This is a genomic window from Actinophytocola xanthii, assembly GCF_001921205.1.
Taxonomy (GTDB): domain Bacteria; phylum Actinomycetota; class Actinomycetes; order Mycobacteriales; family Pseudonocardiaceae; genus Actinophytocola; species Actinophytocola xanthii.
Window position 1 is genome coordinate 55,641 of record NZ_MSIE01000002.1, and the last position, 57,046, is coordinate 112,686.

At 72.0% G+C, this 57,046-nt stretch carries 49 protein-coding genes and 2 pseudogenes (2 of these 51 only partly in view); 25 read left to right on the plus strand and 26 right to left on the minus strand.

Annotated features, from left to right (window positions below):
* The 4 genes from BU204_RS01925 to cutA form a co-directional block, all read left to right on the plus strand.
* Positions 1-4: the final stretch of a hypothetical protein gene (locus tag BU204_RS01925; protein ID WP_075123755.1), read on the plus strand. Its footprint begins 392 nt before the window's first position; the window shows 4 of its 396 coding nt (coding positions 393-396); its start codon lies beyond the left edge, outside the window; the stop codon is at positions 2-4.
* Between the two features lie 67 nt (positions 5-71).
* Positions 72-773, plus strand: a complete 702-nt coding sequence (locus BU204_RS01930; protein ID WP_075123920.1) for a TetR/AcrR family transcriptional regulator — start codon at positions 72-74, stop codon at positions 771-773.
* Between the two features lie 99 nt (positions 774-872).
* A complete protein-coding gene (locus tag BU204_RS01935; RefSeq protein ID WP_075123756.1) occupies positions 873-1,862 on the plus strand; it encodes an NAD(P)-dependent alcohol dehydrogenase in 990 nt (329 codons plus the stop codon).
* 33 nt (positions 1,863-1,895) lie between these two features.
* Positions 1,896-2,216 carry a divalent cation tolerance protein CutA gene (gene cutA / locus BU204_RS01940; protein WP_143229255.1) on the plus strand — a complete coding sequence of 107 codons (321 nt, stop codon included), beginning with the start codon at positions 1,896-1,898 and terminating at the stop codon, positions 2,214-2,216.
* Between the two features lie 15 nt (positions 2,217-2,231).
* On the opposite strand, the gene BU204_RS01945 is transcribed toward cutA, so the two are convergent.
* Together BU204_RS01945 and BU204_RS01950 are read right to left on the minus strand one after the other, a co-directional pair.
* A complete protein-coding gene (locus BU204_RS01945; protein ID WP_075123758.1) occupies positions 2,232-3,029 on the minus strand; it encodes an endonuclease/exonuclease/phosphatase family protein in 798 nt (265 codons plus the stop codon).
* A complete protein-coding gene (locus tag BU204_RS01950; RefSeq protein WP_075123759.1) occupies positions 3,026-3,934 on the minus strand; it encodes a LysR family transcriptional regulator in 909 nt (302 codons plus the stop codon). Before BU204_RS01950 ends, BU204_RS01945 begins: the two co-directional genes overlap by 4 nt.
* Before the next feature lie 69 nt (positions 3,935-4,003).
* Between BU204_RS01950 and BU204_RS01955 the strand changes: the two genes are divergently transcribed.
* Positions 4,004-4,516: a hypothetical protein gene (locus tag BU204_RS01955; protein WP_075123760.1), complete on the plus strand. Its 513-nt coding sequence runs from the start codon at positions 4,004-4,006 to the stop codon at positions 4,514-4,516.
* On the opposite strand, the gene BU204_RS01960 is transcribed toward BU204_RS01955, so the two are convergent.
* The 6 genes from BU204_RS01960 to BU204_RS01985 form a co-directional block, all read right to left on the minus strand.
* On the minus strand, positions 4,485-5,009 hold the full coding sequence (locus BU204_RS01960) for an RNA 2'-phosphotransferase (RefSeq protein ID WP_075123761.1): 525 nt from the start codon (positions 5,007-5,009) through the stop codon (positions 4,485-4,487). The genes BU204_RS01955 and BU204_RS01960 overlap by 32 nt on opposite strands.
* A 77-nt stretch (positions 5,010-5,086) precedes the next feature.
* Entirely contained in the window at positions 5,087-6,493 is a 1,407-nt protein-coding gene (locus BU204_RS01965; RefSeq protein WP_198942738.1) for a cellulose binding domain-containing protein, read from the minus strand.
* Positions 6,494-6,542: 49 nt separating this feature from the next.
* Positions 6,543-8,045 (minus strand): beta-N-acetylhexosaminidase, encoded by a 1,503-nt coding sequence (locus BU204_RS01970; protein ID WP_198942739.1) that lies wholly within the window; start codon positions 8,043-8,045, stop codon positions 6,543-6,545.
* Positions 8,046-8,060: 15 nt separating this feature from the next.
* Positions 8,061-8,882 (minus strand): carbohydrate ABC transporter permease, encoded by an 822-nt coding sequence (locus BU204_RS01975; protein ID WP_075123763.1) that lies wholly within the window; start codon positions 8,880-8,882, stop codon positions 8,061-8,063.
* Positions 8,879-9,841 (minus strand): carbohydrate ABC transporter permease, encoded by a 963-nt coding sequence (locus BU204_RS01980; protein WP_198942740.1) that lies wholly within the window; start codon positions 9,839-9,841, stop codon positions 8,879-8,881. Before BU204_RS01980 ends, BU204_RS01975 begins: the two co-directional genes overlap by 4 nt.
* A 6-nt stretch (positions 9,842-9,847) precedes the next feature.
* Positions 9,848-11,107 carry an extracellular solute-binding protein gene (locus BU204_RS01985; RefSeq protein ID WP_075123764.1) on the minus strand — a complete coding sequence of 420 codons (1,260 nt, stop codon included), beginning with the start codon at positions 11,105-11,107 and terminating at the stop codon, positions 9,848-9,850.
* Between the two features lie 181 nt (positions 11,108-11,288).
* On the opposite strand from BU204_RS01985, the gene BU204_RS01990 reads away from it, so the two are divergent.
* The 4 genes and pseudogenes from BU204_RS01990 to BU204_RS02005 all read left to right on the plus strand — a co-directional run bounded on the left by BU204_RS01990 (position 11,289) and on the right by BU204_RS02005 (position 15,148).
* The gene (locus tag BU204_RS01990) at positions 11,289-12,110 is read left to right on the plus strand and encodes a GntR family transcriptional regulator (RefSeq protein WP_075123765.1); all 822 of its coding nucleotides are present in this window, start codon (positions 11,289-11,291) and stop codon (positions 12,108-12,110) included.
* A gap of 67 nt (positions 12,111-12,177) precedes the next feature.
* Complete coding sequence (locus BU204_RS01995; RefSeq protein ID WP_075123766.1) at positions 12,178-13,431, plus strand: cytochrome P450; 1,254 nt, start codon at positions 12,178-12,180, stop codon at positions 13,429-13,431.
* A 33-nt stretch (positions 13,432-13,464) separates the two neighbouring features.
* Positions 13,465-14,568: pseudogene (locus tag BU204_RS02000) on the plus strand (aminotransferase class V-fold PLP-dependent enzyme); the annotation flags it as partial.
* 130 nt (positions 14,569-14,698) lie between these two features.
* Positions 14,699-15,148, plus strand: a complete 450-nt coding sequence (locus BU204_RS02005) for a hypothetical protein (RefSeq protein ID WP_075123768.1) — start codon at positions 14,699-14,701, stop codon at positions 15,146-15,148.
* 37 nt (positions 15,149-15,185) lie between these two features.
* On the opposite strand, the gene BU204_RS41820 is transcribed toward BU204_RS02005, so the two are convergent.
* Both BU204_RS41820 and BU204_RS02020 read right to left on the minus strand, forming a co-directional pair.
* Complete coding sequence (locus tag BU204_RS41820; RefSeq protein ID WP_083660926.1) at positions 15,186-17,120, minus strand: choice-of-anchor A family protein; 1,935 nt, start codon at positions 17,118-17,120, stop codon at positions 15,186-15,188.
* 47 nt (positions 17,121-17,167) lie between these two features.
* Positions 17,168-17,791, minus strand: a complete 624-nt coding sequence (locus BU204_RS02020) for a hypothetical protein (protein ID WP_075123769.1) — start codon at positions 17,789-17,791, stop codon at positions 17,168-17,170.
* 192 nt (positions 17,792-17,983) lie between these two features.
* Here BU204_RS02020 and BU204_RS02025 point away from each other — a divergent pair, with 192 nt between their 5' ends.
* Entirely contained in the window at positions 17,984-19,024 is a 1,041-nt protein-coding gene (locus tag BU204_RS02025; RefSeq protein WP_143229256.1) for a hypothetical protein, read from the plus strand.
* A 35-nt stretch (positions 19,025-19,059) separates the two neighbouring features.
* Positions 19,060-19,800, plus strand: a complete 741-nt coding sequence (locus BU204_RS38810) for a hypothetical protein (protein WP_143229257.1) — start codon at positions 19,060-19,062, stop codon at positions 19,798-19,800.
* Here BU204_RS38810 and BU204_RS39855 read toward each other — a convergent pair.
* The gene (locus BU204_RS39855; protein ID WP_075123771.1) at positions 19,691-21,646 is read right to left on the minus strand and encodes a hypothetical protein; all 1,956 of its coding nucleotides are present in this window, start codon (positions 21,644-21,646) and stop codon (positions 19,691-19,693) included. The genes BU204_RS38810 and BU204_RS39855 overlap by 110 nt on opposite strands.
* 99 nt (positions 21,647-21,745) lie before the next feature.
* On the opposite strand from BU204_RS39855, the gene BU204_RS02035 reads away from it, so the two are divergent.
* Positions 21,746-22,129 (plus strand): VOC family protein, encoded by a 384-nt coding sequence (locus BU204_RS02035; protein ID WP_158073383.1) that lies wholly within the window; start codon positions 21,746-21,748, stop codon positions 22,127-22,129.
* Between the two features lie 14 nt (positions 22,130-22,143).
* On the opposite strand, the gene menC is transcribed toward BU204_RS02035, so the two are convergent.
* The 9 genes and pseudogenes from menC to BU204_RS02080 all read right to left on the minus strand — a co-directional run bounded on the left by menC (position 22,144) and on the right by BU204_RS02080 (position 35,330).
* Positions 22,144-23,250, minus strand: coding sequence for an o-succinylbenzoate synthase (gene menC, locus BU204_RS02040; RefSeq protein ID WP_075123772.1), 1,107 nt, complete (start codon positions 23,248-23,250; stop codon positions 22,144-22,146).
* The gene (locus tag BU204_RS02045) at positions 23,247-24,137 is read right to left on the minus strand and encodes a GNAT family N-acetyltransferase (protein ID WP_143229277.1); all 891 of its coding nucleotides are present in this window, start codon (positions 24,135-24,137) and stop codon (positions 23,247-23,249) included. The genes menC and BU204_RS02045 overlap by 4 nt, the downstream gene beginning before the upstream one ends.
* Positions 24,138-24,160: 23 nt before the next feature.
* Positions 24,161-25,267 (minus strand): M20/M25/M40 family metallo-hydrolase, encoded by a 1,107-nt coding sequence (locus BU204_RS02050; RefSeq protein ID WP_198942747.1) that lies wholly within the window; start codon positions 25,265-25,267, stop codon positions 24,161-24,163.
* A gap of 17 nt (positions 25,268-25,284) precedes the next feature.
* Positions 25,285-28,593, minus strand: a complete 3,309-nt coding sequence (locus BU204_RS02055) for a serine hydrolase (RefSeq protein ID WP_075123774.1) — start codon at positions 28,591-28,593, stop codon at positions 25,285-25,287.
* Between the two features lie 14 nt (positions 28,594-28,607).
* Positions 28,608-29,291 (minus strand): annotated as a pseudogene (locus tag BU204_RS02060) (ABC transporter ATP-binding protein); the annotation flags it as partial.
* Positions 29,292-29,332: 41 nt separating this feature from the next.
* Positions 29,333-31,282 (minus strand): dipeptide/oligopeptide/nickel ABC transporter permease/ATP-binding protein, encoded by a 1,950-nt coding sequence (locus BU204_RS02065; RefSeq protein WP_075123775.1) that lies wholly within the window; start codon positions 31,280-31,282, stop codon positions 29,333-29,335.
* Between the two features lie 3 nt (positions 31,283-31,285).
* Positions 31,286-32,236: an ABC transporter permease gene (locus BU204_RS02070; protein ID WP_075123927.1), complete on the minus strand. Its 951-nt coding sequence runs from the start codon at positions 32,234-32,236 to the stop codon at positions 31,286-31,288.
* A gap of 66 nt (positions 32,237-32,302) precedes the next feature.
* Entirely contained in the window at positions 32,303-33,898 is a 1,596-nt protein-coding gene (locus BU204_RS02075) for an ABC transporter substrate-binding protein (RefSeq protein WP_075123776.1), read from the minus strand.
* A 43-nt stretch (positions 33,899-33,941) separates the two neighbouring features.
* Positions 33,942-35,330 carry a serine hydrolase domain-containing protein gene (locus tag BU204_RS02080; protein ID WP_075123777.1) on the minus strand — a complete coding sequence of 463 codons (1,389 nt, stop codon included), beginning with the start codon at positions 35,328-35,330 and terminating at the stop codon, positions 33,942-33,944.
* Positions 35,331-35,503: 173 nt separating this feature from the next.
* Between BU204_RS02080 and BU204_RS02085 the strand changes: the two genes are divergently transcribed.
* Positions 35,504-36,067 carry a Rho termination factor N-terminal domain-containing protein gene (locus BU204_RS02085; RefSeq protein ID WP_075123778.1) on the plus strand — a complete coding sequence of 188 codons (564 nt, stop codon included), beginning with the start codon at positions 35,504-35,506 and terminating at the stop codon, positions 36,065-36,067.
* A gap of 455 nt (positions 36,068-36,522) precedes the next feature.
* Here BU204_RS02085 and BU204_RS02095 read toward each other — a convergent pair whose 3' ends face one another.
* Positions 36,523-37,392 (minus strand): hypothetical protein, encoded by an 870-nt coding sequence (locus tag BU204_RS02095; RefSeq protein WP_075123779.1) that lies wholly within the window; start codon positions 37,390-37,392, stop codon positions 36,523-36,525.
* Positions 37,393-37,458: 66 nt separating this feature from the next.
* Complete coding sequence (locus tag BU204_RS02100) at positions 37,459-38,889, minus strand: helix-turn-helix domain-containing protein (protein WP_075123780.1); 1,431 nt, start codon at positions 38,887-38,889, stop codon at positions 37,459-37,461.
* A gap of 235 nt (positions 38,890-39,124) precedes the next feature.
* Between BU204_RS02100 and BU204_RS02105 the strand changes: the two genes are divergently transcribed.
* The 5 genes from BU204_RS02105 (at position 39,125) to BU204_RS02120 (ending at position 43,473) form a co-directional block, all read left to right on the plus strand.
* Entirely contained in the window at positions 39,125-40,150 is a 1,026-nt protein-coding gene (locus BU204_RS02105) for a DUF4331 family protein (protein ID WP_075123781.1), read from the plus strand.
* A gap of 87 nt (positions 40,151-40,237) precedes the next feature.
* Positions 40,238-40,366, plus strand: coding sequence for a hypothetical protein (locus BU204_RS41825; RefSeq protein ID WP_269844626.1), 129 nt, complete (start codon positions 40,238-40,240; stop codon positions 40,364-40,366).
* 391 nt (positions 40,367-40,757) lie between these two features.
* On the plus strand, positions 40,758-41,378 hold the full coding sequence (locus BU204_RS02110; RefSeq protein WP_075123782.1) for a DUF4360 domain-containing protein: 621 nt from the start codon (positions 40,758-40,760) through the stop codon (positions 41,376-41,378).
* Positions 41,379-41,493: 115 nt separating this feature from the next.
* The gene (locus tag BU204_RS02115) at positions 41,494-42,138 is read left to right on the plus strand and encodes a DUF4360 domain-containing protein (protein ID WP_083660928.1); all 645 of its coding nucleotides are present in this window, start codon (positions 41,494-41,496) and stop codon (positions 42,136-42,138) included.
* 105 nt (positions 42,139-42,243) lie between these two features.
* Entirely contained in the window at positions 42,244-43,473 is a 1,230-nt protein-coding gene (locus BU204_RS02120; RefSeq protein WP_075123783.1) for an MFS transporter, read from the plus strand.
* A 14-nt stretch (positions 43,474-43,487) separates the two neighbouring features.
* Here BU204_RS02120 and BU204_RS02125 read toward each other — a convergent pair whose 3' ends face one another.
* Entirely contained in the window at positions 43,488-44,429 is a 942-nt protein-coding gene (locus tag BU204_RS02125; protein ID WP_075123784.1) for a hypothetical protein, read from the minus strand.
* Between the two features lie 244 nt (positions 44,430-44,673).
* Here BU204_RS02125 and BU204_RS02130 point away from each other — a divergent pair, with 244 nt between their 5' ends.
* Entirely contained in the window at positions 44,674-47,682 is a 3,009-nt protein-coding gene (locus BU204_RS02130; protein ID WP_075123785.1) for a family 16 glycoside hydrolase, read from the plus strand.
* 223 nt (positions 47,683-47,905) lie between these two features.
* On the opposite strand, the gene BU204_RS02135 is transcribed toward BU204_RS02130, so the two are convergent.
* From BU204_RS02135 to BU204_RS02145, 3 genes are all read right to left on the minus strand, one after another.
* On the minus strand, positions 47,906-48,565 hold the full coding sequence (locus BU204_RS02135; RefSeq protein ID WP_075123786.1) for a lytic polysaccharide monooxygenase auxiliary activity family 9 protein: 660 nt from the start codon (positions 48,563-48,565) through the stop codon (positions 47,906-47,908).
* Between the two features lie 249 nt (positions 48,566-48,814).
* Positions 48,815-49,801: a trypsin-like serine peptidase gene (locus tag BU204_RS02140; protein WP_075123787.1), complete on the minus strand. Its 987-nt coding sequence runs from the start codon at positions 49,799-49,801 to the stop codon at positions 48,815-48,817.
* A 116-nt stretch (positions 49,802-49,917) separates the two neighbouring features.
* The gene (locus tag BU204_RS02145) at positions 49,918-51,372 is read right to left on the minus strand and encodes an AfsR/SARP family transcriptional regulator (RefSeq protein ID WP_075123788.1); all 1,455 of its coding nucleotides are present in this window, start codon (positions 51,370-51,372) and stop codon (positions 49,918-49,920) included.
* Positions 51,373-52,076: 704 nt separating this feature from the next.
* Here BU204_RS02145 and BU204_RS02150 point away from each other — a divergent pair.
* The 6 genes in view from BU204_RS02150 to BU204_RS02175 are tightly spaced (at most 38 nt apart) and all read left to right on the plus strand, a layout consistent with a single transcriptional unit that may run on beyond the window.
* On the plus strand, positions 52,077-53,435 hold the full coding sequence (locus BU204_RS02150; protein ID WP_143229258.1) for a class I adenylate-forming enzyme family protein: 1,359 nt from the start codon (positions 52,077-52,079) through the stop codon (positions 53,433-53,435).
* The gene (locus tag BU204_RS02155; RefSeq protein ID WP_075123789.1) at positions 53,432-53,707 is read left to right on the plus strand and encodes a phosphopantetheine-binding-protein; all 276 of its coding nucleotides are present in this window, start codon (positions 53,432-53,434) and stop codon (positions 53,705-53,707) included. Before BU204_RS02150 ends, BU204_RS02155 begins: the two co-directional genes overlap by 4 nt.
* A 38-nt stretch (positions 53,708-53,745) precedes the next feature.
* Positions 53,746-53,946: an acyl carrier protein gene (locus BU204_RS02160; RefSeq protein WP_075123930.1), complete on the plus strand. Its 201-nt coding sequence runs from the start codon at positions 53,746-53,748 to the stop codon at positions 53,944-53,946.
* Positions 53,943-55,034, plus strand: a complete 1,092-nt coding sequence (locus tag BU204_RS02165) for a beta-ketoacyl-[acyl-carrier-protein] synthase family protein (RefSeq protein WP_075123790.1) — start codon at positions 53,943-53,945, stop codon at positions 55,032-55,034. Before BU204_RS02160 ends, BU204_RS02165 begins: the two co-directional genes overlap by 4 nt.
* A complete protein-coding gene (locus BU204_RS02170) occupies positions 55,031-55,525 on the plus strand; it encodes a beta-ketoacyl-[acyl-carrier-protein] synthase family protein (protein ID WP_075123791.1) in 495 nt (164 codons plus the stop codon). The genes BU204_RS02165 and BU204_RS02170 overlap by 4 nt, the downstream gene beginning before the upstream one ends.
* A protein-coding gene (locus BU204_RS02175; RefSeq protein WP_075123792.1) for a class I adenylate-forming enzyme family protein crosses the window boundary here: on the plus strand, positions 55,522-57,046 show its 5' portion. The gene runs 83 nt beyond the window's last position; only the first 1,525 of its 1,608 coding nucleotides appear in the window; its start codon is at positions 55,522-55,524; the stop codon falls past the right edge of the window. Before BU204_RS02170 ends, BU204_RS02175 begins: the two co-directional genes overlap by 4 nt.

Sequence of the window (57,046 nt, forward strand, 5' to 3'; positions counted from 1 at the left end):
GTGAGGGCCGAGTGGCCGTGATCCTCCGGTCGTGACCTTACTCTGTAAGATCGCGGCGAAGGAGGGTGCTGGTGGGAGCCCGGAACAGGCCCAGCTCGGAGCCCCGCGTCCCGCTGAGCAGGGAACGCGTTCTGCGGGCGGCGGTCGCGATCGCCGACGAGGGCGGTGTCCGGGCGCTCACGATGCGCCGGCTCGCCGAGCAGGTTGGTGCCGAGGCGATGTCGCTCTACCACCACGTCGCCAACAAGGAAGACGTCCTGGACGGCACCGTCGACCTCCTGATCGGGGAGATCAACGAGGTCGTCGACCGGTTCGACCCGCCCGCCGAGCCCGCCGACTGGAAGAAGGCCGTACGCCGGCGCGTCCTGGCGGCACGCGAGATCCTCCTCCGCCACCGCTGGGCACCGGCCCTCTTCGAGACCCGCAGCGCGGTGAGCCCGCAGGTGCTGAGGTACCACGACGGCCTGATCGGGCTCATGCGCGCCGGCGGCTTCTCCCACGACCTGTGCCACCACGCGCTGCATGCGTTGGGCAGCCGGGCCCTCGGGTTCGCCCAGGAGCTGTTCGACCCGTCCGGCGCGGGCGGTGGGGAGGAGTCCGTGGCCGAACTCGAGGCGATGGCCGAGCGGTTCCCCCACCTCGTCGGCATGCTCGCCGAGGTCGCCCACGACGACCCGGACTCGACGCTGGGGTGGTGCGACGACCAGGCCGAGTTCGAGTTCGGCCTCGACATCATCCTCGACGGCCTCGACCGCCTCCGCGAGGCCGGCTGACTCCCACGCTCCCCGTCCTTGACGTTCTTACGCTGTAAGCCTACCTTACAACGTACGACTTACAACGTACGGCTGGCTCGCCAGCTGGGAGGACAAGTGATGAAGGCGTTCGTCCTACGTTCCTACGGCCCACCCGAGGCCCTCGAGCTCACCGATGTCGCCAGGCCGGTACCGGCCGCGGACGAGGTGCTCGTCCGCGTGCGGGCCACCTCGGTCCAGCCCTACGACTGGCACCACCTGCGCGGCGAGCCGTACGTGGCCCGGCTGATGCCGGGCACGCTGGGGCTGCGGACGTCGAAGATCAGCGTCCTGGGCGCCGACCTCGCGGGGGAGGTCGAGGCGGTCGGCGCGGCGGTGACCGACCTCCGCCCGGGGGACGAGGTGTTCGCGCTGGCCGGCCGGGGCGGTTTCGCCGAGTACGCCCGCGTCGGCCGCGACGTGCTGGCCCCGAAACCGCGGAGCCTCTCGTTCGAGCAGGCCGCGGCGGTGCCGCTGGCGGCGGTCACCGCGTTGCACGCCCTGCGCGACCAGGGGCACCTCGAGCCGGGACAGCGCGTCCTGGTCAACGGCGCCTCGGGTGGCGTCGGCACGTTCGCCGTGCAGCTCGCCAAGGCCTTCGGCGCGCACGTGACCGGGGTGTGCGGCACGCGGAACGTCGAGCTGGTCCGCTCGATCGGAGCGGACGAGGTGATCGACTACACCGCCCAGGACTTCACCCGCACCGGCGAGCGCTACGACCTGCTGCTGGACAACGCGGGCAGCCACTCGGTCAGGTCCTTGCGGCGGGCCATGACTCCGTCCGCCACCTGCGTCGTGGTCGGTGGGCCGGCCGGGCGGTGGCTGCAACCCGTCGGTCACGTCCTCGCCGCTGCCGCGGTGTCGCCGTTGCTGTCCCAGCGTGTGGTCGTGACACAGACGAGCGGCTACCTCCCCCGGGCACGGGATCTGCTGCTGACGCTCACCGAGCTGATCGAGGACGGCCGGCTCACCCCGGTCATCGACCGGACCTACCCCTTCGCCGACCTCCCCGCGGCGATGGCGTACCAGGAGGAAGGCCACGCCTCGGGGAAGGTCGTCGTCACGGTGTGATCGCGTCGCGAAGGAGGCGCGAGGCTCGCGGACGTGACTAGTATCACAGCCATGGACTACGTCGTCGTGACGTTCACCACCGACAGCAAACAGCTCGCCACCACCATGGCAGCTGAGGTGGCGAGCGAGGAGTGCACCTGCTGCACGCACATCGAGGGGCCGATCAGGCGCGTGCACCGCTGGCACGGCCGGCAGCACGCGAGCGAGCAGTGGCGGGTGGAGATCGAGGCCACCGCCGACGGCGCCGACGCCCTGGTCGACCACCTCACCAGCCATCACCAGGGCGAGGTGCACGACCTCCTGGTCAGCGACAACATCGGCCACCTCGCGGCCGGAGCCGCCGAGCCGCGCTGAGCGAGCGGCGGCGTGCTACTCCGGTAGCCGCACCCTCGGCGCCAGGTGGTCGGACAGGAAGCCGACCGACCCGGCCGGTTCGGTGAGGACCAGGTCGGCCGCCAGGACGGGTCGCCCGGACACCAGCAGGTAGTCGATGCGCTGCGCCGGTCGTCCGGGCGGCAGGTACTCGGCGCGGTAGGTCGGCCGACCGGCGTCCGCGAGCGGGTCGTGCCAGGCGCCGTGCTCGACAATCTCGGGGTAGAGCGGGCCGCTGCTGGCGATGTTGAAGTCGCCGCCGAGCACCGACAGCGGCATGGTGTGGGCGCCGGCGGCGCGCAGCGCGGTCTGGACGATGCGTACCTGTCGGCGGTGCAGGCCGTGGTGCCGGTTGGCCGCGGACCAGTCCCCGTCGCCGTTGGCGGTGAGCTGGGTGTTGCCGACCAGGAGGGTCCCGTCGACGGTCCGGACCGCGAGCACGCCCTGCAGCCGGCAGCGCAGCGCGGAGACCACGCGGAAGGGGAGGCCCCCGCCGTCGGGCCGCGCGCTCGTGAACGGCGTGTACGTCGGGGGGCACAGTGGACGCCGGGCGAGCACAGCCAGGCCGCCGGCGGGATGTCCGGCCAGGCCCGGGAGCCAGGCCGCATGGGGCAGCGACGGCAGCCGGGCGGCGATGAACCGGAGCAGCGGAGCCGTCCAGACCTCCTGGAGCAGCAGCACGTCCACGTCGAGCTCGGTGAGCCGCCGGCAGAACTCGGCTGCCCGCTCGCGTACCGGCGCACCGCGCGAGCGCAGGCCCACGTAGACGTTGAACGACACCACGTCCAGCGTCATCGCCGCTCCCCGCCGTCGGTGTCCAGGGACCGCTGGATCGCGGTGAGGATCGTGTCGATCCGGGGGTCGTCGGCCCGGTCGGGGAGGTGTACCGCGTAGTAGGGCGCGGACGGGAGCCCGGTGATCTCGCGGGCGACCAGGCCCGGGGTGGGCCGCACACAGCCGTTGACGACGGCGAGGCCGACGCCGAGCGAGACGAAGTGCAGGGTCAACGGCCAGCCTTCGGCCTCGATGGCGAGGACCCAGTCCACGTCGGCGTCGCGCAGCGCTCGTTCGACCGCGACGCGGTGTGGGCGGCTGGACGGTGGCAGGACCAGGGCGTGGCCGTCGAGGTCGGCCAGGGTGAGCCGGCGACGGGACGCCAGCGGGTGGTCGGCCGGCATGACCAGGGTCGCCGGGTAGCTCGCGAGCAGGGTGGTGTGCAGGTCGTCGGGCAGGGTCTCGAGCACTCCCACCCCGAGGTCGGCGCGGCCGGACCGCACGGCGCCCAGCATGCGCGCGCGGTCACAGTTGATGAGCTTGAGGGGTGGGCGCCGGTCGTCGTCGCGGCCGCGCAGGATGTCGCGGACGAGGTCGCCGAGCAGGTACAGGTAGGCGCCTTCGCCGGCGGCAAGCACGAGCGGGCGGGTCGGCGCGGTGCCGCGGACCTCCGCCAGGAACGTGGCGACGCGAACATCGAGCTCGCGGGCGAACCGGGCGACCACCTCGCCCTCGCGGGTGAGCGTGAGGACCCGTCCCTGCCGGCGGTAGAGCGGACGGCCGAGCGACTCGGCCAGCTTGTTGACCTTGACGTGCAGGGCCGGCTGGGAGATCCGGAGCTCCTCGGCGGAGCGGGTGAAGTTCAGGTGCTCGGCGAACACGGCGAACGAGGCCAGCGCGTCGGTGGACAGCCGAGCGAGATCCATAGCCACTGACTATAGCTAATCCCTCAGACAATAGTTCTGCTTTAGCCTCTGGCGCTCCACGCTGGAGGCATGAACACGCATGAACGACTCGGTGTCGACTTCGGCCGGGTCATCCAGGGCGCGGCTCTCCCGTCGGGTGAGGTCGACACCGTCTTCCTCCAGGGAGGGCTCGCCGAGGCCCTCGCCTCCCCACCGAGCGAGGGGGCACTCGAGGTGCTCGCCCGGATCGTCCCGCGCTTCGACGGCCGCGTCTGGGTGATCTCCAAATGCGGTGAGCGGGTGCAACAGCGCACGCTGGCCTGGCTCTCCCACCACGACTTCTACCGGCGAACCGGCGTGCCCGAGGGCAACGTCCGGTTCTGCCAGCGTCGGGCGGACAAGGCGAGGCACTGCGCCGAGCTCGGGATCACGCACATGATCGACGACCGGGTCGACGTGCACCGCGCGCTGCGCGGGCTGGTGGCGAACCTGTACCTGTTCGGCAGCCAGCCCGATCCGGCGCCCGACTGGGTCCGGCACACGCCGACATGGGCCGACGTGGAGGCGGCGATCAGCGCAGGAACTCCGGCGGCACTGCGCTGACCAGCCAGACCTGGTTGGCGCTGACCCGGAACGTGTGGCCCGCGGCCACCATCGCCGCCGCGTCGACGGTCAGCACGACGGGCCGGCCGCGGCGTGCACCGACCCGGCGAGCGGTGTGCTCGTCGGCGGACAGGTGCACGTCGTGGCGGTCCATGGGCCGGAGCCCGTCGCGCCTGATGTCGGCCAGGAACCGGTCGACGGTTCCGTGGAACAGCACGTCGGGCGGGGTGGTCACCGGCAGGTCGAGCTCGACGTCGACGGTGTGGCCCTGGTTCGCGCGAATCCGCCGCCGCTGCGCGTCGAAGGCGAACCGCTGCTTGTCGTTGGCCGCCACGACGTGGTCGAGGTCTGCTCGGGTGATCGGGAACTGGTGGCTGGCGCAGGCGGCGAGCAGTTCGTCGACGTCGACCCAGCCGGCCTCGTCCAGCGCGAGACCGAGCCGCTCCGGTCGGTGCCGCAGGTGCTTGGCCAGGTACTTCGACACCCGAACCATCCGCTGCTCGTCCACCTGGGCCAGTGTGCCAGCCGGACCGCGGGTCGGGGGCGGCGTACGCCGCCCCCGACCCGTCCTCAGCGCACGGTGTCGACGTGCTGGACGCCGGAGGTGCGGTAGCCGTTCACCCGGGAACTGACCTGACCGGGGCTCACGACCTCGTTCTCGGCGAAGTAGACCCAGTCGACCCGCTCCTGATAGGCGCGGTCGCCGGGCTGGCCGACCAGGCCGCCGGAGATGAACCAGAGGTTGAAGTTGATCGACATCGGGGTCTCCGGGTAGTACCGGTCACCGTGGTCGGCGAACAGCGTGCCGTCCACGTAGTAGCGCACCCGACCCGACGCCACCTGGATCACCAGGTCGTGCCAGCCGCTGAAGCTGGTGCGCTGCTCGGTATGCACGTTGTCGGCGACCCACGGCTCGTTCTGGTAGGTCTCCCACGTCGTCGCGTAGAGGATGTTCGACGGCTCGCCCCACCCGCCGTTGGGCAGGTACTCGAAGTCCAGCTCGCCGTAGTTCGGGTCCATCGGGGCGTCGAGCGGGGTGATCGTGAAGAACGTCTGCACCACGTGGTCGCCGTCGATCCCGCGCACCGGCGTGTCGGTGAAGAAGACCCGCGCGGCGTAGGTGCCTTCGAAGAACTTGCGCTGGTGGTACAGCTCGGTCTGCCGGGCGCTCGACCCGTTGTTCGACGACTCCAGCTGGAGCACCTGGCTCCCGCCGACGGACGGGAACGTGACCAGCGCCGGGTCCCAGACCGCTCCGGGGACACCCGGGCCGCCTCCGCCGGAGCGGACGGTCCACCCGCGCTGGGCGATCCGCGGGTCGCTCGACGAGGTGTAGGCGAAGTCATCGAACAGGACCTCGCCGGTCGGCTGGGGTGGGTCGGGCGGGTCGGGAGGCTCGTCGCCACCGCCCGGTCCGGTGCCCCAGATCGTCGTCCCACCGCGTTGGACGGTCACTGTGGACCACGGAGTGTAGGTCGTGCGGTTGCCGAACGAGTAGTCGTCGGACTGGGTGATCGCACCCCAGTTGGTGCGGTAGAACCGCAGCTGGAGGTCGCCGGTCGTCCCGCCGGGCGCCAGCGAGCCGGCGCCGGAGGTGAACCCGACCTCCAGGTAGCGGTCGGCGGTGGCCGTGGGGGTGCCGAGCTGCCGGAACGTGCCGGTGACGTTGCCGCAGCCACGCACCGCCCAGGAGCAGGAGAACCGGTAGCCGACGTCGGGCGTCTCGCCGCGGAAGTAGTACCGCAGCGTGACCTCGGACAGCGGGATGGTGGTGGTGCCGGTGTTCGTGATCGTGAACCAGGGCTCCACCTGGTCGGTCGTGGCGCCGGTGGCGCTGGTGCGGTAGTTCGCGGTGAGCCCGTCGGCGAGCGCGGTGCTCTCCGCGAGCGCCGGCGCCGGGACGAACGCGGTCAGCGCGGCCATGGCGGCGGCCGCGGCGAGGACTCTGGTGCGGAGAACTCTGGTGCTGGGGGACACTTCTCCTCCTGTACGTGCAGGTGCGTACCGGGTGGGGTGCGACCTCCTCTCAGCTCGTCGGGGTGAGTGACCGGTGGGCGACGGACAACGCCGCGAGCCGGCGTTCGTGCACGGGCATCGCGGCGGCGAACGCTGCCCAGTCCGGGCTGGCCGACCACAGGGCGTCGGCCAGCGCGCAGAGCCGCGGGAACGCCAGGTACTCGACGTCCTCGGCGCGCGGCGCCTGCTCGGTCCAGAGTTGGCACTGGCTGCCCAGGACAGCCGGGTGGTCGGGAACGGGCTGGTGGTACACGTCGGACATGGTCACCACGGCGCCGGGCTGACCGGAGCGCTCGCCGGGGTCAGTCGACTGTGGATAGTCGAGATAGGTCGACCGCCACGGGGTGAGCACCACCTGGTGGCCGCGCCCGATCGGGCGCTCGGCACTGTCCTGCCAGGGCATCACGACCGTGCGGGGGTCGAGTGGTGTCCCGTCGCCGGCGTCGTCCCAGCAGACCGGCACCCGCCCGTTCTCGAGCAGGAACTCGCCCACCCGGCCCAGGAACCACCCCCGGAGCGCCTCCGGTCCGGCAAGCCCTTCGCGTGCGACCCTGGCCATCGCGACCGGGCTCGCCGCCCACTCGGTCGACGGGCACTCGTCCCCGCCGACGTGCACGTACTCGCCGGGGAAGACGTCCATGACCTGACCGAGGACGGTGCGGCAGAAGTCGAGGGTCCGGTCGTCCACACCGAACACGGCCTCGGAAATGCCCCACCTGGTCCACACCGGGAGCGGCCGCTCCGGCTGGTTGCCCAGCCAGGGGTAGGCGGCGAGCGCCGCCCTGGCGTGTCCCGGCATCTCGATCTCCGGGACGATCCGCACCCCGCGCTCGGCGGCGTAGGCCACCAGGGCGCGCAGCTCGGCGCTGGTGTAGGCGCCACCGTGGGGGGTGCCGTCGAACCGGTCGCCGCCGGCCGGCCCGAGCAGCGTCTCCGAACGCAGCCCGCCGATCTCGGTGAGCGCGGGGAAGTCCGGAACCGGCATCCGCCAGCCCTGGTCGTCGGTGAGGTGCAGGTGCAGCACGGTGAGCTTGTGCAGGGCGAGCAGCTCGACGAACCGGCGCAGGAACCGCACCGGCTGGAAGTGCCGGGCCACGTCGAGCATGGCTCCGCGCCAGTGCAGCCGGGCGGAGTCGGCGATGTCGACGCAGGGCAGGCTCCACCGCACGCCGGGAGCCGGCGTGTCGCCCAGCACCTCGACGGGCAGCAGCTGGCGGACCGTCTGCACGCCGTGCAGCAACCCCGCGAGGCGGCGGGCGCGCAGTACGACGGCCTGTTCGCCCACGGTCAGCGCATACCCCTCCTCGCCGAGGCCGACCAGCTGGTCGTCCAGCGCGAGGAGCACGGTTCCATCGGTGGACAGGGGAAGCGGCAGGCCGGTGGCGGGCCGCAGGTACCGCCGGAGCAGCCGGGCCGCCGGTTCGGCACCCGAGGTGGCCCGGAGCGCGGTGGTGGGTCCGAAGACGAACCGCCCGGCTCGCGAGACCATGCGGGTGGGTCGGGGAACGATCACGTGGTGCCTCCCGGTTCAGCCCTTGACCGCGCCGCCGGTGATCCCGGCGGTCACCTTTCCCTGCAGTACCAGGAAGATCGCCAGTACGGGCAGCATGAACAGGGTCGACGCGGCCATCGTGGCGCCCCAGTCGGTGCCGAACGTGTTGCTGAACGAGGAGAGCCAGACCGGGAGGGTCCGGTCGTCCTGGTCCTTGATGATCAGCAGGTTGGCGAAGGCGAACTCGTTCCAGGCGGTGATGAAACCGAACAGCGAGGTGGCCAGCAGGCCGGGCGCGAGCAGGGGGAGCACCACCCGGCGGAACGCCGCCGGCCGGTCGCACCCGTCCACCTGGGCCGCTTCCTCGAGTTCGACCGGTACCGCGGCGAGGAAGTTCCGCAGGGTGACGATCGTGAACGGCAGCGTGATCATGAAGTAGACGAGGGTCAGCATGGCCAGCGTGTCGAGCATCCCGGTGTCGCGTGCGATCACGTACATCGGGATCAGCAGGGCCTCCCATGGCGTCATCTGCGCGACGAACACCATGAGGATGAAGCCCCGCCTGCCCCGCCAGCGCAGGCGGGCCACCGCGTACGCCGCGAGCAGGGCGACCACGAGCGACAGCAGCACCGCCGACCCCGCCACCAGCAGGCTGTTGCGCCAGAACGACCAGAAGCCCTGTGCGCGGACTGCCGTCGCGAAGTGCTCGACGGTGAGCGCGGACGGCCAGAACGTCGGCGTCTCCGCCTGGATCTCGCGGGCGGGCTTGAAGGCGGTCAGCACCATCCAGTACACCGGGAACACCGACACCACGAACACGAACAGCGCCGAGAGGTTGCGGATCAGCCGGCCGGTCATGTCCTAGCCTCCTCGCGGAACATGTGGCGGAAGTAGAACAGCAGTGCGAGTGCCAGCAGCAGCACCATGAGCATGGAGACCACCGCACCGAGGTCGTAGCGGTGCAATGACTGGGCGATCTGGTAGGCGTACACGGGCAGCGTGGTGGTCGCACGCCCCGGACCACCCTCGCTGATCACCCAGATCTGCACGAACGCCTTGCCAACCCAGATCACCTCGAGGCAGGTGACGAGCCCGAACATCGGCCGCAGTATGGGAAAGGTGATCGAACGGAACGCCCGCCCGCCGCTCGCGCCGTCGATCCGCGCCGCCTCGTACAGCTCGTGGGGGACGGTCGTCATCGCCGCGTACAGGGTCAGCGCGGCGAAGGGCACCGACTGCCACACGATCAGCACCACGAGGATGCCGAAGGTCTGCGGGCCGTCGGCGAACCAGGTGTGGCCGCGGAACTGCTCGAAGCCCAGCTCCACCAGCACCCAGTTCACCACGCCCAGCTGGGACTGGAACATCCACTCGAACACCGTCGTCGCGGCGATCATCGGCGTGGCCCAGGTGAGCACGAGCCCGCCGAGTACGAGCAGGCGCATCGCCCGCCCCAGCCGCACCACGAGCAGGGCGACCACAGTAGACAGAACCATGATCAGGACGACGTTGGTCGCGGTGAACAGCGCGGTGCGCCGGACCACCGACCAGAACTCCGGGTCGGTGAGCACCGCGGTGTAGTTGTCCAGCCCGGCGAACGCGGCGCCGCCGCGGATCAGCTCGCCCATCCCGAAGTGCTGGAAGGAGATGATGACGTTGCGCAGCAACGGGTAGACGAGCAGGTAGGCGGTCGCCAGGAGGGTCGGCGCGACCAACAGGTACGGCCACAGCGCCCCTCGCCGGCGCTGGCCGGGCGCCGACGAAGGACGTGCCGCCGGCGGCGCGCCGGCCGGCGGCGCCTGGTGGGTGAGCACCACGGCGCGCTACTCGGCCGTGTTGAGCGCGGCCGCGATCACCGCGTCGGCCTCGTCGGCAGCGGCCTCCGGGTCGGCGCCGGTGAGCACCTTGGTCAGGAACTCCTTGATGGGGTTGCGGGCCTCCACCGCCGTCCAGTTCGGCGAGTTGGGCGTGGCGTGGCCGTTGGCGGCACCCTCGGCCATGGCGGCGGCGCCGGGGTCGTCCTGCACGGCGTCGGCGAGCGAGGTCCGGTTGGGCACGTAGTTCATGGTCCTGGCGAGCTCGACCTGCCAACGTTCGCCGGCCAGCGCGGCGACGACCGCGTAGGCGCCGTCCTGGCGACCGGAGGCCGCCGGGACGACCAGGTCGGAACCGCCGGTGAACACCGCTCCTGGCTCGTCCGGGGTCTTGCCGGGAATGGGGAAGAAGCCGAGCTTGCCCTCCAGCTCCGGGTTGGCCGCGGTGACCAGCTTCGCCGCGCCGGGGACCGCGATGAACTGTGCGACGTCGCCCCGGGCGACCACGTCGGTCTGCTGCGGCTTGGCCTCGTCGGAGTCCTTCGGTCCCTTGCCCAGCGCCTGCAGGCGGCGGTAGAAGTCCGCGCCCGCCAACGCCTCCGGGGTGCCCAACGCGCCCCGCCACTCCTGTCCGTCGCGCACGGCGAGGTCGCCACCCTCGTCCCAGACGAACCCGGCGAGCACGTACCAGTTCTGGCCGGGCAGGTAGATGCCCTGCACGCCGCCCTGGTTCAGCCGCGCGGTCGCGGCGAGCCACTCGTCCCGGGTCCTCGGCGGGGTGACGCCCCTGGCCTCGAACAGGTCGGTGCGGTAGATGACGACCCGGTTGGCCGCGTAGAAGGGGATGCCGTACTGCCGGCCGTCGACCGCGCCCGGCTCGGCGAGCCCCGGGAGCCAGTCCTCCCCGCCGAGCTCGTCGACCTTCTCGGACAGGTCGCTGACCCCGCCGCTCGCCGCGTACTGCGCCACCTGCGTGTTGCCGACCTCGATCACGTCCGGCGGGTCCGTGCTGGCCAGCGCCCCGGTGACCTTCTCGGTGATGCCGTCCCACTCCTGGATCTGGATGGTCAGCGTGTACTCGGGGTGGTCCCGTTCGAACTCGGCCTCGAAGTCGGCGACGAACTCGTCGGTCGCGGTGTCCTTCATCAACCAGACGGTCAGGTTCTGCGGTTCCCCGGGGCTCGCGCCCGAGCTGTCGGAGCCGCAGGCGGCGAGGGCGGGGAGGGTCAGCGCCAGCGCGAGCAGGCCGGCGGCGGGGCGGAGCGGCACGGGGTCACCTCACGGGTCTCGAGGATATGACCAATTGGTAAGGTCCAGCAGGCCAGCCCAAAAATGGCATAGACCAATCCGCAAGTCAATACGCACGTGGAAGCGCAGATTCCCCTACCGCTCCGCGTCGGATTGGACAACTTTGCGATCTGTCCACTGGTCCGGTTGTCATACTGGGGGCATGGCCGGAGCCATCCTCAAGCGCGAGCGGGTGCGCGACTACCTGCTCGAGATGATCGAGACGCACCCGCCCGGCGCGCCGTTGCCCGCCGAGCGGGTCCTCTGCCAGCGCCTGGCCGTGTCCCGGCCGACGCTGCGCTCGGCGGTGGACGAGCTGGTGCACAACGGGATGCTGGTCCGCCAGCACGGGCGGGGGACGTTCGTCGCGCCGGCGAAGATCACCCAGGAGCTGGTGTCCGACGACCGCGCGATGGTGCTGCCGCAGGCGGCGGGGACGTGGACCAGCCGGGTTCTGGAGTTCGCCACGGTCCCGGCCGGGGCGAGGGTGGGCCGGCGGCTGCGGGTGTCACCGGCCGCGGAGGTCTTCTACGTCGCCAGGCAGCGGTTCGTCGACGGCTCGCCGATGGCGATCGAGTACCTGCACGTTCCGGTGGCCGTCGCACCGCGACTGTCCCTCGAGGACCTCGAGTCCGGCTGTCTCTACGACCGCCTGGACGAGCACGGAGTGCGGGTGCACGACGCGATCCAGTCGGTCGAGCCGACCGTCACCAACGACGCGGAGTCCGAGCTGCTCGGCGTGCCGGTGCTCTCACCCGCGCTGCTGTTCGAGCGCCTCACCAACGACGACACCGGCCGGTCGATTGAGTACGTCCACTCGCTCTACCGCGGCGACCGCTACCGCATCGTGTCCCGCCTCGCCCTCGGCCCGACCGCGACGACCTCCGGCTCAGCCACGGCGGACGCGCACCACCCGGGTATCCCGCCCGGCGACCTCTCCGCCCGCGGTCCGGTCCGGTCGGCCACGGTGGGTGACATCCAGTAGCGCGAACCCGTAGGGTGACGAGCTGACCCCGCTCGGTCATGGTGTACGCGAGAGGCTGGATGCGGCGATGACGGCTCCCGGCGAGCAGACCGCGACACCGACCATCGAAACCCCGACCGTGCTGCGCCGGTTGTTACCGGTGGACCTGCTGGAACGGACCGGACGCCCGTTCGATCCGCCCGCCGGGTTGCGGCGGCGCCGCGGCGCCGGTGCCGTCCAGCCCCTGACGCTGACCAACGGTGCCTCGGCCTGGCTGGTGACCGGTCTCGACGAGGCCCGCACGGTGCTGAGCGACGAGCGCTTCAGCTCCGACCGGGTCCGTCACCCCGACGTCGCGGGCACGACGCCGCCACGGCGGGTGGACAGCCGCACCGACGGGATGTTCGTCTTCATGGACCCGCCGGAGCACACCCGGCTGCGGCGGCTGCTGACCGGACAGTTCACCGTGCGCCGGATGCGGCTGCTCGAGTCGCACATCCGCGAGGTCGCCGTGCGCCACGTCGAGGCCATGCGCGCCGCCGGCACCGAGGCCGACCTCGTGCCCGCCTACGCGCTGCCGCTCCCGTCGCTGGTGATCTGCGAGCTGCTCGGCGTCGACTACGCCGACCGGGCCAGGTTCCAGGAGCACACCGCCGTGGCGCTGAGCTCGAACACCCCCGAGCGCGAGCGGGCCCGCGCCGCCGGAGAACTGTACGCCTTCATCCAGGGGCTGGTGACGGCGAAGCGGGCGGCACCGGCCGACGACATTCTGTCCGGCCTCGTCCACGAGGCCGACCCGCCGCTGACCGACGTCCAGCTGACCGACATGGCGCTGTTGCTGCTCGCCGCCGGCCACGAGACCACCGCGAACATGCTGGGGCTCGGCACCTTCGCGTTGCTCGAGAACCCCGACCAGCTCGCCGCGCTGCGCGCCGACCCGGCTCTGCTGGACGGCGCGATCGACGAGCTGCTGCGCTATCTGTCGATCATCCAGGTGGGCGTCATCCGCGTCGCCACCGAGGACGTCGCGCTCGGTGGGGTGGAGGTCGCGGCGGGCTCCACCGTGATCGTCGCGCAGCCGGAGGTCAACCGCGACCCCCGGCACTGGGACGAGCCCGACCGCCTGGACGTGCTGCGGCCCCGGAGCTTCCACCTGGCGTTCGGCCACGGCGTCCACCAGTGCCTTGGCCAGCAGCTGGCGCGGATCGAGCTGCGGATCGGGCTGGGCGAGCTGCTTGCCCGGCTGCCGAACCTGCGCCTGGCCGTGCCGGCCGAACAGGTCCCGCTGCGCAACGAGATGCTCATCTTCGGGGTCCACTCCCTGCCGGTGACCTGGGCCTGACCCAGTCGCCCGGGAGATGCTTGACTGGCGAGCATGATCGACGAGGGCTGGCGTGAGCAGTTCGAGGAGTCGCCGGGATACCTGGACTTCGCGCGGGTCGGGCCACCGTCCCGGGCGGTGGTGGAGGAGAACGCCGCGTCGCTGCGCCGGCTCGCCACGGCCGGTTCGTCCACAGTAGACGACTTGATGGTCGATGACGGGCGGGCGAGGCGGGCCGTGGCGCGGTTGTGCGGCGCCGCCGAGGACCGCGTCGTCCTGTTGCCGCACACCAGCCAGGGCCTGTTCCAGGCGGCGTTCGGCGTCCCGCCCGGGGAGGTGCTGGTGTCGGCGGCGGAGTTCCCGGCCAACACCTACCCGTGGGCGCGCGCCGAGCAGGCCGGCCGGTTGACCGTGCGCTGGTCGCGACCGCCGGGCGGCCGGGTCACCCCGGAGGTGGTCGCCGCCGGGCTGACCCCGGGCACGACAGCCGTCTCGGTGAGCGCCGTGGACTTCCGCACCGGTTACCGGGCCGACCTCGCCGCGCTGCGCGAGGTGGTGGGGGACCGGTTGCTGGTGGTGGACGGCATCCAGGGGGTGGGTGTCGTCGACGAACCCTGGTCGGTCGCCGACGTGCTCGTCTGCGGTGGGCAGAAGTGGTTGCGTGCCGGGTGGGGGACCGCCTTCGCCGTGCTGTCGGACCGGGCCCTGGACCGCATGGAACCGCTGCTCTCGGGTTGGACCGGGGTGGAGGAGCCCGGGGTGTTCGACGACGAGATCCACGCGCCGGCGGCCGGTGCCCGGTCCTGGAAGGTCAGCCACCTCAGCCCGATCGACGCCGGGTGCCTGGCCCGGGCGCTGGAGCTGGCCGAGGAGATCGGGCCGGCGGTGATCCGCCGCCGGATCGCCGACCGGGTGGCCGAGCTCGACGAGCTGGTGCGGTGGGCGGGCGCGGAGATCGTCTCGGCGACCGACCGCCGGGCGGGCATCCTGTCCTTCCGCCTGCCCGGCCGCACCGTCGAGGAGGTGGCGGCCGCGCTGGCCCGCGCGGAGGTGGTGGCCACCGTGCGCCCGGACGTGGTCCGGCTCTCCCCGCACGCCTCGACTGGCCCAGCCGCCGTCGACCGGCTGCGGGCGGCGCTGGCCGAACTTCGCGCGCCGGGCTGAGCGAGCGGACGTCCTCGTGCGGGTGCCCGTGCCGGCCGCTTCCGCCGTCTGACCTGTTCCGGCTAGCATCCCTTGCCGTCACGACGCATCCGACGCTGGTTACCTGGGGGACGGCGACGCCGAGATGACGATGGGTACCGACGGCGAGCCGGCTCGTCGCCGCAGGGCGCTGCGGCGCATAGCGTGGAGCCTGTTCGTCGGCGGGTTGGTGGTGGCCTGCCTCATGGTCGGTACCGGGCTGCTGCTCCTGGCCGGGGGCGAGGACGTTGGGCCCGGCCACCCCCCGGGGCTGTGGCCTGCCGGGGTGCGGGCCTCGGTGCACAAGCCGTTCGGCGTCGGCGAGGCCCAGCGCTGCGAAGCGCTCAGCACCGACGGGACCTCGAACTACACTTCGCTCGACTGGGCCACCAGCGTTCGCGCGGCGAACGACGTCACCGTGCGCTGTCCACAGGAGGCGATCTTCCTCACCGGCACGGCGTCGGCGGCCGCGTCGGCGGTCCACAGTCCATTGATCATGGTTCCGGTGGCCGCGGCGCTGGTCGGGCTGGTGCTGTTCTTCCCCCGGCCCCGCTGAGGCGTCTGCTCACCTCGGCCGTCCGCGCCCGCGGTCGTCATCCCTCGCTGGTGCCTGGCACCCGGCGCCGGGTGAGCACCAGGAGCGCGCCGCCGCCGACCAGCAGGAGCGCGGCCACGCCGACGACGGTGCTCAGAGCCGACCCGGTGTAGGCGAGGCGGCTGCCCGTCGTGGTGCCCGGGGTGGCGGGGGGAAGTGGGCCGGTGTCGGTCCCCGGGGTGGGCGGCGTGCCGTCGGAACTGGTCGCGCGCGCGCTCTCGTCGCCGGTGGTCGGTGACGGGGCGCTCGTCTCCGAGGCGGGATCGGTGCTGCTGGGGACGGTGCTGCTGGGGTCGGTGCTGCCGGGGACGGTGGACGTCTCGGTCGTGGTGCTGGTCGTGGTGGTGCCGGTCGTGGTGTCGACGGTGGTGCTGGGAACCGTGCTCGGGTCGGTGGTGGTGTCGGCGGTCGTGCTGGTGGTGGCGGTCGTGCTGGTGGTGGGGGGTTCCGTCGTGGTGTCGGTGGTGGTTTCGACGGTCGTGCTGGTGGTGGTCGTCTCCACCGTGGTGCTGGTGGTGGTTTCGACGGTGGTGCTTGGGGGAGGGGTGGGTTCGGTGCTGGGCGGGGGAGTGGTGGTGTCGGTCGTCGGTTCGGTGGTGGTTGTCGTGGGTTCGGTGGTGGTTGTCGTGGGTTCGGTGGTGGTTGAGGACTCCGTGGTGATGGGGGGAGTGGTTGTCTCGGTTGTGGGCTCGGTGGTGGTGGGGAGCGTGGCGGTCTCGGTGGTCGTTTCCGCGGTGGTGCTGGTAGTGGGTTCGGTCGTCGTGTCGACGGTGGTGATGGGGGCCGTGGTGGTGGTGGTTTCGGTGGACGGTTCCGTCGTCGTCTCGGGGGTGGTGGCGGGGACTGTGGCCTCGGTGGTGGTGCTCGTGGTCGAGGGCGCGGCGCCACAGTTCGGGAGCGTGCCGTTGAACGGGTACGCGTGGAACTCGTTGCCGGCGGTGCTGGCGTTGCTGCCGTGGACCAGCGCGCCCGAGGTGAAGAACCGGCCGCTGAAGCCGGGGGTGCTGACCGTCGTCGTGCTGGTCGGGGTGCCGACGAGCACGCTGCCCTGGAACTCGGAGCTGCCGTTGAGCGTGACGGTGTCGGCGTTCGGGAAGTTCCACAACAGCCGCTGGCCGTACTGGTCGATCTGGTCACGGCCCTCGAACGACCCGGACCAACTCGTGATGCGGGGCGCCGAGCCGGTCATGTTGATCAGAATCGTGGCGCCGTCCGGGATTCCCGCGAAGTCGATGCCCTGCATCCCGCCGCTGTTGCTGCCGATGTTGGCCGGCAGACTGAACACCTGGAGCATCGAGTGGCCGTCGCCGGTGAAGAGGGTGGACGCGTCGGTGCGGGTCACCGTTCCGGTCGTCGGCTGCGCGGCGTAGCAGGTGCTCTCCGTCCGCAGCGCGTCCGGGATCGAGGCGTACGGGGCGAAGGCGGCTGGGTCGTGTACCAGCGTCGTGTCGATCGTGCCGGTGCCGGTCAGCGCGCCCGCGTAGCGGACCGTACCCGCCTCGCCGGCGCGCAGTACCTGGCCGGCGGCGACGTGCACGTCGCCGCCGGTGACCATGAAGTCCAGGTCGGCCGGCGGCGGAACCTGCGAGCCCAGTCCGACGATGCCGATGTCGTAGCCGGTGTCCGGGCCCGTCTTGGCCAGGGTGAAGCCACCGCCGACGACGATGCGCCCCTCCGCCTCGGCCGCGGTTCCGGTCACCGTGAAGGACCGGCCGACGAAGATGTTGATCGCCTCGTCGCGGCCGTCGTAGACACCGTCGTCCGCCCCGTGCACGGAGCGGTACGCGGCGGGGCACTCCTCCCCGACACAGGGGCCGGGCCCGGCCGTGGTCGTGGGCTCGCCGGCGGCGGAGCTGATGAAGGTCCCGGTGAGGACCACAGCGGCCAGCACGGTGGCGACGCCCACCCCTGCCGCGACACGACCCAGACTCATGACGGAATGGTGCGGTACGGACAATCGCTTTAGACCGAATAGGTGGGTCAACTCACGCAAACGGCGCAGTGCGGGGACCGGTGGGCACAGATTGACAACACAGAGTGACTACAGTTCGGCGCTGCATCGGTCTTCGGGGTGTCCCTCATTGCTTTGGTGACGGCGGCCGCGAGCACTCCTGCCGCTATGCCGTAGCCGATGAGGCCTCCGGCGAACACCGAGGGGGACTCCAGGTGAATCCGGACGAGAGTGGCCAGGACGTACCAGGTGTAGCCAAGGATGAGGGCTGGAGCGATGAGGTAGATCAACCAGATCGTGGGGCGATACCACCACGAGCCGGACGGTCCGGGGTTGACCACGTACTCCCCGGCCCGGGACCCGATCAATGCGTGCTCATCCGGCGGAATACCGGCATAGCGGTGCATATGTCGTTCGAGAATGACCAGGGAGTTCCCGTGCCTGCCGGACAGGGCGATGATGATGACGTTGTACAGCAGCCCCAACCACAGGGGTGCGGGCACCAGGGCGACCGCTGTCGGCGGTAGCTTGCCCACGTCGCCGAGGAATGCGACCGACGCGGTCAGATACGCCAGCTCCGCGCCGACCAGAGCGATATTGATGTTCAGCAGGGTGAGGGTCTCGGAGCGAGCGGCCTGGTAGATCGCGGTCAATGCCTGGACATCCTGGCGCTCGGGACCCGCGCGACCAGTGGCCTCCGGATTCCTCCTGCGTTTTATCATGTTTCTTCGCCGCTCCTGGAACTCACCGCCAGATATCCGCACTCATCGCTCACTGATCGCGCAGCGCTACAGGACCCGTACCCTGTTCACCACAACATGTGACCACGCCGGGGGTGCCGACCAGTGGACCAGCGAGCTGCCGTGGCCGGTTCGCGGTCCACCCCCACGGGCGAGGGCTCCGGGGCGGAGCTGCTCGCACTGGTGCGCTCGGTCGGGTTCGCCGGGCGGATTCCGGACCTCCGGCGCCGGGCCAGGACCTACGTCGCCACCTACGACGCGATCGTTCCGCCGATCGTTGAGTCCACTGTGGATGATCCGGTGCGGCGTGCGCACGTCGTGGCGGCACTGCGCTCGGCCGGCGTGAAGCTGTGCTTCCTCATCGCCGGGTACGCCGCGACGGCGGGCATCCCCCTTCGGGTCGACCTGGGCGTGCTGGCCGGCGTGGTCACCCGCGCCTACGACGACCTGCTCGACGATCGTGACGAGAACGGCGGTGGCGAGAACGGCGGTGGCGGAGACAGCGCCGAGCTGGACCGACGGCTCGCGGAGCTCTTCGCGGGCGGCAGCTTCCATCCGGTGGGTGACCTCGAGCGGCTGTTCCTCGGCATCTACCGGGAGGTCGAGCGGCGGTTGGACCGCCCGGCGAGCGACCCGATCTTCGCCGCCCTGCGCCGGTTGCACGAGTTCCAGATCCGCTCGCGGCGCCAGCGCGACCCGGGCATCCCGAGCGCGGAGCTGGCCGAGGTCACCCGCGGGAAGGGCGCCTATGGCACCGTCGTCATGTTGGGGCTGGCGAGGCCGGCGATGGGGGAGGCGGAGATGGCGCTGCTGCGCGAGCTCGGCGGCGTGCTCCAGCAGCTCGACGACTGCCAGGACGTCGAGCTGGACCGGCGGGCCGGGGTGACCACGGCGGCCACCCGGGGACAGCTCACGCTCGGTGACGTCTGCCGCCGGCTCCGTGAGCTGGCACCCGTGCTTCGGGCACACTACGGACGAGTACGACCGCTGTACGCCGTCGTCTACGTCTACCTCTGGTTCTGTTTCGTCCGCAGGCGCTGGCCCCGCCTCGGCACCGGACACGGCGCGGCTCGAACACCCTTTGGCATCCTGCTCCGACCCGGCGACAATGTGGGGCAGCGGGCCAGCGACCGTCACGAGCGGTGACCGGATGGCGATCCAGCGGGTGGGGAGGTGCGGCAGTGGGAGGTGGACCGTCCGGCGGGACCGCGCCGCTTCGCCCTGACCTGGCGATCCCGGTGGCCGGTGCCCCGTCGCCGGTGCTGTCCGGGCTGTTCGCCGGGCACGAGCCGGCCTTCGACCGGGCTCGCCGGCGGAGCGCGTGGGTCGTCGCCGCCGCGGCCGGGCTCCTGGTGGCCGGCCAGTTCGCCGTGGTCGACCCGCTGCGCGAGCCGGTGACCGCGCTCGGTGTCGTGCTCGCGGCGTGCGCGTCGGTGTGGCTGGCGTCGCTGATGGTGCTGGAGCGCCGGCAGCGGGACTTCGCGCGCACGTGGCTCGCCGCGCGGACGGCGTCGCTGCGCACGAGCGAGTTCGAGATCGTCCGATGCACCGCCGGCGACCGCGCCTACGACCTCAACGACGCCGAGTCGACCGCCGAGCTGTTGCGCAGCTCCGCCGCCGACGCGCGCCTGGTGCTCGAGTTCGCCTACCCCCCGGCGAACCTCGAGCGCGCGCACCGCCGGATGCGCGAGGTGCAGATCCGCGCCGTGCTGCGGGGGCGGTCCCGGGCGAGGATCCGGTTCCCGGCCGCTCGCTACGGCCTGGACGCCACCGGTCGCCGAACCTTCTGGCTGCTCGGCGTGCCCGCCGTGGTCACCGCCGCAGCGCCAGCCGGTCCCGCAGCAGCTCGTGGCGGAACTGGTAGTACGGACCGGCCAGCCGCAGCACCCCCAGCCGGTGAGCGTCCGCCAGGAACGACATGAGCCGCAGCGGCGTCGAGCCGCGCAGTGCCAGCCAGATCCGGGTCGTGTTGAACCGGCCGGACGCGCTCGTCGCGTGCACGACCAGGCCGAGTCCGCCCGCGCCGAGCACCGCGCCGACCCCCACGCCGAGCAACGCCACCAACACCGGGTGCTCGACCGGCACCGCCAGGTTCGCGGCGCCCAGCACGCCGGCCAGGGTTCCGCCGACCGCCGCACCGAGGACCGCGCCGAGCACCGCCGCGGACAGCACCGCGCGCCGGTCGCCCCGGACCAGGGTGTCGGGGGTGACCGCCTCCTTCGGCTCGGTCGGCTCGGTGAACCGGCGGATCACGCCGAACGCGACGCCGAACACCAGCCCGACCACCGCGCCGTAGGCAACTCCGTAGACCGCGGCGACGGCGATTCCGCCGGCCGCGGCGCCGATCAGCCCGAACATGAGGTCGCGGCCCACCTCGTTGCGGCGCAGTATCCGCGGCACGAACCGGCGCGGCGCCTCGGCCGGCAACAGCCCGAGCAGCGCGCCGCCGCCGACGCCCACCGCGAGCCCGAGCAACGCACCGAGCCCCGGCCGGCCGAACAGCCCCAGCAACAGCCACCCGAGCAGCGTCGACAGCGTCCCACCGACCATGATCCCGTTGGCGACGAACACCCAGCGCGGCACCGTGCGCCACAGCTGCCACCAGGCCAGCTCGCGCTCGTCGAGGCGGGCCAGGAACGCGAGCCAGCGCTCGGCGCGGGCCGGGTGCCAGCGACGCGGTGCCCGGGCCGGAGTGGACAGCGGTGAGGGCGGACGCGTGACGAACGCCTGCCGGGTGAACTCGTCCAGCAGCCGCGCCTCGACGCGCTCGGGCGTGTCCAGCTCGAGCAGCTCGGCCGGGTCGGTGTCGGGCTCGCTGTAGGTGGTGCGGGCAAGGGAGAGCATCAACGGCGTGCGCAGTGCCTCGGCGAGCGGGTCGGAGACGCGGTCGGACAGCCGGTCGAGCACCTGCTCCCACTGCTCGAGCCGGTCGCTCGCGGCGGAGTCGAGCAGGTAGCCGGCGACCGCGTCGTCCTCCAGCGGGAGCAGCGTCACCACCTGCGACTCGCGGATCGGCCCGCCGGCGTTGGCCCGGTCGAACTCGCCGCTGCGGCAGGTGAGTACGAGCGGCTCGGCGACCCCGCGGTCGGAGTCGAGCGCGCGCAGTGCCGCTCCCCGCCGCCGGTCGGCCATCTCGTCGAGCCCGTCCAGGACGGGCAGGATCCGGTGCTTGGCGAGCAGGTCGCGAACGGCGGTGGCACCGAAGCGGGACTCGTTGCCGAGGAACGGGTAGGTCTCGAGGATGCTGCGCATCAGCCAGGCGTCGAGGTTCTCCTTCGGGTTCCACGCGGAGACCTGCAACAGCACCGGCACCCGGGCGATCGTCGGGCGGCGGAGCAGCTCCAGCAGGAGGAGCACGCACAGTCCGGTCTTGCCGGCGCCCGGCTCACCGACGACGACGAGCCGCCGAGGAGCCTCGGCGTAGTCGGTGACGAGCGTGGTGAGGTCGACGACGGTGCGGCCGGTGCGGCACCGCACGGGCAGCCGCTGCCCGTCGTCGAGCAGGCGTCGGCGCGCCTCGGCCTCCCATTGCCGGCGAACCTCCCAGGCGAGGGTGTCGGCCGCGTCGTCGAGCTGCGCGGCCGAGCTGGTCCCGGCGTCCCGGGACCACCGGGTGGCCGCGAGCAACTGGGTGAGCGCGGCGGCCCCGGACAGGACGGTGAGCAGCGTGGTCGTCGTGGAAGCGCCGTAGCGCAGCCACATCACCGCGAGACCGGCGACCAGCACGCACCAGACGGCGAGTTGGACGAGCGCGGCGCGTCGGGACATCTGGCCATTCAACCGAACACCGAGCGCTCACACCACGACACGTCTGGCGCACGGCGTCCGTTCGGGCCGGAATGATCCGGCTGCCGGTAGCGTGACGCCATGCACCGCAGCCGGTTCGTCGGAATCCTGATCGACACGCCCGCCGCCGAGGCCGGCGCGGAGGTGGACTTCTGGTCCGCCGCGCTGGGGGTCCCGGCCTTCCCGGCCCCGGGGGAGGAGCAGTTCACGGTGCTGGACCGGGCGGTCCCCGACCTGTTCACGGTCGTCCAGGCGGTCGAGGACGGCCCGCCGCGCTACCACGTCGACATCGAGACCGACGACCTCGAGGCCGAGGTCGCCCGGCTGACCGCGCTGGGCGCTGAGCGGGTGTCGGGGTGGAAGGAGGCGCACACGCTGCGCACCCCGGCCGGGCACATGCTCTGCGTGGTTCCCGTGCACAGCGATCCCGAGACGTTCGCCCGGCTGGCGCGAACCTGGCCCTGAGCCGGCGGCCGGGCTCAGGGGGTGAGCCACTCCGTCGTCGTGGTGACCTCGGCCAGGCGGTCCGGGTCCGGCGCCACGCCGAGACCGGGCCCGACCGGCACGGCGAGGTGTCCGTCGGCCAGGACGAAGGGTGTGGTGACGTCGGCCGCGTAGTAGCGGCCGGACGCCGACGTGTCGCCGGGGAGGGTGAACCCGGGCAGGGCGGCGAGAGCGACGTTGGCTGCCCGGCCGAGGCCGGTCTCCAGCATCCCGCCGCACCACACCGGCACGCCGTGCGCGACGCACACGTCGTGGATGCGGCGCGCCTCGAGGTACCCGCCGACCCGCCCGGGTTTGATGTTCACCACCTGGCACGCGCCCAGCCGGATCGCGGCCGCGGCATCGCGCGCCGAGGTGATGCTCTCGTCCAGGCAGACCGGCGTCCGGATCCGTCGGGCCAGCTCCACATGACCGAGCACATCCTCCTCGTCGAGCGGTTGCTCGATGAGGAGGAGATCGAAGTCGTCCAGCCGGGCCAGCTGGCGCGCGTCGCCGAGCGTGTAGGCGGTGTTCGCGTCCACCTGGAGCAGCACGTCGTCGCCGTAGCGCTCGCGGACCGCGCGCACCGGCTCGACGTCCCAGCCCGGCTCGATCTTCAGCTTGATGCGGACGTAGCCCTCGTCCAGGTAGCCGCCGACCGCGTCGAGCAGCTCGGGGACGCTGTCCATGATGCCCACCGACACCCCGCACGGAACCCGGTCGTGCACCGCGCCCAGCTCCCGCGCGAACGAGCGGCCCTCCGCGCGCAGCTCGGCGTCGAGCACCGCCATCTCCAGCGCCGCCTTCGCCATCCGGTGGCCCTTGAACGGCGCGAGCAGCTCCGCGACGGCGTGCGCGCCCGGCAGGTCGACACCGGTCAGCGCCGGTACGAGGAACCGGCGCAGCACGTCCGCCGCCGCGTCGGCGTACTCCGAGGAGTAGTGCGGCGTGTCCATCGCCACGCACTCGCCGAAGCCCTCGGCGTCGTCGGTCACGACCCGGACCAGCAGCACGTCCCGGCTGGTCTGGGTGCCGAACGAGGTTCGGAACGGCGCGACCAACGGCATCGCCACCCGGCGCAGTTCCACTCCGGTGAGCTTCACGCTTCCCTCCGCACGACGTACCAGCCAGTCCGGTCGAAACCGTCGATCCGGCCGCCCGCGGCGACCAGCCCTGTCAGCGCGTCCCGCAGCGCCACGCGCCAGCGCCGCGCCATGCCGGGATCGGTCACCCTGAGCTTCTCGATGTCCCCGGGGACCGCGACGAGCGAGACCGCGCGGTCCAGCGGGCCGGGCACCGGGGCGCCGTCCTCGCCGACGCGCAGCGCCACCCCTGCCCCGGCCGCGAGCTCGGTCTCGGCGACGGTGCCGACACCGCGCCCGGCGGCGGCCAGCGCCACGGCGGGGTCGCGCAGCCGCCAGCGCACCAGCAGCCGGTCGGAGTCCTGGTCGCCGTTGATCGCGTCGAGCATCGGGCCGTAGAAGTTCGTGAGGTACTCCGCTGGCCGTGCGGCCAGCTTCGCCAGGTTGAAGTAGGCGTTGCGCCCCACCAGCGGGTCGAACGTCCAGGCGATCTCCGACACCCCGCGGCTCAGCGCCCAGGCCCGCTGGTGCAGCTTGAGCGCGAAGCCGACGCTGCGGCCGGTGGCCGACGCCGACACCCCGGCGATGTGGCTGTGCAGGGCGTCCCCCGCCGGCGCGTGGAAGAACCCCACGCAGGCACCGACCAGGCGGTCGGCCTCGAAGGCGCCGGTCACGTAGTTGCCCGCCTTGGTGAACGCGCGCAGGAGCTCGATCGTCACCGGCGGGTTCGCCGAGCGGCCCCAGATCGTGGCGAACAGGTCCACCACCTGGTTGAGCTCGGCGAGATCGGTGAGCTCACGCACCGACACCCGGGCCGCCCTGGCCGCGGCCGCCGCGGTGTGCGCGGCCTGGTCCAGATCCGCCCCCACGGCACCGGGCGCCACGCTGATATCGGTCACGAGGTTCATGCTCCTCAGCTCGTCGGGTGTGGTCATGGTCGTGCCGCACCAGAGCCGGCGAGCGGGTTCGTCGGACCCACCAGCAGGTCCTCGACCAACGCGCGCAGCAGCGCCGTCCGGCCGGGCAGCTCCTCGACCAGCACATGCTCGTCGGCGGCGTGCGCCCCGCCGCCGACAGCGCCGAGCCCGTCCAGGGTGGGCGTGCCGACACCGGCGGTGAGGTTCCCGTCCGACCCCCCGCCGACCGCGGCCGCCGTCGGCTCCGGCAGCCCGAGGCGTGCCGCGACCCGCCGCGCGAGCTCGAAGAGCTCCGCCGAGGCCGACGCCTCCAGCGGCGGCCGGTTCGGACCCCCGACGACCTCGACCCGCGCACTGGGCAGCACCGGTCGCAGCGCGTGCATCGCCTGGTCGACGCGCTCCTGCTCGGCCAGGGTCCTGGCCCGCACGTCGACCGCGAACGACCCCGCGGCCGGGACCGTGTTGGTCGTCGTGCCGGCGCGGGCGGCGGTCGCGGTGACCGTCGTGCCCGACGGGTCGGCGAGCGTGTCGACGGCCAGGACCTGGTGGGCGAGCTCCAGGGTGGCGTTGACGCCGCGCTCCGGTTCGAGCCCGGCGTGCGCCGCGCGGCCCAGCACCCGCACCTCGTACAGCGAGATGCCCTTGCGCTCGGTCTTGAGGGCCCCGCCGTCGGCCGACGCCTCCAGCACCAGCGCGGCGGCGGCCGTCCGCGCCTCCTGCTCGACCAGCGCCCGCGAGCTGCGCGAGCCGACCTCCTCGTCGCCGGTCACGAGCAGGGTCACCCCGTCGAGCCCGGCCGCCGCGTGGAACGCCATCACCAGTCCGGCCTTCATGTCGAAGCAGCCCGGTCCGCGCAGTACGCCGTCCTCGACGGTGCAGGGGTGCTCGGCCAGGGAGCCGAGCGGCCAGACGGTGTCGTGGTGGCCGAGGAGCAGCACCCGCGACGGACCGTCCCCGAGCCGCCAGCGCAGGTGGGTGCGGCCGTCCAGCACGATCCGTTCCGGCGCGACACCGAGGCGCGCGGTGCCGACCGCGGCGACGACCTCGGCCGAGCGGGCGACGGCGTCGAGGTCCGAGGAGGGCGACTCGCACTCGACCAGAGCCCGGACCTCGTCCAGCATCTCGCTGAGGCCGGCCATCAGGACACCTTCGGCGTCGCCCGCGCGCCGTAGTGCACGTACCGCTCTCCGGTGGGCAGCTCGTAGAAGGTGACCGCCATCCACGTCTCCGCCTCCGGCGGCCGGATCGCGAACAGTGCCGGGCCAACCGGGACCAGCGGGTACTCGTGCACCGGGTCCGGTTCCAGCTCGGCGAGCGGGCCGGTGAGCGTCGTGCGCAGCACCGGCCCCTCCGGCCCGTTCTCGACCTCCGTGCGCACCCCGGCCCGCTCGTAGACCCCGACGAAGGGCGCCACGTCCACGGCCACCGGCTCCGCCGGTGGCGCGAACGGCGTCGGCATCGTGAGGCCGGCGAGCGCGGCGAAGATCTCCGGGTAGAGGTCGGCGTAGAGGTCGCGGGTGTGTCCGCCGTTGGTGAGCAGCGCGACGGCGATCCCCTCCTCGGGAAGGACCCGCAGGAACGCAGCCTGGCCCAGCGTGTTGCCGTCGTGGCCGAGCAGCCGGCGGCCGTCCCAGCCGAACCGGATCCAGCCCAGGCCCCAGGAGTCGCCGAGCACGTGCTTGTCCGGCAGGTCGGCCTCGTGCGCGGCCATGGCCGCGGTGCTCTCCGCGCTCAGGACGCGGGTGCCGTCGGCAGCGAGACCACCGGTCAGGTGCATCCTGGCGAAGGCCAGCACGTCGCCGACGGTGGAGGTCACCAGCCCGGCCGGGCCGATCGAGCGGGGGAGCCCCCAGACCTGGGCCGGCACGAGCTCGCCCGCACGCTCGTCGTGCCCCATCGCGGTGGCGAACATCAGCGCCTCCTCGGGCAGGGTCACGCTGTGCGCGAGGCCGAGCGGGGTGAACAGCCGCTCGCGCATCGCCTGGTCCCAGGTCTTCCCGGTGACCTTCTCGATCACCCGGCCCAGCAGGGCGTAGCCCGAGTTGCAGTAGCTCCAGGTGGCGCCGAGCGGATGGTTCTGCCCGGCGTCGCCGAGGACCTCGACGTACCGCTCCAGGCAGTCGTCGCCGCGGCCGGTGTCGGTGAACACGTCACCGTCGATGCCGCTGGTGTGGTTGAGCAGGTGCCGAACCGTGACCGCCTTGGTCACGTCGGGGTCGGCGAGCCGTAGCTCCGGCAGCACCTCGGCGACCGGGGTGTCCAGGCCGAGCAGCCCGTCGTCGACCAGCGCCATCGCCACCGTCGCCGTCCAGACCTTGGTGATCGAGCCGATCTGGAACAGCGCGTCGGTGCTGACCGGCGCGCCCGTGCGCACGTGGAGCGTGCCGTGCGCGACCTCGACCAGCTCGTCGTCGGCCCCGTCGGCCGCGAGGCGGAGGATGCCGAGCTGGGCGCCGGGCACCCTGTGCCGCTCGGCGAGCCGGGACAGCCGCCGCTGCCAGTGGGCGGCGTCGATCCGCGGGCGGCCGCCGCGGGTGACGTACTGCTCCAGCCAGTCGAGCACCCGGCGGTTGAAGTCGAGCCGCTGCGAGGGCAGGCCGGTCAGGATGAACAGGTGCGAGGCGTCCGGGTACACGACCAGCCGGGTGGGGACGCCGCGCTCGCGCAGCGCGGTGTGCCACTGCTGGGCCTGGCCGACCGGGCACCGCAGGTCGGTCGCGCCGTGGATGACCAGCGTCGGCGTGCGGACGTCGGCGACCCGGGTGATCGGGGACATGGCGGCGTAGCGCTCCGGATCCTGCCAGGGAGTGGCGCCCAGCTCGTAGGCGCTGAGGAGGTGGCAGTCGTCGCTGGTGCCACCCATGCTCGCCAGGTCGCTGACCGTCCCGCCCGCGACCGCCGCGGCGAACCGGTCGTCGTGGCCGGTGAGCCAGCAGGTCATGAACCCGCCGTAGCTGTACCCGGCGACCGCGAGCCGGTCCGGGTCGGCGAACCCCTCGGCGACGAGCTCGTCGAGCGGCTCGAGGAAGTCGGCGGCGTCCGCGACACCCCACGCGTCGCGGACACCGTCGTAGAACGCCTCGCCGTACCCGTCGCTGCCCCGCGGGTTGACCGTCAGTACCGCCCAGCCACGCTCGACCAGCTCCTGGTGGTAGAAGTGCATCTCGTCGGCGGCGGCGTTCCACGCGTTGTGCGGACCGCCGTGGATGTCGAGCAGCAGCGGCCGCGGCCCGCTCCGCGCCGGGTCGTGGCTCAGCCAGGCCTGGACGCGGGTCCCGTCGGAGATCGTGAACCACCGCTCCTCGCGGGGGTGCGGGCGCAGGCCCTCCAGCGCGGCGCCGTGGTCGGTCAGCACGGTGTGGTCGCCATTGACGAGGTCGACGACCACGATCTCGCCGAAGGACTCGGGGGTCGCGAGCGCGAGCGCCGCCCGGTCGCCCGCGACCGACAGCCCCGACACGACCCGGCCCTCGCCGTTGAGGACCGGGCGTGCGTCGCCGCCCCCCGCGGCGACCGACCACAGATGCGTACAGCCGTGGTCGCGGAGGCAGAACACCACTCGATCGCCGTGCTCCCGCGGCAGCCCACCGGGGTAGCCGGGGGCGCCGGGCATCACGTTGCGGTCGGTGGCGCCGGACAGGTCGTCGACGGCACCGGTGGCGGTGCCGTCGACGCCCACCCGGAAAAGGCGCGTGTGGCCGACGGGATCGCCGGACCAGCCCGCGACCAGCAGCGCAGAACCGTCGGCGACCCAGCTCACGGTGGCCGCGATGCCCTCCTCGAAGGCGAGGACGCGGGGCCGGGCGCGGGGGTCGTCGACCGCCAGCAGGTGGACCGGGGTGCGCCAACGCAGGTCGCTGTCGGTACCGGCACGACCGGGGAAGGCGAGCACGGTGCCGTCGGGCGACCAGGACGGGTCGCCGGCGCCGTCCGGTCCGTCGGTGAGCTGGCGGAGCTCGCGGGTGGCGAGGTCCAGGACGTGGAGCTGGGTGCGGACGGCGCCGAAGGTCCCGGCGCCGTCGGCCTGGTAGTCCAGGCCGTCGGAGACCATCGGCCCCGTCGCCCCGCCCGCCGGGTCGACCGGCGCGGCGAAGGCGAGCCGGTGGCTGTCCGGGCTCCAACACGGAGTGCCGGCGCCGAGCGGCAGCTCCGTCACGCGCTCCGGCTCGCCGCCGTCGGCGTCGAGCACGGCCACCTGGCCGTCGCGGAGGAACGCGAGCCGTCGACCGTCGGGGGACCAGGACGGCACCGTGTCGGCCGGCCCGGAGGTGAGCCGGCGGGGCGCCCCGCCCGCCGTGTCGACCAACCACAGCTGGTCGACGTTGCGGTCCTGTTCGATGTCCAGGGTGCGGAGCACGTAGACGACCCGGGTGCCGTCCGGGGACAGCGCGGGCTGGGACGGGACCGCGAGCTGGGGGAGGTCCTCGATGCGCATCCGTCGGGTCATGGCCGGCTCCTTCGCGTGGTCCGCCCGGGTACGGCGGCGAGCAGTTCGCGGGTGTAGTCGTGGCTGGGTTCGGTGAGCACCCGTGCGGTCGGTCCGTGCTCGACGACCCGGCCCTGTCGCATGACCGCGACGTGCGAGGCGACGTAGCGGACCACCGCGAGGTTGTGGGAGATGAACAGGATCGACAGGCCGAGCTCCCGCTGGAGCTCGCGGACCAGGTTGAGGACCGCGCCCTGGATCGAGACGTCGAGGGCGGAGGTGATCTCGTCGGCGATGATCACCCGGGGGTTCGCGCCGAGCGCTCGGGCCAGCGCGACCCGCTGCCGCTGGCCGCCGGAGAGCCGGGACGGGAGGGCGGAGGCCGCGGCCGGGTCGATGTGCACCAGGTCGAGCAGCCGCTCGACCTCGGCCCGGCGCTGCGCACGCGACCTCCCCGGCGGCATCGCCTCGGCCACGCTCTCACCGATCGTCATCCTCGGGTCCAGTGAGGAGTACGGGTCCTGGAAAACCATCTGCAGTGGACGGTGCCGGCCCCGGGTGGGGACCGGTGCGCCGCCGAGACTGATCCGGCCGGCGGTCAGCGGGGCCAGACCGACCGCCGCCTTGGCGAGCGTCGACTTGCCCGATCCCGACTCGCCGACGAGCCCGACCACCTGGCCCTCGGGAACCTCCAGGCTGACCCCGTCGACCGCGGTCATCCGTCCATAGCGGACGGTGACGTCCGCGAAGCTCAACCCGGTCACGGTGACTCCACCAGCTCGTCGGTGTTCCGGCCCGCCTGCCCGGCCGGCAGCGGCTCGCCGGCGTGCCAGCAGGCGACCCGGTGGTCCGGCCGCACCCGCGGATCGGCGACCAGCGGCGGGTCCTCGTCCCGGCAGCGGGCGGTGGCGAGCGGGCACCGGTCGGCGTAGGCGCAGCCCGGCGGCACGTCGGCCGGCGCGACCGGTCGGCCGGGGATCGTCGCGAGCGGCTCGGCCAGGTCCGTCGTCATGTCCGGCACGGCGGCCACCAGTGCCCTGGTGTAGGGGTGCAGTGCCGCCGTGGCCAGGTCGGTGGCCGGGAGGTCCTCGACGACGCGGCCGGCGTACATCACCATCACCCGGTCGCAGACCTCGGTGACCACCGCGACGTCATGGCTGATCAGCACGAGCGCCACCTCGTCGGCGGCGCGGATCGCGGCGAGCAGGTCGAGCACCTGCTGCTGCACGGTCACGTCCAGGGCCGTCGTCGGCTCGTCCGCGACGATCAGCGCCGGGGTGCCCATGAGCCCCATGCCGATCATCGCCCGCTGGCGCATCCCACCGGAGAACTGGTGCGGGTACTGCCGGGCCCGCGTCGGCGCGTCGGGGATGCGCACGGCGGACAGCCGGTCCACCGCGCGACGCAAGCCCGCGCGACGGCTCATGCCCTGGTGGTGGATGGCCACCTCGGCCAGCTGGCCGCCGATCCGGTGCGCCGGGTTGAACGAGGTCATCGGGTCCTGGAAGACCATGGCCAGCGAGGTGCCGAGCATCCTGCGCCGGACCGCGGTGTCCGGCGCGCGCAGGTCGTGCCCGAGCAGCTCCAGCCGCGCGGCGTCGACCCGGCCCTCGTCGCCCACCAGGCGGGTGATCGCCAGGGCGGTCAGGGACTTGCCCGAACCGGACTCACCGACGATGCCGACCGCCTCGCCGCGGCGCACCGAGAACGTCACGCCACGGACCGGTCGCACCGGCCCGCTGGCGCCGGGCAGGGTCACCTCGAGGTCGCGGACGTCGAGCACGAGATCGCTCGGTGCCGCTTCGAGCTCCGCCCCGCCGGTCTCGCGGTCCGACCGGTCCACCGGCCGGATCCGGGCCGTGCGGTGGACGGTGTGCGGCCCGGTACCCACGTCGACCCCGAGCCCCTTGGCGACCGACTCGCCGAACAGGTTGAACGCGAGCCCGGCGAGGAGCACGGCCAGGCCCGGTGCCAGCGCGGCCGCGGCGTTCACGTAGATGGCGCCGATGCCGTCGTAGAGCAGCCGGCCCCAGTCGTAGGAGGGCGGCTGGACCCCCAGCCCGAGAAAGGACAGAGCGGAGAACGACAACAGCGCGCTGCCGGCGCCGATCGTCGCGTTGACGACCAGTGGCTCGGCGATGTTCGGCAGCACGTGCCGGAACAGGATCCGGACCCTGCCCACCCCGGCGATCCTCGCCGCGGCGACGAAGTCACGGGCGGCGACCCCGGCGACCAGGGTCTGGGTCAGCCGGGCGAAGCCCGGTGCCCCCGCCAGCCCGATGGCCAGCACCGCCCCGGTGGCGCCGACGCCGAACACGACGGCGAAGAACAGCGCCAGCAGCACTCCCGGGAAGGCGACGGCGATGTTGACCGCCGCCGAGACCAGCCGGCCGAACCGGGAGCCGACCAGGAACGGCAGCGACCCGAGCAGCAGGCCGACGACCATCGAGATCACGACGGCGAGCAGGGCGAGCATGATCGAGAGCCGGGCGGCGACGAGGACCCGGAGCAGGATGTCCCGGCCGAGGTTGTCCGTTCCCGCCCAGTGCTCGGCGGAGGGCTGGGCCAGGATGTCGTCGGTGTCGACCGCCTCGGCGCCGGTGCCCCACAACACCGGACCGAGGACGGCCAGGGCGAGGACCGCCACCACGAGGACCGTCGCGGTGAGACCCAGGGGGGTGCGTAGGACCCGCCTCCAGCGTCCGTGCACGCCTCAGCCCTCCCGAATCAGCGAGCGTGGGTCCAGCCGGGCCAGGGCGAGGTCGACGAGGGTGTTGACGACCAGGACGCCGACCCCGTAGACGAGGACGATCGCCTGCACCACCGGGTAGTCCTTGGTGAGGATCGACTGGACGACCGTGCTACCCAGCCCCGGCCAGGCGAAGACGTTCTCCACCAGCACCGTGCCGGCGACCATCGCGCTCAGCAGGAGCCCGCCGAGGGTGAGCGCCGCGGTGACGGCGTTGGGCAGCGCGTGGCGAAGGTAGATGGTCCGGGCGGGCAGGCGTTTCGCCCTGGCCGTGCGGACGAAGTCCGCCTCGAGCACGGTGACCAGCTCGACGCGGACGATCCGGGCGAGGATCGCGGCGGGCCCGATCGCCAACGAGACCACCGGGAGCAGGTACGCCGCCGCGGTCTCGTTGCCGGCGACCGGGAGCCACCCGAGCCGGACCCCGAACACGTAGACCAGCATGACGCCGATCAAGAAGTCCGGGATCGTCGCGACGACGATGCTGGTGGTGGTGAACGCGAGCTCGGTGCGCCGGCCGTGGCCCCGCCGGGTCAGCACGCCCATCGCCACACCCAGCGGGATCGCCACGACCACCGCCGCCAGGAACGCGAGCACCGCCAGGACCAGCGTGGCGGGCAACCGCTGCGCGACGATCTCGGCGACCGGCAGCCGCGAGGAGATCGAGGTGCCGAGGTCGCCGGTGACCAGGCCCCTCAGGTAGTCGAGGTACTGGGTGATGATCGGGTCGTTGAGTCCCAGGGCCTGCCGCCGTGCCTCGACCAGCTCCGCCGGCGCGGTGGGGCCGAGCGCCCCGCGCACCGGGTCCCCGGGGATCAGGTGGATCATCGCGAACGACGCGGTCACCAGTACCCACAGGGAGACCACCAACCGGCCGAGGCGGCGGGCGCCGAACCGGACCCACGGGCGGGCCAGGAGCCCGACCCGGGCCTGGTCCGCCGGTGGGGGTGCGGCGGTCGGGCTCACGGTCACGGTCACGTCCTACCTCGCCAGCATCCGGATGCTCGTCGGGATCAGCTGGCCCGGCGTCTCGAACTTCGCGCCCTTGCCGAACGTGGGCACGATGTTGTTGGCGAACGGAACGATGTCGCCCTTGGCGATCAGCCCGGACTCCGCGGCGAGCCAGTCCTCGCACCCCTCGACGCCGTTGGTCGCCATCGCGGCCTGCACCGCCGCGTCGTACTCCGGGTCGGAGATCGCGGAGAAGTTGGTGCCGTCGGGTGCCGCGGGCCCGGACAGGAACGGGACGAGCTGGTCGGGGCTGCTGACGTTGAGCGAGACCCAGGCGACGTCCCAGTCGCCCGCACCGAAGATGGTGCCGGTCAGCGTCGTCTCGTTCTGGCTGCGCGCGGTGGCCTGGACGCCGATCTCCTTCCACTGCTGGACGGCGAGCTCGGCGGCGGCGTCGCCGCCACTGGCGTTGTCGTTCTGGTAGAGGAAGGTCAGCGCGAGCGGCTTGCCGTCCTTGGTCCGCGTGCCGTCGCCGCCGGCCCTCCAGCCCGCCTCGTCGAGCAGTGCCTTGGCGGCCTCGACGTCGTGGGCCGGCAGCGAGTCGGAGACCGAGTCACCCGGGCAGGCGATCGGCTCGTTGGTGGCGAGCGTGGTGGCGCCGGTGCCGCGGCCCGAGGTGAGCACCTTCTGCAGCTCGGCGAGGTCGAGCGCCTGGGTGAGCGCCAGCCGGACCTTCGGGTCGCTGGTGACCCGGCCCTGGGCGTGGTTGTACCACTGCTCCCCGACGATCGCCGGGGTCTCGGCGGCGAACAGGCCGGACTTCTCGAGCCGCTGCGCGTCCGGGCCGACGATCTGAGCGGCGTTCAGGCCGCCGGAGATCAGCAGGTTGGCCGCGGTCGTCTCCTGCTCGACGACCTTGATGACGACGGTGTCGGGGAGGCCCTTGATGTCGGTCGACGCGCCGTCGGGTCCCCAGGTGTAGCCGTCGCGGATCGTGTACGTGTAGTGGTCGCCGGGCGCGGCCTCGGTGAGCTCGTAGGGGCCGGTGCCCGCGGTGGCCTTGGCGAGCGTGGACCGGTCGGCCATCCCGCTCGGACAGACGATCGGGAGGTTCCCCAGCCCGTTGAGGACGAACGGCGCCGGCTGCGCCAGCGTGATCGTCACGGTGCGCTTGGCGTCGTCGCCCTTCGCCGACGCGCCGGGCGGGAGGAACGTCCCCAGGAACGGGCTCTTGTTCGCCGGATCGGCGACGAAGTTGAGGTTGTCGGCGACGTCGGTCGCGGTCAGCTCGGCGCCGTCCGCGCAGGTGATGCCCTCGGCCAGGGTCAGCGAGACCGTGGTGTCCGCGACGTTCCACTCGGTGGCGAGCGCCGAGCGGATCTCGCCGGTCTTGCCGTCGACGGAGACCAGCGGGTCGTAGGCGAACTGGGTGACGGTGAACAGCGAGCTGCCCGCCCCCATCTGCGGGTCCAGGTTGCCCGGGTCCGAGGACATCCCGAGGGTGAACGTGCCGCCGTCGACGACGTCGGCGTTGCCGCTGTTCGAGGTGGCCGCGCCGCCGCAGCCGGTGAGCGCGGCGGCCAGGCAGAGGCAGAGGCCGATGGTGCCCGCTGAGGAGAGCTTCATGGCGGATCCGTTCCCGTGCGTGCTGGTGGGGGGTGGGGGAGCGTCAGGCGCCGGCGCGCCGCACAGCGCGGCCGACGTGCAGGTACAGGGCGTGGCCGGTGCCGTCGTCACCGACGAACGCGTGCGGCAGGTGCATGCCGCGGTCGGGCTTGACGGGGATGAGCATGTCGTCCCGGTAGTGGACGAGCTCGGACCGCTCGACCTGGCCGCCCATGTCCGCGAAGACCCCCTTGGGGGTCTGCTCGAGCCAGATCCGGCCCTCGCCGTCCTGGCTGACGGTCAGGTCGAACACCTCGGCGGAGTAGGTGCCGAGGAACCGCCCGGCGTCGATCCGCTCGGGCCGCGGTGGCGGCACGGGCAGCGGCGGCAGCCCCACGTCGGTGAGCTCGCGCAGGACGTGCCCGACGACGTCGCGGTAGAGCGCCATGGCGTCACCGCCGTTGGTCACCAGCGCGACCGCGAGCCCGGTCTCGGGCTCCATCCGCAGGAACGCGCCCTGCCCGATGGTCGTGCCGTCGTGGCCGACGAGCGTGCCGGTGGGCAGGTCGAACCGCTCGAAGCCCAGCCCCCAGGACGTGCCCATGAGCCCGAGCTCCGGCAGGTCCACCTCCTTGGCCAGCATCCGGCCGGCGGTCCCGGGCGCCAGAACCCGGGTGCCGTCCGCCGCCAGACCGTCCTCGAGGTGCATCCGCGCGAAGGTCACGAGGTCGCGGGGGCGCATGGCGAGCATCGAGCCGGCCGGGGCGTTCGACCGGGCGAGCGCCCACATCGGGGCCGGTACGTAGCCCGCGCCCGGCTCCGGCTCGACGTGGCCGACGGCGGCGCGGAACATGATCGCCTCGTACACGCTGGGCGCGGCGTGGGTGAGCCCCAGCGGCCGGATCAGGTGGGTGCGCAGGCAGTCGTCGTAGGTCTGCTCGCGGAGCACCTCGACGAGCCGGCCGAGCACGCAGTACCCGGCGTTGTTGTAGGAGAACCGCTCGCCGGGCGGGAACAGCTGCGGGACCGCGTCCAGCGTCGCGACGAACTTCTCGAGGCAGTCGTCGCCGACGCCGGTGTCGGTGAAGATGTCGCCCTCGAAGCCGGCGGTGTGGTTGAGCAGCTGCCGCACGGTGATGACCGCGGTCGCGTCCTCGTCCGCGACGCGGAACTCGGGTAAGTAGGTCCGGACTGGTTCGTCCAGCTCGACCAGTCCCTCGTCGACCAGCTGCATGACCAGCGTGCTGGTCCAGAGCTTGGTCACCGACCCGATCTGGAACACCGAGTCCGGGGTCGCCGCCACGCCGGTGGCCGTGCTGAGCAGCCCGGTGGCCCCCTCGACCACCTGGTCACCCCGCGCGATCGCGTACGCCGCGCCCGGAACGCCGTGCTCCCGCAGGAGCTGCGGAAACCGCTCCTGGAGCCAGCCGTGGACATCGAGGACGGTGCTCATGCGCGACTACGCTAGAAACGAAGCGGGCAGAAGTATTCGTCCAACCCGACAAGGCGACGCCTGGAAGTTGGTCCAACCCGCCATACCGGCCGCCGCCCGCGCCTTCCGGATCGTCATGCGGGTGCCGTCGAAAGCCAGGGATAACGTTCGCAAGTGCTGGGTACGCGTTGTGCATGGCTGAACAACCCGGAAACCAGACCCCGAACACCCCCGACGTCAGCGAGACCGAGCTGCGCGGCCTGAAGGTCGACGAGCTGCGGGACAAGGCCAGGGAGCTGGACGTGTCCGGCGCCTCCGACATGCACAAGGAGGAGTTAGTCCACGCCGTTGCCAACGCCGCCCAGCAGGCCGCCGACCGGCAGGGCGGTGGCGCACGCACCGGCCCCGCCACGTCGTCCTCGGTGAAGTACTCCCAGGAGGTCACCTCCACCGCCGAGGACCCCGAGCGCCCCGGCCGCAGCCTGGTCACCACCAGCCACGAGGTGATCCGGCAGTGGGCCGAGCGGCGGGAGGCCGTGCCGGCCACGGTCGAGGGCACCGAGCACGGCGACCACCTGGGCGTGCTGCGGTTCGACTTCCCCGGCTACGGCGGCGACACGCTGCGCCACGTCGACTGGGACGAGTGGTTCGCCACGTTCGACAAGCGCCGGCTGAACTTCATCTACCAGGAGGAGCGCAGCGACGGGTCGCCCAGCAACTTCTTCCGGCTGGAGAACCCGGACCGCGAGGACGGCTGAGGACGGTCCACCGGGTCGACGACGTGGCTGGGGATCACGAGGAGGGACGCGGACGTCCGGACCATCAGCTCGGCCGTGAGGTCGGTTTCCACGCCGGGAGAGACGGTGCCAGCGTGCTGCTCCCGGCGGAGCTGGCCCGCCACGAACCGTCGCACGGTGGCCGGGGTCCGGCCCCGTCGGTGACCATGGAGGCGACCAGCAGGTCGGGTTCGACCTCGAGCAGCCCGCCGATCAGCGGGTTGTTCCGGATGGCTCGCAGGGAGCTGACGACGCCGAGTACCACCGGTCGGCGACGGTCTCGGCCCGTTCGATGTCGACCAACCGTCCGTCCTGACCGGACGCGCTGTTCGAGCTGGGCCTGCGTTCGATCATCGAGGGCGTTACGGCACTGGCCCGCCTCCGACGTCGGCGGGTGTGGCTAGGCGTGGGGGAGCAGGTCCAGCAGCACCGCGCGCTCACCACGCCACCGCCTGGCGGCTCAGCGCGGACACCACGCGCTCGCGTGCCTCGTCGCTGTCCCGCACCTCGCGAGACACCTCGACGTGGGCGAAGTCGCCACCACGGGCCGCGGAGAAGCGGGCTTGGACGTTGGTGGTACCCGCCAGAGCGCGGTGGCAGCCCGGTCGCCAGGCCCGGCACACCGACAGGCCCGCCGACTCGAGCCGCGCGGCCAGCCGGTCCACGTACGGGCTGCGCAGCTCGGGGCCCGCCGAGACGACCACCCCGCAGCCCGGGGCGGTCTCGTTCCGGAAGCCGTGCAGCTGGATGACCGGTAGGCCATGCCGCACCAGCAGCTCGTGCACTGCCTGGAACGCGCTGTCCGGCGCGTGCGCCACGTCGGCCCACCGCTCCGGTGCCGCCCGCCGGTGCGCGCCGGCCACCACGAGAACCGAACCCGGCACCCGCCGGAACAGCTCCGCCCCAAGCGCCTCGCTCCCCAGGTCCGCGCCCGGGTGCGGGACTTCGAGTCCTACCTGGACGGTCGAGCCCAGGTCGACGACGACCCGACCCCACCCGCGTGACCGCTCGGTGGCATCGGACAGCTCGTCGAAGGGGCGTCCGGTGCCGGAGTCGACCCGACGGCGGAGCACGTAGCCGATGCCGGCGAGCGTGGTCTCGGCGTGGTTCCGGTGTCCACCAAGGACATGGCGAAGGCCGTCGCGGATCGTCGCGCGCTCGGCCCGGGACGGTCGCGTGTAGCCCGACGTCGTCGGCATGTCCGCCGCGAACCGGCGGAGGTCGGCGCGCAGATCGGTCCGGTCGCGGGTGTCGTCCGGGGGCGGCGCCAGCACGGCGGCGACCGCCAGCGGGATCACGACACCCACCGCGACTCTTCTGCTCGTGCGGGACCACGTCACGGCCCGACCACCCCCACGACGTCGGTTGCTGGCTCAGACCGTGCCGTGGGCGGCGCGGATGCGGAAGGCGAGCTGGAGGTCGTAGCGGGCCGACGGTCCGGCGAGCAGCGCGCGACCGAGGAGTTCCTCGGCGCGGGCGAGACGTTTGCGCAGCCCGTGTGCCGAGATCCCCAACGCGTTGGCGACCGGGACGGTCTGCGTGTCGTGCTCGAGCCAGGTGGCGACGGTGGTCAGCAGCGTCCGCCGCTCGTCGGCCAGCAGCGGAGACAGCTGGATGTCGGCCCACCGCCGGACCTCGGGCACGGCGAGCAGGGCGTCCAGCCCGAGCGTCTCGCCCGGCTCCTGGCCGGGCCGCTCGCTGAGCATCCGCAACGCCAGGTGGAGCTCGGCCTGGACCGGGAGACGGGTCAGGTCGCACCCCAGCTCGGTGCCGATCCGCCGAAGACGCGACGACAGCGTGTTGCGGTGGATCTTCAGCTGGCCCGCCGACTGGTTGCCGAAGTCGAGCCAGGACATCAGCGTCGCCATCAGCTCGTAGGCGTCCGGGTCCTGGGCGCGGGCCGGCCGGTAGGCCAGCAGCGGTGCCAACGTACGGGCCGCCCACACCCGGCCGCCGTCGCCGAGCAGCTCGTCCAGGTGCCCGCGCGCGGAGAACCGCGCGTACCGCTCCGGCCGGTGCCGTGCCACCGCCAACGCGTGGAACGCCTGGCTGTAGCCGATGGGGATGTCCCGCAGCGCGATCGGCAGACCGACGCCGACCCGGTTGTCCGGGAACGTCTCGGTCAGCTCCCGGGCCACGTCGTTCGGGGGAGGGGGCACAGCGTCGGGATCGTCGGCGGGGGCGATCACGATGACGTGCCGGCTGTACACCGGGCAGGGCACCACCCAGGCGGCACCGGCGAACGCGTCGCGGCACCGCTGGGTCACCTCCTCGCGCGACTTCCAGTCGCCCTCGACGATGTAGACCCGCGCGAGGTCGGGCAGCTCCGGGCGGAGGACCGCCGCGATCCGCCGGGCACCGGACAGGTGCCCCACCATCAGCAGGTGCAGCACAGCCTCCCGGGTCCTGCCGTCGGTGGCGCGGAAGCACTCGGCCCGCCGCTCGGCGGACGCGGCGCGCCAGCACAGCGACAGCGGGCCCGCCGCGTCGGCGAGCAGGTCCCGCCCCTCGGCGGTGAGCGGCTCCCGTCGGGCGACGACGAGGACCGGCCGGTTCGGGGCGGGGCCGACCGGGAGCACCGCGAGATGCCGGCCCATGACGTGTACCGCGACCGTGTCGAGCTCGCCCCCGCCCACCCGGGCGATGTCGTCGACGACCGCCGCCAGCAGCCGTTCGGCGTCCGCCGGTACCGCGGTGACGTGCTCCTCGGGTGGCGCGACGAGGGCGACCTCCGCGGCCAGTCGCCGGGCGAGGAACGTGAGTAGCCGCCGCACGGCGTCGGGGCCGGCCGCTTCGCGGAGCATCGCGCGAAGGTCGCCTGTGTCGGTGTTCCGCCTCGCACCCGTCCGCACCGGCCGGACCGCTCCCCGTACGTCGCGTCTCCCACCCGAGCGGGCTGGCACAGCAATACGTGACCTCGCGGCGGATCCGCTGTGCACGCGGCCACTTGGGCGGCTGGCGCCAACAGCCTAGCGTCCGGTGTTCCGGGCGTGGTAGGGCGCCCGCTCGGCGGGACCGACCAGCTGGAGGTACGGAACGGTGTCCCACCATCTCGGCTCGCCGGCGGCACGGCGGGACCTGCGGCTGGACATCAGCGACGTCTACGTCTTCCCCGGTGCGGCCGGGACGGTGTTCGTGATGAACGTGAACCCGCTGTCGGGGAGGGGTGGGTTCCACCCGAGAGCGCTCTATGAGTTCAAAGTGGACACCGATGGTGACGCCCGCGAGGACCTGACGTTCCGGGTGACGTTCGGGGCGGCCTACCCGAACGGCGCACAGCGGGTCGAGCTGCGACAGCTGAGTGGACCCGCCGCCAGAAACCGCGACGCCGAGGGCCGGATCGTCGCACAGGGCATGACCGGTGCCGAGTGCTCCGGTACGGGCGGCATCCGGTTGTGGTCCGGGCCCGCGGCCGACCCGTTCATCGTCAACGGGGTCGTGCTCGGGGCGGTGTGCACGGCCCTCGCCAGTGGGACACCGGTCGACCTGTCCGGTTTCGACCCGACCGGGGCCAGCAACGCCTTCGGTGGCACGAACGTGAGCGCGATCGTGCTGGAGGTGCCGGACGGGGTGCTCGGCGCGAAGGGGATCGGGTTCTGGGGCGTCACGGCGCTGGCCACCGACGCCGGTGGCTGGCGACAGGTCAGCCGGTGCGCACAGCCGCTGGTCAACACGCTCCTGCACCCGGTCGGCCCGGAGCTGCCCGACGACTACGACGCCTCCGAGCCGCACGAGGACCTACAGCGGTACGGGCGGCGGCTGACCGAGCTGGTCACCCGGGTCGTCGCCGCGACGCGGACGGCGAGCGACCCGGTCGCCCACGCACGGCGGGTCCGCGACGCGTTGCTCCCCGACATCCTGCCCTACCGACTCGGCACGGCGGCCGCCTTCGGGTTCACCCAGCGCAACGGGCGGGGCCTCGGCGAGCGATCGCCGGAGGTGATCTGCTCGCTCGTGCTCAACACGGCCATCACGCACGGTCTGGGCAGCGATGCCGCGGCCGGGGCGCCGCGTGCCGAGTTCCCCTACCTCCCGCTGCCGGTGCCCGGCGGCTCGTCCTCCTGACACCCCCGGGCGGCGGCAGCCCCGCCGGACACCGTCCACGAGGTGTCCGACACCGGCGGTTGGCGGGCGTTGTCGTACACACCGCCCATGACCCGCGGAACGCCCACCACACTGGACCCCGCCCCCGCGGTCGCCCGGCGGGCGGGTTCGAAGGCCCCGTTCCGGCGCCTGCTGAACGCGTTCACCTGCGCTTATGCCCCCGGCGGTGGCTGGTGAGAGGATCATCGGCATGGTCGGCCCCGGCTGCTGCCGGCACAGTATCCGCAGGTCAGGGGGTAAGACCATTTGGGAGCGCGACCAAATTAGTTCGTTGTGCACTGTGTGGGCACGCCGGCTCGCGCGCGGACAATCCTCTTCGGTCCCGACAAATCATTAGCATGATCTGAACAAGATAAGTTGGAACCGCGTCGAGAATCAGCGGGTTCCCACATTGGGTTTGGTGATGGAGTATCCCGTCCATCTCTTGTTCTAAACGTGGTCAAGTCCTACGCTAAAGAGCGGGCAGCGTCTGTCCTTTACCTCTGACCGAGGTGAGGTCGCTGCTTTCAGTTACGCCACGAGCGTTCATATTATTGTTGCCTACATTAGCATTTTCGGAAGGTGCTTCATGCTGTCCATGATTGCCGCCGCAGGCATCGCTCTGTCTGTTGTCAGCTCTCCAGAGGTCGCGGCGGACGAACCGCCCGACGACCGCGTCGTCGTCGACGTGGTCACCGTGAACGGGTCGGGTTGTCCGTCCGGAACGGCCGCGGTCGCCACCGCGACCGACAACACCGCGTTCACCGTCACCTACAGCGACTACATCGCCCAGGTCGGGGCGGGTGCCCCGCCCACCGACCTGCGCAAGAACTGCCAGCTCGCGCTGCGGGTGCACATCCCGCAGGGGTTCACCTACGCGATCGGGCAGGCCGACTACCGCGGGTTCGCCCACCTGGCGCGTGGTGCCTCGGCCATCCAGCAGGCCAGCTACTACATCCAGGGCACCTCGCCCACCTCGCGGTCCAGCCACGACATCCCCAGCCCGTACAGCGACAACTGGCAGTTCACCGACCGCACCGACATGGCCGAGCTGGTGTTCGCACCCTGTGGCGAGGAGCGCAACCTCAACGTCAACACCGAGCTGCGGGTCAGCCCCGGGAGCTCGGGCGGGGCGAGCAGCTTCGTGACGATGGACTCGACGGACGGCGCCGCCAGCACCAAGTACCACTTCCACTGGAAGCGGTGCTGATCGCCTCCTCGGTACTGAACCGTGTTGCGTAAAAATCTGTCGTAATTTGTTTTCACTGGACAAAGTCGGGGGTCCAAACCTGCCAAAAAAACGTGCCACTCTTCGGAGGTAACGCATGCTTGCCACGCTGACCGCCGCCATCCTGGCGATGGCCACGGTCTCCGCTCCGGCCGATACCGGAAGGGGCCAGTACTTCGACGACCCGCCTGACGACCAGATCGTCATTGACGTTGTGACGGTGAACGGCTCCGGTTGTCCCGCAGGGACCGCCGCGGTCGCCGTCTCCTCGGACAACACGAAATTCACCGTCACCTACAGCGATTACGTCGCCCTCGTCGGGGTGGGCGCCGGGGCTCTGGACTTCCGCAAGAACTGTCAGCTGAACCTGGTCGTCCACGTGCCACAGGGGTTCACCTACGCGATCGCGCAGGCGGACTACCGCGGCTACGCGAACCTCCAACGGGGCGCCAGCTTCACCGAGCGGGCGAGCTACTACTTCCAGGGCATGTCGCAGACGACACCGATCTCACACTCGTACAGCGGCGAGATGGACGACAACTGGCAGGCCACTGACCAGGTCGAGGTCACCCAGCTCGTCTACAAGCCGTGTGGCGAGGAACGCAACTTCAACATCAACACCGAGCTGCGGGTCAACGCCGGCTCGTCGAACACGTCCACGACGACCAGCTTCGTCACAATGGACTCGACGGACGCCGACTTCAAGACCCAGTACCACTTCGCATGGAAGGAATGTCCGTAAGGGAGACGATGACGCCCGGCGGGCCGCAAGCCCGCCGGGCGTCGCTCTCTGTCCCCGTGGTCGGCCAGCGGGGTTGATCGCGCCCGAAACGGGTACAGGCGCACGGTGGGATCGGGTCCTGGCGCCGGCACCGGCGAGCAACACGCGCTGACGTGGGCGCAGCGACGGTTCCTCTTCGTACTCGGCGTTCCGGCGTTCGGTCTGGCCCTCGCCTACACAATGGTCACCACCTATGTTCCGGTTCTGCTCAGCGAGCTCTCCGGGCCGGTGACGACCGGGATCCTGCTCGGTGCCGAGGGCGTGCTCGCCCTCGTCGTGCCGGTGCTGGCCGGTGCCTGGTCGGATCGCTTCCCGAGCCGGCTCCCCGTCGTGCTCACCGGTGCGGTGGTGAGCGTGGCCGCGCTGCTGCTCATCCCCGCCGGGACCGGCTCACTGACCTGGATCGGCCTACTCGTCGGGGCGTTCTTCGTCGGCTACTTCGTCTACTACACCCCCTACTACGCGCTGTACCCCGATCTGGTGCCGGCGCAGGCTCGCGGGCGCTCGCAGGGTTTCCAGGGCGGCCTGCGGTCGGTCGGCATGCTGCTGGCGCTGGCCGGCGGCGGATACCTGCTCAGCTTCTGGCTCCCGCTGCCGTTCGTGGTCGGGGCGGTCGCGCTGGCCGCGGCGACCGTCGCGTTGTTCCCGGCACTGCGCGGGGCGCCGGCGACCCCGCGGCGTCCGCCCGGGTCCGGCCACGGGTTCACCGCGGCGACGCGAATGGTGCGGGGCGATGCCGCCATCCGGAACTGGGCGCTCGCCAACGCCTGCCTCGAGGCGGCGATCGGGGCGCTGCGCACCTTCGTCGTGCTCTACCTGACCATCGGGCTCGATTTCTCGCTCGGTGTGGCGTCCGGCGCACTGGTCCTGGTGGGCGTGAGCGCCGTGCTCGCCGCCCCGCTGGCCGGCAAGCTCGCCGACCGGTTCGGCGCGCGCCGGGTCATGCTGGTCTCGGTGTCGGTGTTCGCGCTCGGTCTCACACCGCCGCTGCTGAGCACCGACACCGTGTTGGTCGCCGCCGTCGTGCCGGTCGCCTTCGCCGCGGTGGTGCTCATGACCCTGCCCTACGCGATTCTGATGAAGCTCATGCCGGAGTCCGAGCACGGCGTCGCGGCCGGGCTGTTCGGGCTCAGCAGAGGAGTGGGCATCATCGTCGGGCCGCTGCTGGCCGGCGTCGCGACCGCCGCGCTGGCCGACGCGCGGGTGCTGACCTTCGCCGTCACGGAGGGCTACTCGGCGATCTTCGCCGTCGCCGTCGTCCTGCTCACCACGAGCATCGTGTTCCTTCGGCGCTGAGCCGCCGGGCGGGCTCAGGTGGCCGGACAGTTGGAGGTCGTCGGAATGGGAACCTGGGGGTCGAAGTACGTGGCCGGGTCCTCGGCCCGCTGCCGGGGGTCGGCCCGGTCCGCGTCGCTGTAGGGCGGGGCCAGCTCGCCCCGGTCGAAGGCGTCGCAGGCCGCGGCGTAGGTGAAGCCGCGCACCGAGTGCGGCCAGACGCCCCTGCTCTCCGGCGTCCAGCGCTCACCCGCCGCCACCCGGAACTCAGCCTCGAAGCGGTCCACGGTGAGAATGTCCTCGCTCCGCACGACGGCGTCGGGGTCCGCCGGTTCGAAGGCGTACACGAACACGTAGTTCGTCCGCACCAGCAGCGTTCCGTCGGCGGCCGGGGTCGCCGACATCTCGCCGCGCACCTTCGGCTGCGCCGACAGCAGGCGGAAGCCGTCCGCGATGCGGGTCACCCTCGTGTACGCCTCCTCGGAGGGCGTCGCGAGCTCCTCACCGACCTGGGGCCGGGCCGCCGGCGCGAGCAGCGCCAGGTAGCGGGCGTGGTCGTGTCCCTCCAGGACGGCGCGGTCCAGCCGGGAGGCGACCAGCACCTGCCGGACGCGCCGGTAGGCGTCGGTCACCGCCGCGGCCGGGTGGGGGCCGACCGGCGCCGCCTCGGGCGGCACGATGCCCGCCGCGCCGTCGCTCCAGTCCGCGGCCGGGGTGCCGGCGAACGGACGCGCGAGGTCCACACCCGCCTGCGCGCGGCCCTGGTCCACGACCAGCGCGCCGACCGCGACGACCGCCGCCAGCACGACGACCGAGACCAGCACGGTTCGATGCCGGCGTGCGAAGGACGGGCCGGACGAGCTGGCCCGTGCCTGCCTGCGTGTGCGCCGTGCCTCGGCCAGCGCCCTCCGCTGGTCCTTCCTGGACAGACGGAGCCGCTGTAGGTCCGGATGGTCGTCGAGACTGTCCTCGTGCATGGACCCCCCTCAGAACGCGGGGGAGCCTAGCGCAGCGGTTGGTACGGTATGGGCCACTGCCAGCGCGTTACACGCAGCGTGCGCGCCCTCGGAAGATCATCACGCTTCGTATCTCTTTCGTTGATCGAAGGCAAAAGAACTGCTAGTGATCAGCAGAAGATGCTTCCACTTTTGCTGGTTCGGAGGGAAGATCCTCCCTGGTGGCCCGACCGAGTACGGCTCGGGTGATCTTCAAGGAGGAAGAATGCGCTTACCTTCGCAGCGCCGTCGCGGAAGAGCGATCGCCGGTCTTCTCTGCGCCGGCGTCCTCGGCTCGACGGTCGTGCTGACGGCACCGTCGGCCGCGGCCCAGCCCCCGGAACTGCCACCCCAGGAGCCCGGCGTCACGCTGCGCACCTTCGACGTGCAGGTGCCGCTGACCGAGATCTGCACCCTCAAGACCGGCCAGACCCCGAACGTCGACAAGCTGATGCCGACGATCGACTGGACGACCGGCGCCGACTTCGGGTTCGAGGCCAACTTCGTCACCCACGCCCTGGGCAACATCTCCATCGCCGAGACCGGCACCTACTCCTTCCGCCTGACCAGCGACGACGGCTCCCGGCTCTACATCGACGACCAGCTCGTCGTCGACCACGACGGGCTCCATGCCGAGGAGCCCAAGGACGGCACGGTCACCCTTACCGCCGGCTACCACTCGCTGCGCGTGGAGTACTTCGAGGCCGGCGGTGAGCAGGTGCTCCGGCTGGGCTGGCGCCCGCCGGGTGCAGCGGACTTCGCCGTCGTGCCGACCTCGGTCCTGTCCACCGACGCGGACGTGGTGCGGGTGACCGCGCCGGGGCGCAAGGAGTGCGAGGGTTCGAACGACAGCCCGGGCGACGGCCTGCCGCTGACGTCGGTGAACCCGAACTACACGCTGACCGACCTGCGGCCGGCCGGCTTCGAGCCGCAGGTGTCGGCAATGGACTGGACCCGGGACGGCAGGCTGGTCATCGCCACGTGGGGCGGCAGCCTCACCGAGACCGGCGAGGTGTACATCCTCGACGGCGTCACCGGGCGCACCGACCCGTCCAAGGTCAGGTACAAGAAGATCGCCAGTGGCCTGCGGGAGCCGATGGGGCTCAAGGTCGTCGACGGGATGATCTACGTCTCGCAGAAGCACGAGCTGACCGAGCTGCGCGATATCAACGGCGACGACGTCATCGACCGGCAGCGCACGGTCGCGACCTGGCCCTCCGGCGGGAACTTCCACGAGTTCGCGTTCGGCCTGCTCTACCGGGACGGCAACTTCTACCTGAACCTGTCCGTCGCGATCAACTACGGCGGTGCGACGACCGACCCGCAGCCCGCGCCCAACCGTGGCACGACCATCGCGGTGAACCGGCGGACCGGGAAGGTCTCCTACATCGCCGGCGGTCTGCGCACCCCGCACGGCATCGGCTGGGGCCCGAAGGGCGAGGTCCTCGTGACCGACAACCAGGGCGGCTGGTTGCCGGCGTCGAAGCTCGTACACGTCAAGCAGAACCGGTTCTTCAACCACTACACCAACCCCGACGGCCCGTTCGACGCGAACCCGGTGACCAAGCCCGTGCTCTGGCTGCCGCAGAACGAGATCGCGAACTCGCCGAGCACGCCGGTGACGCTGCGCTCCGGTCCGTTCGCGGGCCAGCTGCTGATCGGCGACGTCACCTACGGCGGCCTCCAGCGCGCCTACCTGGAGAAGGTCGACGGCGAGTACCAGGGTGCGGTGTTCCGCCACACCCAGGGCCTGGAGTCCGGCCTCACCGAGACGACGATCGGGCCGGACGGCGCGATCTACGTCGCGGGTCTCGGCGCGGAGGGCAACTGGGGCCAGGAGGGGAAGCTGAAGTTCGGTCTGCAGAAGCTGACCCCCAACGGGACCACCACGTTCGACATGCGGTCGATGAACGCGACCAGGGACGGCTTCAAGGTCAGCTACACCAAACCGCTCTCGGCGGAGACAGTCGCGAAGATCGCGGAGGACGCCGGCGAGGCGTACCAGGTCGAGCAGTGGCGCTACGCCGCGACCGAGCAGTACGGCGGTCCGAAGGTGGACGAGGAGGACCTGACGGTCACCTCGGCCCAGGTGTCGCGTGACCGCAGGACGGTGACGCTGAAGGTGGCCGGGCTCAAGCCCGACCACGTCGTGCACCTGCGCTCGCCGCGTCCGTTCGCCGCCGAGGGCGGTGAGGAGCTGCTGAGCACCGAGGCCTGGTACACGCTCAACGCCATCCCCGGACACCACGAGCGCCAGGTGTTCTACGAGGCCGAGGAGGGCTACCGCGAGGGCGGTGCCGGGGTGGGCGGCGACCACCGCGGCTACACCGGCATCGGGTTCGTCGACCGGTTCGGCAACCCCGGCGCGGCCACCACGATGCACGTCACCGTCGACCGCCCCGGCCGCTACGACGTCGGCCTGCGCTACTCGAACGGGCCGAACCCGTTCGCCGGCGACAAGTCGGTGAGCGTGTACGTCAACGGCAGGAAGGTACGGCAGACCGTGCTGCCCACGACGGTCACCTGGGAGGACTGGGCCACCAAGACCGAGTCGCTGTCGCTGCGCCGCGGCCTCAACACGATCCAGTACCGGGTGGACGAGGGCGACACCGGGCACGTCAACCTCGACCTGATCTCGGTGCGCGAGCCGGGCGAGCGGATCGTCCTGTTCGACGGCGAGGACACCGACGAATGGCGGCACACCGACGGCCGGGTGGCCGGGTGGCCGCTGGTCGGCGGCGGGGCGATGCAGGTCCGCAACGGTGACCTGCGTACCAAGGACGCCTTCGGCGACTTCCGGCTGCACGTCGAGTTCAAGGTGCCGCTGCTGCCGCCGGAGGTGACCGGCCAGGACCGCGGAAACAGCGGCGTCTACCTGCAGGAACGCTACGAGGTCCAGATCCTCGACTCCTACGGCGACACGACCCCGGCCGACAACGAGGCAGGCGCGATCTACACGCGCAAGGCGCCGGACGTCAACGCGGCCAGGCCGCCGGAGACCTGGCAGAGCTACGACATCTGGTTCCGCGCCGCCCGCTACGACGCGGCCGGGGCCAAGGTCTCCGACGCCAGGGTGACCGTGGTGTGGAACGGCAAGGTCGTGCACCGGGACTTCGCGATCCCCGGCGTGACCGGCGGCAGCATCCCCGAGGGCCCGTCGACCGGCGCGATCCGGCTGCAGGACCACGGGAACGCCGTGCAGTACCGCAACATCTGGGTCCAGCCGCTGAGCTGAGCGACGGGTGGGGCCTGGCGACCGCCGGGCCCCACCCGCGGACCACCTCAGGTGCGGCAGGTGCCGCATCGTCCTGGCGACGATGCCGCGCGAAAGCTCATCGGCCGGGACCGGGACTTGGGGACGCGCCAGGACACAGCGCCAAGACACAGCGACAGCCCGGCGCCGGGATGACCGGCGCCGGGCTGAAATCGTGCGGCTGTCGGGTGGGAGACCGAGATGCTCAGCCGAAGTTCACGTCGCTGCACCACATGTAGGCCTGGTCGAGGTGCGAGGCCTGCCAGATCGTGAAGACGACGTGGTGCCCTCTGTAACCAGAGGTCTGGACGTTGAACCTGATGTCCTTCGCGGGCGCGTACCTACCCGTCTGGGTGATGAAGTCGAGGTTTCCCCAACCGAGGCGCTGGGTGGTCGGGTCGAACCCCTGCTTGCTCACGTACACCCGGATGAAGTCGGCACCGTGGCTCGCCTGGTCGTACAGGTGCATCGTGAAGTTGTTGCTGACGTTGGTCGTCCGCCAGCGACCGGGGGTGTTCAGGGAGTTGTTGCGCGACAGGTTGTTGCTGCACAGGTTTCCGTCGGGCGTCGCACCCTGGAAGTTGCCGCCGAGGCCGTCCCGCAGGGCGCTCATCCAGTTCCACATGGTGTCCGCGTTGGCCTGGAAGGCCTGGTAACACATGGGGTCCTCGGTCTGCATGGCCGGGTTCGTGTGGTTGTTGCCCCACGACTGCCAGCACTGGTATGCGCGGGTGGCGGGACTGACGATCGTGCCGTGGGCAGAGGCCGTCGGGGTCCAGAGGAACATGCTGGCCATCGCCGTGATGACCAGCACGAGGATCGCGCGTGATGTTGTAACAGGCCCGGAGGTAATGCGCTTACGCATTGGGGAGGGCCTCCGTTCTCCGACTGGTGGGGTTAATGATCGAATGGGAGCGCTCCCATCGATAACCAGCGTATACGCGCCCGGCGTGGACTTCAACGAAACCCGCGCCGATAGTTGTGGACTATTCCGCACACCCCAATTCGACCTCGGGAATCGGCGGTGAAACGGCCTCTGATCATTTCGGGGGATCCGCCGACGAGGCCGGGCACGACGGGTCCCGTCGTGCCCGGCCCCCGGTGGGGGACGGCGTCAGAAGCCGGCTGCCTGTGCGGCATCCACCACCGGGACCCAGGTGTTGGACGCCGCGCGTGCGTAGAACGAGTTGGTGAAGCGGTCGCTCCCGCTGACCACGGCGAGCAGCTGGTTGCTGCCGTTGATCACGGGGCCGCCGCTCCAGCCCCCGAAGGCGACGCAGTTGTTCGTGAAGAGGTAGGTGACCCCGTTGAGTCCGCCGACGTCCCTGCCGTTGCCCCGGCACCACAGCTGGTCCTCGCCCGTGTACACCTCCAGCGGGTACCCGTGCGTGGTGAAACCGTTGATGGTGCCGCTGTTGTTCACCACCCAGCCGAGGCCGCCGACCACGTCGGTGATGCGCTGGCCGTTGAGCTGCTGGATGGCCACGGAGGCGACGTCGTCCTCGTGGGTGAACGTGTCGTTGCCGTGGTTGAAGTACGACGTCGGAATCCAGTACGTCGCCGCCGCCCAGATGCCGAGTGGGGTGTCGCCGTTGTCGTAGGACGGGACGAAGATGAGGTTCTCGGCCCACACGTGCTGGCTCGGCCCGCCCAGGAACACGCAGTGCGCCGCGGTGGACACGACGCTCCTGCCCGAGGAGTTCATGACCGATCCCGAGCAGTAGAACTCGCCGCCGGTCCTCGGGTCGATGGCGTAGATCTTGCCGGTGACCCGGGAGTTGAAGCTCCCCGTGTACGGCCGCGCCACGAAGGCGTTGCCCCACCTGTCCCCGCCGGGGGTCAGGATCGGGGAGGCGTCCTTGGGCGCCTCCGGGGACTCCTTGACGTTCTGGATGAGGGGTTTGGCCGAACGCATCCGCTCGGCGGTCCAGAACTCCTCGGCATCGGCCGGGGAAAGCTGCCTGACCTGGGGCGACTGGGTTACTCCGGTCACCGGCGGGGCGAGCGGTGCCGCCGCGGCGAGCGGCGGGGCGGCCAGGACGAGAGCGGTGGTCAACCCCACCGCGGCCGTCAGGGCCGCCCGCATCGTCTTCGGAACCATGGGGATCTCCTTGTCGGAGTGGACGGAATCGTGCTGAGCTGACTCAGCGGTGTCACCGTCGCGTGCCGTCCTGGTTGCCGACCTTGCGCCGACCTTGACCGCCAGCTCAGCGCCGGCTACCGCCCGCGCGGAGAGGCGAGGAGTCCCTCGAACTCCGTCACCCTCGTGCCGTAGCGGGTGTTCGCGGCTTCGAGAACGGCGGCCGCCAGGACGTCGGTCCGGACGTCGGCGAGCTCGCGCGGCGACGTGCCGGCGGCCCGCTCGTAGTTCCAGACGACGACGTCGAGATGGACCGGCACCCGCAGCCGCCACCCGCTGCGCAGGAGCGCCTGGGCGAACGCCGGGTAGGGCGTGAACCTCGGGTTGGCGAGCCAGGAGAGCAACGCCGGCTGCGCGACGCTGAAGTCGATCCCGGCTCTCGCCAACGCCTCGACCACGGCCGGGGCGAGCGGCTGCGCGTTCTCGTGCGGGTTGTGCTCGAGGAGCTCGCCGTAGACGGCCACCGCGTCCAGCGTGGTACTCCGTGCCGCCTCCGGCCTTCCCTCCTCGTGGAGCCGCTGGGCGGTGGCGAAGAGGGTCTGTGCCCGTTCGATCGAGCGGGCGGTCCCGCGCGGGTCGGTGTCGGTGTTCTCGGCGACCGTCGCCGACGCGACGGTCGCCGCCAGGACGAGCGCGACCAGTGCGGCCAGCACCGGACGGAGGCGGGTCCAGTGCGGCCCGGTGCGCCTCGGCCGGCTCGCGGCGCGCTCGGCGGGCTCGGCACGCTCGGCGGGCCTCGACGCCGGTCGCGTGCGCTCGCCGGGCGCGGGGTCCGGTGCCGGTGCCGGGACCTCGGTACACAGGATGGCCGCGTGGGCGGCCCGCAGCTCGGGCCCGGGGTCGGTGCCCAGCTCCTCGGCCAGCCGCTGCCGCACCGACGCGTACCGCTCCAGGGCCTCCGCCCCGCGCCCGGCCAGGTGGAGGGCCCTCATGAGCAGGGCCTCGAGCGGCTCGGCGAGCGGGTACTCGGCGGCGAGGTCGGGCAGGGTGGTGACCAGCGGACCGGGACGGCCGAGCCGTAGCTCGACCTCGGCCCACCGCACCACCGCGTCCAGGCGCCGCCGGTTCCAGCTGTCCCGGACCTGCGCCGCCCAGCTGCCGGGAACACCGGCCAGGGGCGAGCCCCGCCACAGCTCCAACGCCTCGGCGAGCGCGGCGGCGCGGGCGGCGTCGCACCGCCGGTCGTCGAACTGGTCGGCCAGGCGGCGGAACCGGTGCAGGTCCACCAGTTCCGGGTCGACGTCCAACACATAGCCGGCATGCCGCCGGTCGATGCGGACCGCGGTCTCCCCGGTGCGGGCGGCGGCCTGTCTCAGCAGCCGGCGGATCCTGCTCAGGTACGAATACAGCACGTTGCGGGCCTCGACCGGCGGGGACTCGGCCCACACCCGGTCGATGAGCGTCTCGATGGCCACCGGTCGGCCGGCGTCCACGGCCAGCGCCGCCAGCACGGCCTGTGCACGCGGCGCCCCGACCTCCAACGCCTGGTCGCCCGCCCACAGCTCCACTTCCCCCAACAGTCGGAACTCCACCCGCTCACCTCTCACGTGATCGACACAACCGAAGCTCGGCAACAGGACGTCTCGGACCACCTGTATGTCGACGTGAGGGAGAAGGTCGTGATGCCGTGGGCCCGTACCCGGTCGGACCTCGTCCGGCAAGAGACGATTTGGCACGGTACGCCCGCTGACCAAATTGGGCCGCTTGCCGTTGCCGACTCGGCGTCGAGTACACGCGGCCAGAGTTGTCGCCGTCGTATTCGCGGACGGTTACCGCAATTTTTTCCATACCCGTGGTTATGCGGCGGGCGGCCCAGCGTTGTTACTCCGTTCCGCCCTGTTCGGTGGGACGGCAGGGTCAGTCGGGGAATGTGGAACTGGACATCCGCCGTCATCGGCCCTCCGGATGGCGCCGGCGGGCCGCCGGCTCGCGGGCGAGGCGCACGGCAAGGGAAAACGCACTGGTCAGGACCCATTTCGGGCCGGTCGTCGCCGGTGTTGATCAGACTGTGGGTGAGTGGGCGAACACCGAGAGCATTGTTCACGTTTCGTCTTCTCAGCCCGGTAAATCTGACGTACGCTCCAGTTCGCCATCAGAGTCGGGACTGATGGCAACCCCCGATGCGCACCCCTTCGAGGGTGAATTAGTGCTGCTCTTTTCTCGTTGGGAGGCGTTCGCGATTACAGCTACCGAACCGCTGTTCAGCGGTACGTCTGAATGGGTCGACGAGATATTGATGAATGGCGCAGACAATGGTGTCTGCCTACACCTGCCGGGTGGTCCGATCGCGCGTTCGGCGCTACGCCGGCTGGTCGCCGGCCGGGAGGAGGCGCTGGTCACGGCCGGGTTGGCGCGCGGCGGCCGCGTCGCGCTGAACCTGCCGCCCTCGCTGGCGTACGTGGCGAACCTGCTCGCCGCCTGGCGGATCGGCGCCCAGGCCGTGCTGCTGGACCACCGGTTGACCCGGTACGAGGTCGGCGCCGCGCTCGACCGGCTCGGGGTTCAGGTGGTGGTCGGCACCGACGGCGGGCGGGGGAACCCGCTGGCGGTGTTCCACGACGTGACCGAGACGATCTCGGTCCGCCGGGGCAGTCCGGCGACCACGCCGCACGCGGTGCTCCAGCTCAGCTCCGGCTCGACCGGGCCGTCGAAGGTGATCGGCCGGACCGCGGCCGACCTCGTCGCGGAGATCGAGCGGTACACCCGGATCGACGGCGTCCCGCTGCCCGGCGAACGGGTCATCCTGCTGCCCTCGATGGTGCACGTCCTCGGGCTGGTCGGCGGGCTGCTGTACGCACTGCACGCCGGGGTCGAGATCGTGCCGCCGCGCCGGCTCACCGGCGAGGGCATCCTCGACGCGGTCGCCTCCGGCGCCACCCCGGCCACCGTGCTCGGGGTTCCGTTCCACATCGGACTGCTGGGCTCGGTCAGCGACCCGCCGAAGCTCCCGCAGCTCAAGCGGATGACCACCGGTGGGGAGCTCGTGCCCACCGCGGTCTCGACGGCGTTCGGTGAGAAGTACGGTGTGCCGCTCGGGAACATGTGGGGCATGACCGAGCTGGGGGTCATCGCGACCGACCTGTTCGGAGAACACCGCCCGGCGCTGACGCCCGCGCCCGGGATCGAGGTTCGCGAGGCCGGTGGTGAGCTGCTGGTGCGCCGTCCGGAGTCGCCCTACGTCGGGTTGTCCGACCCGAGCCGCTGGGCCGACGGCTGGCTGCACACGAAGGACGCAGGACGGGTCGACCCCGAGACCGGGCTGGTGACCGTGCTGGGCAGGCTCGACTCGCAGGTGTCGGTCGGCGGGCTCAAGGTCGACCTGACCGAGGTCGAGCACACGATCACCAGCCTGCCCGGGGTGGAGGCCGCTGTCGTCCTGTACGACAAGGAGATCAGCGCCTTCGTCCAGCTTGCCGACGGCGTGAGTGGACAGTCGGTCGACGTGGTGCTCGCCGAGCGGCTCGCGGGCTACAAACGTCCGAAGAGGACTCACTACGCGCCGGCCCTGCCCCGCACGACGACCGGGAAGCTCGTCCGCGATCCCGCGGTGCTCCGCGAGAGGTTCTCCCCAATCACACTGGAAGGTGAGCGATGAAGGCTGCAGAGGTTCGCGAGTTCGTGCTGGAGACCCTCCAGGAGATGAACTACGACATCGAGGGCGTCGACGACGGCAGCACGCTCGGACCGGCGGGCGTCGACCTCGAGTCGCTGGCGATGGCCGAGCTCGCGGTCCGCGTCGAGGACAGGTTCGGCGTCCAGTTCGCGGAGGAGGAGTCCGAGGAGCTGGCGCTGATGACCGTCGGGGAGTTCACCCGCACGGTGGCGGACCGCGTCGGACGTGTCGCGGGCGCGGGCCAGCCGCAGTGACCGAGCCCGGACCCGTGCGGCGAGACGAGGTCGTGTCCATGATCGCCGCTCTCGACGGCCGTCCGGTCGCCGAGATCGGTGGCCAGATCGACTCGATGCAGCTCGCATGGCTGGTGCACCAGGTGGAACAGCGCTACGGCGTGGAGATCGAGCTGGACGACGGGCAGTACGCCCGGATGAGCACGGTGGACGGAGCGGTCGAGGTGTTGCGCGAGGCGATCCCGGCGGTTCCGCGATGACGGAACCACGGACACGCGTGGGGATCACCGGCCTCGCCGCGACCAGCGCCCTCGGCAGGGGAACGCAGGCGCAGCTCGCCGGTGCCCTCGCCGGTGCGGCCGCGTTCGGACCGGTGCGGCGGTTCGACACCGGCCGGCGCAGGGTCACCGCCGCCGCGACCCTCCCCGACGCGAGCAGCCTGGCCGACGAGCTCGCCGAGGTGGTCAGCGAGGCGTGCGCCGGTCTCGGCGCGACCGAACGCGCGGAAACGCCGTTGCTGCTGGGGCTGCACGGACACCCGGACGCCGGACGGTCCCCCGAGGCGACCACGGCGGCGTTCGCCGGGGAGCTGGCGCAGCGCAGCGGCCTCGCCGGGGTGGCGAGGGTATACACGTGCGCGTGCGTCTCCGGCAGCACCGCCGTCGCCGACGCCGCCGCGCGGATCCGGTCGGGACGGTCGGAACGGGTCGTGGTCGCGGCGGGCTACCTAGTGGAGCCAGACCAGTTCGCCCTGTTCGACGCGGGGCGGGCGCTGGCGGCCGACGGGGCGGCGAGGCCGTTCAGCGCCGGTCGCGACGGTCTGCTGCTGGGCGACGCCGTGTCCGCGGTCGTGCTCGAACCCGTTGCCGCGCGGGAGGTGTTGGCGGAGGTGGCCGGCTGGGGCCGAGCGGGGGACGCGCACCACGTCGTCCGCCCCGACCCCGACGGCCACGGCTTGGCCCGGGCGATCACCGCGGCGTTGCGCCGGGGCCGGATACGCCCGGACGAGGTCGGGTACGTCAACGCGAACGCGAGCGGCGCCGACGGGGACAGTGCCGAGGCGGTCGCGCTGCGCCGGGCGTTCGGAGCGGCCCGCCCGCCGGTCAGCTCCACCAAGTCCGTGCACGGCCACGGGCTCGAGGGCTCCGGGCTGCTCGAGCTGGTGATCACCGTGCTCGGCCTGCGGGCGGGCAAACTGCCGGTCAACGTGGGCCACCTCGGGCCCGATCCCGCGTGTGACGTGGACCTTGTCCTCGACGGACCGCGGCGGGCCGCCAGCCCGTACGCGGTGAGCGTCAACGCCGCCTTCGGCGGTGCCAACACCGCGTTGCTGGTCAGGGCGACATGAGCACCGAGCTGGTCGCCGTGACGATGCCGGAGGGGACCGTGCCGCCGCCGCTGCCGGGGTTCGTCGTGTCCTCGTTCAGTCCGCTCGTCGCCGTGGCCGCCGACCGGTGTCTCACCGCTCGCCACGGGGACCCGCCCGCCGCAGACGCCGTCGGGCAGCGCACCGCCGTCGTGCTCGTCAGCGGGAGCGGCGACGCGCGCATGGCCGAGCACGTGGCCGACGCGGTCGACGCCGGCGCCCGGATCGGCCCGCTGCTGTTCTTCCAGGCGGTGCCCAACAGCGTCGCCGGGCACGTCGCCGCCCGCTGGTCCCTGGGGGGCCCGGTGGTCTGCCTGTGCCCGACGGGCGAGCCGAAGGCCGAAGGGCTGGCCTACGCACGACTGCTGATCGAGGACGGGGACGCCGACGAGGTCCTCCTCGTCTGTGTCGAACAGGCTGGCGCGGCCGCGTGCGCCCACGCCGTGCTGGTGAGCGAAGGAGAGTCTCGATGAACGCAAGGGGCCTGCGCGCGGTCCTGGCGGCTGACCCGGACATCGGAGCGGGCAACGTCCTGCACACCGTGCTGGCGCACGGCGCCGACCCGGACGGTCCCGGCCTGGTCTTCGACACCGAGGTCGACGGACATCCCGCCGAGTACGAGTTCACGCTCGGCGAGCTCGACGCCATGGTCGACGCCCGCGCCGCATGGTTGCACGCCAGGGGGATCCGCGCGCGGGACCCGGTCGCGGTGTGGGCGAGCGCGGCGGCGGACACGGTGCTGAGCTTCCTCGCGCTCACCCGCGTCGGCGCGATCCCCGCGCTGATGAACGGGAGGATGACCCCGGACATCGCCGCGGAGTTCATCCGCAGGCTGCGCGCCAGGGCCATCCTCGCGGACGCGGCACACACGGACTTGCTGGCCGGGCACGACCTCGGTGCGGAGCTGCTCGGGCAGCCCGCGGAGCTGGGGCAGGGCGACCCGGCGGCCGCGCCGCCGCACTACCGGCACCACCAGGACGACCCGGTCGTGATCACGCACACGTCGGGAACCACCGGCGTGCCGAAGGCCGTGCTGCACCTGCACCGGACGCTGTTCGCCTCGCAGCGCCACCTGCTGTCGATGCCGCAGGCGCAGGGCACCGGGCGGGTGCTCAACGCCCTGCCGATCCCGCACACCGCGACCGTGCTCATGGTCAGCCAGATCCTGTGCAACCGCGGGACGATGCTCTGCCTGTCCCAGCAGGACGGTCCGACCGTGCTCTCGGCCATCGAACGGTGGCACCCGGAGGCGGTGTACGGCTTCGCGGTGACCTGGTCGGACCTCGCCCGGTACGACCTGTCCACGAGGGACGTCGGCTCGGTGCGGTTGTGGTTCAACACCGGCGACTGCGCGCACGAGGCCCACGTCCGGCGACTGGTCGCGGTGGGTTCCCGGGAGGTGGTGACCCGCGAGGGGCGCCGGCGGATCACCGGCTCGCACTTCGTCGACGGCCTCGGCTCCTCGGAGATGGGGCACAACGGGTTCCACGTCACCCACACGCCCGACAGCGGCCACTACGACCGCCGGATCGGCAGGCCCTACACGTTCGCCGAGGTCGCCGTGCTCGACGCCGACGGCAACGAACTACCCGCGGGGCGGGTCGGCAGGCTGGGCTTCCGCTCGCCCACGCTCTCCCCGGGGTACTGGAACGACTCGGTCACCACGTTTCGGTCCCGGTGCAACGGCTGGTTCCTCACCGGCGACCTCGTCCACCGCGACGAGGATGGCAACTACTACCACGTGGACCGTGACCCGGACGCGCTGGTCGGCGACGGCTTCTACACCGCGCTCTCCGAGGAGCGGATCCTCGCCGGCTGCCCCGACGTGCTCGACTGCACCGTCGTGATCCTGCCGGAGAACGGCCGGGTCGTCACCGACGTGCTCCTGGAGCTCGCGCCCGGCGCGGACGAGGACGCCGACCGCACCGCGGCCGTCCGCGCAGCGCTCGGCGAGCGGGTGGGCGCGACGCTGCAGCGCGTGGTGGCGGTGCGGC

Excerpts from the sequence above, each read along its gene's own strand:
- BU204_RS01950 (WP_075123759.1), bottom strand. The coding sequence starts at position 3,934 with ATGGATCTCGCTCGGCTGTCCACCGACGCGCTGGCCTCGTTCGCCGTG.
- BU204_RS02005 (WP_075123768.1), top strand. The coding sequence starts at position 14,699 with ATGACGATGGGTACCGACGGCGAGCCGGCTCGTCGCCGCAGGGCGCTG.
- BU204_RS02165 (WP_075123790.1), top strand. The coding sequence starts at position 53,943 with ATGACGGAACCACGGACACGCGTGGGGATCACCGGCCTCGCCGCGACC.
- BU204_RS02035 (WP_158073383.1), top strand. The coding sequence starts at position 21,746 with ATGCACCGCAGCCGGTTCGTCGGAATCCTGATCGACACGCCCGCCGCC.
- BU204_RS41825 (WP_269844626.1), top strand. The coding sequence starts at position 40,238 with ATGACCCGCGGAACGCCCACCACACTGGACCCCGCCCCCGCGGTCGCC.
- BU204_RS02160 (WP_075123930.1), top strand. The coding sequence starts at position 53,746 with ATGATCGCCGCTCTCGACGGCCGTCCGGTCGCCGAGATCGGTGGCCAG.
- BU204_RS01935 (WP_075123756.1), top strand. The coding sequence starts at position 873 with ATGAAGGCGTTCGTCCTACGTTCCTACGGCCCACCCGAGGCCCTCGAG.
- BU204_RS01945 (WP_075123758.1), bottom strand. The coding sequence starts at position 3,029 with ATGACGCTGGACGTGGTGTCGTTCAACGTCTACGTGGGCCTGCGCTCG.
- BU204_RS02170 (WP_075123791.1), top strand. The coding sequence starts at position 55,031 with ATGAGCACCGAGCTGGTCGCCGTGACGATGCCGGAGGGGACCGTGCCG.
- BU204_RS02125 (WP_075123784.1), bottom strand. The coding sequence starts at position 44,429 with ATGCACGAGGACAGTCTCGACGACCATCCGGACCTACAGCGGCTCCGT.
- BU204_RS02110 (WP_075123782.1), top strand. The coding sequence starts at position 40,758 with ATGCTGTCCATGATTGCCGCCGCAGGCATCGCTCTGTCTGTTGTCAGC.
- BU204_RS02100 (WP_075123780.1), bottom strand. The coding sequence starts at position 38,889 with ATGCTCCGCGAAGCGGCCGGCCCCGACGCCGTGCGGCGGCTACTCACG.
- BU204_RS02150 (WP_143229258.1), top strand. The coding sequence starts at position 52,077 with ATGAATGGCGCAGACAATGGTGTCTGCCTACACCTGCCGGGTGGTCCG.
- BU204_RS01995 (WP_075123766.1), top strand. The coding sequence starts at position 12,178 with ATGACGGCTCCCGGCGAGCAGACCGCGACACCGACCATCGAAACCCCG.
- BU204_RS02085 (WP_075123778.1), top strand. The coding sequence starts at position 35,504 with ATGGCTGAACAACCCGGAAACCAGACCCCGAACACCCCCGACGTCAGC.
- BU204_RS02155 (WP_075123789.1), top strand. The coding sequence starts at position 53,432 with ATGAAGGCTGCAGAGGTTCGCGAGTTCGTGCTGGAGACCCTCCAGGAG.
- BU204_RS39855 (WP_075123771.1), bottom strand. The coding sequence starts at position 21,646 with ATGTCCCGACGCGCCGCGCTCGTCCAACTCGCCGTCTGGTGCGTGCTG.
- BU204_RS02050 (WP_198942747.1), bottom strand. The coding sequence starts at position 25,267 with ATGCTGGACGAGGTCCGGGCTCTGGTCGAGTGCGAGTCGCCCTCCTCG.
- BU204_RS02075 (WP_075123776.1), bottom strand. The coding sequence starts at position 33,898 with ATGAAGCTCTCCTCAGCGGGCACCATCGGCCTCTGCCTCTGCCTGGCC.
- BU204_RS02055 (WP_075123774.1), bottom strand. The coding sequence starts at position 28,593 with ATGACCCGACGGATGCGCATCGAGGACCTCCCCCAGCTCGCGGTCCCG.
- BU204_RS02140 (WP_075123787.1), bottom strand. The coding sequence starts at position 49,801 with ATGGTTCCGAAGACGATGCGGGCGGCCCTGACGGCCGCGGTGGGGTTG.
- BU204_RS02115 (WP_083660928.1), top strand. The coding sequence starts at position 41,494 with ATGCTTGCCACGCTGACCGCCGCCATCCTGGCGATGGCCACGGTCTCC.
- BU204_RS02080 (WP_075123777.1), bottom strand. The coding sequence starts at position 35,330 with ATGAGCACCGTCCTCGATGTCCACGGCTGGCTCCAGGAGCGGTTTCCG.
- BU204_RS41820 (WP_083660926.1), bottom strand. The coding sequence starts at position 17,120 with ATGAGTCTGGGTCGTGTCGCGGCAGGGGTGGGCGTCGCCACCGTGCTG.
- BU204_RS01975 (WP_075123763.1), bottom strand. The coding sequence starts at position 8,882 with ATGACCGGCCGGCTGATCCGCAACCTCTCGGCGCTGTTCGTGTTCGTG.
- BU204_RS02135 (WP_075123786.1), bottom strand. The coding sequence starts at position 48,565 with ATGCGTAAGCGCATTACCTCCGGGCCTGTTACAACATCACGCGCGATC.
- BU204_RS01960 (WP_075123761.1), bottom strand. The coding sequence starts at position 5,009 with ATGGTTCGGGTGTCGAAGTACCTGGCCAAGCACCTGCGGCACCGACCG.
- BU204_RS02045 (WP_143229277.1), bottom strand. The coding sequence starts at position 24,137 with ATGAACCTCGTGACCGATATCAGCGTGGCGCCCGGTGCCGTGGGGGCG.
- BU204_RS02130 (WP_075123785.1), top strand. The coding sequence starts at position 44,674 with ATGCGCTTACCTTCGCAGCGCCGTCGCGGAAGAGCGATCGCCGGTCTT.
- BU204_RS01990 (WP_075123765.1), top strand. The coding sequence starts at position 11,289 with ATGGCCGGAGCCATCCTCAAGCGCGAGCGGGTGCGCGACTACCTGCTC.
- BU204_RS01955 (WP_075123760.1), top strand. The coding sequence starts at position 4,004 with ATGAACACGCATGAACGACTCGGTGTCGACTTCGGCCGGGTCATCCAG.